56 protein-coding genes (1 of these 56 cut by a window edge) are annotated in these 57385 nt (G+C 56.7%); 16 read left to right on the forward strand and 40 right to left on the reverse strand.

Translation table 11 applies throughout. The features are described 5' to 3' along the window. The first annotated feature begins 172 nt into the window (after window positions 1-172). Window positions 173-1462, forward strand: a complete 1290-nt coding sequence (gene gltA, locus IFT53_RS18330; RefSeq protein ID WP_192066749.1) for a citrate synthase — start codon at window positions 173-175, stop codon at window positions 1460-1462. A 93-nt stretch (window positions 1463-1555) separates the two neighbouring features. On the opposite strand, the gene IFT53_RS18335 is transcribed toward gltA, so the two are convergent. The 19 genes from IFT53_RS18335 to IFT53_RS18425 all read right to left on the reverse strand — a co-directional run bounded on the left by IFT53_RS18335 (window position 1556) and on the right by IFT53_RS18425 (window position 19615). Next, on the reverse strand, window positions 1556-2287 hold the full coding sequence (locus IFT53_RS18335) for an amino acid ABC transporter ATP-binding protein (RefSeq protein ID WP_192066751.1): 732 nt from the start codon (window positions 2285-2287) through the stop codon (window positions 1556-1558). After that, window positions 2265-2924: an amino acid ABC transporter permease gene (locus IFT53_RS18340; RefSeq protein WP_192066752.1), complete on the reverse strand. Its 660-nt coding sequence runs from the start codon at window positions 2922-2924 to the stop codon at window positions 2265-2267. The genes IFT53_RS18335 and IFT53_RS18340 overlap by 23 nt, the downstream gene beginning before the upstream one ends. Further along, a complete protein-coding gene (locus IFT53_RS18345; RefSeq protein ID WP_192066754.1) occupies window positions 2921-3592 on the reverse strand; it encodes an ABC transporter permease subunit in 672 nt (223 codons plus the stop codon). Before IFT53_RS18345 ends, IFT53_RS18340 begins: the two co-directional genes overlap by 4 nt. Window positions 3593-3661: 69 nt before the next feature. Then, window positions 3662-4447 (reverse strand): transporter substrate-binding domain-containing protein, encoded by a 786-nt coding sequence (locus tag IFT53_RS18350; protein ID WP_192066756.1) that lies wholly within the window; start codon window positions 4445-4447, stop codon window positions 3662-3664. A gap of 11 nt (window positions 4448-4458) precedes the next feature. Further along, window positions 4459-5166 carry a GntR family transcriptional regulator gene (locus IFT53_RS18355; protein ID WP_192066757.1) on the reverse strand — a complete coding sequence of 236 codons (708 nt, stop codon included), beginning with the start codon at window positions 5164-5166 and terminating at the stop codon, window positions 4459-4461. 141 nt (window positions 5167-5307) lie between these two features. Next, entirely contained in the window at window positions 5308-6501 is a 1194-nt protein-coding gene (lpxB, locus tag IFT53_RS18360) for a lipid-A-disaccharide synthase (RefSeq protein WP_342365833.1), read from the reverse strand. Further along, complete coding sequence (locus tag IFT53_RS18365; protein WP_192066759.1) at window positions 6498-7364, reverse strand: UDP-2,3-diacylglucosamine diphosphatase LpxI domain-containing protein; 867 nt, start codon at window positions 7362-7364, stop codon at window positions 6498-6500. The genes lpxB and IFT53_RS18365 overlap by 4 nt, the downstream gene beginning before the upstream one ends. Window positions 7365-7367: 3 nt before the next feature. Then, complete coding sequence (gene lpxA / locus IFT53_RS18370) at window positions 7368-8180, reverse strand: acyl-ACP--UDP-N-acetylglucosamine O-acyltransferase (protein WP_192066761.1); 813 nt, start codon at window positions 8178-8180, stop codon at window positions 7368-7370. Beyond that, on the reverse strand, window positions 8177-8644 hold the full coding sequence (fabZ, locus tag IFT53_RS18375; RefSeq protein ID WP_042619410.1) for a 3-hydroxyacyl-ACP dehydratase FabZ: 468 nt from the start codon (window positions 8642-8644) through the stop codon (window positions 8177-8179). The genes lpxA and fabZ overlap by 4 nt, the downstream gene beginning before the upstream one ends. Beyond that, entirely contained in the window at window positions 8637-9701 is a 1065-nt protein-coding gene (gene lpxD, locus IFT53_RS18380) for a UDP-3-O-(3-hydroxymyristoyl)glucosamine N-acyltransferase (protein ID WP_192066762.1), read from the reverse strand. Before lpxD ends, fabZ begins: the two co-directional genes overlap by 8 nt. Window positions 9702-9750: 49 nt before the next feature. Beyond that, on the reverse strand, window positions 9751-12081 hold the full coding sequence (bamA, locus tag IFT53_RS18385) for an outer membrane protein assembly factor BamA (protein WP_192066764.1): 2331 nt from the start codon (window positions 12079-12081) through the stop codon (window positions 9751-9753). A gap of 202 nt (window positions 12082-12283) precedes the next feature. Further along, window positions 12284-13417 (reverse strand): RIP metalloprotease RseP, encoded by a 1134-nt coding sequence (rseP, locus tag IFT53_RS18390; RefSeq protein WP_192066766.1) that lies wholly within the window; start codon window positions 13415-13417, stop codon window positions 12284-12286. Window positions 13418-13454: 37 nt separating this feature from the next. Next, window positions 13455-14288 carry a phosphatidate cytidylyltransferase gene (locus tag IFT53_RS18395; RefSeq protein WP_192066768.1) on the reverse strand — a complete coding sequence of 278 codons (834 nt, stop codon included), beginning with the start codon at window positions 14286-14288 and terminating at the stop codon, window positions 13455-13457. Further along, window positions 14288-15031 (reverse strand): isoprenyl transferase, encoded by a 744-nt coding sequence (locus tag IFT53_RS18400; protein ID WP_192066769.1) that lies wholly within the window; start codon window positions 15029-15031, stop codon window positions 14288-14290. Before IFT53_RS18400 ends, IFT53_RS18395 begins: the two co-directional genes overlap by 1 nt. Window positions 15032-15091: 60 nt before the next feature. Further along, the gene (gene frr / locus IFT53_RS18405; RefSeq protein WP_042619405.1) at window positions 15092-15649 is read right to left on the reverse strand and encodes a ribosome recycling factor; all 558 of its coding nucleotides are present in this window, start codon (window positions 15647-15649) and stop codon (window positions 15092-15094) included. A gap of 64 nt (window positions 15650-15713) precedes the next feature. After that, window positions 15714-16436 (reverse strand): UMP kinase, encoded by a 723-nt coding sequence (gene pyrH / locus IFT53_RS18410; protein ID WP_042619736.1) that lies wholly within the window; start codon window positions 16434-16436, stop codon window positions 15714-15716. A gap of 201 nt (window positions 16437-16637) precedes the next feature. Further along, complete coding sequence (gene tsf / locus IFT53_RS18415; RefSeq protein ID WP_042619404.1) at window positions 16638-17564, reverse strand: translation elongation factor Ts; 927 nt, start codon at window positions 17562-17564, stop codon at window positions 16638-16640. Window positions 17565-17809: 245 nt separating this feature from the next. Continuing rightward, entirely contained in the window at window positions 17810-18592 is a 783-nt protein-coding gene (gene rpsB / locus IFT53_RS18420) for a 30S ribosomal protein S2 (RefSeq protein WP_192066771.1), read from the reverse strand. Between the two features lie 180 nt (window positions 18593-18772). Next, window positions 18773-19615: a cell envelope integrity EipB family protein gene (locus IFT53_RS18425; protein ID WP_192066773.1), complete on the reverse strand. Its 843-nt coding sequence runs from the start codon at window positions 19613-19615 to the stop codon at window positions 18773-18775. A 115-nt stretch (window positions 19616-19730) separates the two neighbouring features. On the opposite strand from IFT53_RS18425, the gene IFT53_RS18430 reads away from it, so the two are divergent. From IFT53_RS18430 to IFT53_RS18445, 4 genes are read left to right on the forward strand one after another with little or no spacing between them, the layout of a single operon-like run. Beyond that, a complete protein-coding gene (locus tag IFT53_RS18430; RefSeq protein WP_192066774.1) occupies window positions 19731-20201 on the forward strand; it encodes a RidA family protein in 471 nt (156 codons plus the stop codon). Continuing rightward, window positions 20198-20938, forward strand: coding sequence for a glycerophosphodiester phosphodiesterase family protein (locus IFT53_RS18435; protein ID WP_192066776.1), 741 nt, complete (start codon window positions 20198-20200; stop codon window positions 20936-20938). The genes IFT53_RS18430 and IFT53_RS18435 overlap by 4 nt, the downstream gene beginning before the upstream one ends. After that, window positions 20935-22125, forward strand: coding sequence for a GNAT family N-acetyltransferase (locus IFT53_RS18440; RefSeq protein ID WP_192066778.1), 1191 nt, complete (start codon window positions 20935-20937; stop codon window positions 22123-22125). Before IFT53_RS18435 ends, IFT53_RS18440 begins: the two co-directional genes overlap by 4 nt. 19 nt (window positions 22126-22144) lie before the next feature. After that, complete coding sequence (locus IFT53_RS18445; protein WP_192066780.1) at window positions 22145-22570, forward strand: HIT family protein; 426 nt, start codon at window positions 22145-22147, stop codon at window positions 22568-22570. Window position 22571: 1 nt separating this feature from the next. On the opposite strand, the gene IFT53_RS18450 is transcribed toward IFT53_RS18445, so the two are convergent. From IFT53_RS18450 to cckA, 7 genes are all read right to left on the reverse strand, one after another. After that, window positions 22572-23519: a phosphatase PAP2 family protein gene (locus IFT53_RS18450; RefSeq protein WP_192066781.1), complete on the reverse strand. Its 948-nt coding sequence runs from the start codon at window positions 23517-23519 to the stop codon at window positions 22572-22574. Window positions 23520-23579: 60 nt separating this feature from the next. Then, entirely contained in the window at window positions 23580-23927 is a 348-nt protein-coding gene (locus tag IFT53_RS18455) for an AzlD domain-containing protein (RefSeq protein WP_192066783.1), read from the reverse strand. Then, window positions 23924-24679, reverse strand: a complete 756-nt coding sequence (locus tag IFT53_RS18460; protein WP_192066785.1) for an AzlC family ABC transporter permease — start codon at window positions 24677-24679, stop codon at window positions 23924-23926. The genes IFT53_RS18455 and IFT53_RS18460 overlap by 4 nt, the downstream gene beginning before the upstream one ends. Window positions 24680-24768: 89 nt before the next feature. Continuing rightward, a complete protein-coding gene (gene clpA, locus IFT53_RS18465; protein ID WP_192066786.1) occupies window positions 24769-27270 on the reverse strand; it encodes an ATP-dependent Clp protease ATP-binding subunit ClpA in 2502 nt (833 codons plus the stop codon). A gap of 10 nt (window positions 27271-27280) precedes the next feature. Beyond that, complete coding sequence (gene clpS / locus IFT53_RS18470) at window positions 27281-27634, reverse strand: ATP-dependent Clp protease adapter ClpS (protein WP_042619395.1); 354 nt, start codon at window positions 27632-27634, stop codon at window positions 27281-27283. A 181-nt stretch (window positions 27635-27815) separates the two neighbouring features. After that, a complete protein-coding gene (locus tag IFT53_RS18475; RefSeq protein WP_192066788.1) occupies window positions 27816-28403 on the reverse strand; it encodes a helix-turn-helix transcriptional regulator in 588 nt (195 codons plus the stop codon). A 224-nt stretch (window positions 28404-28627) separates the two neighbouring features. Beyond that, the gene (gene cckA, locus IFT53_RS18480; protein WP_192066790.1) at window positions 28628-31225 is read right to left on the reverse strand and encodes a cell cycle histidine kinase CckA; all 2598 of its coding nucleotides are present in this window, start codon (window positions 31223-31225) and stop codon (window positions 28628-28630) included. Window positions 31226-31583: 358 nt separating this feature from the next. Here cckA and IFT53_RS18485 point away from each other — a divergent pair, with 358 nt between their 5' ends. From IFT53_RS18485 to IFT53_RS18495, 3 genes are all read left to right on the forward strand, one after another. Then, window positions 31584-32810 (forward strand): flagellar biosynthetic protein FliO, encoded by a 1227-nt coding sequence (locus tag IFT53_RS18485; protein ID WP_197980302.1) that lies wholly within the window; start codon window positions 31584-31586, stop codon window positions 32808-32810. A gap of 152 nt (window positions 32811-32962) precedes the next feature. Further along, entirely contained in the window at window positions 32963-33901 is a 939-nt protein-coding gene (locus IFT53_RS18490; protein WP_192066792.1) for a DMT family transporter, read from the forward strand. A gap of 84 nt (window positions 33902-33985) precedes the next feature. Beyond that, window positions 33986-35113, forward strand: coding sequence for an S-(hydroxymethyl)glutathione dehydrogenase/class III alcohol dehydrogenase (locus tag IFT53_RS18495; RefSeq protein ID WP_192066794.1), 1128 nt, complete (start codon window positions 33986-33988; stop codon window positions 35111-35113). Between the two features lie 238 nt (window positions 35114-35351). On the opposite strand, the gene IFT53_RS18500 is transcribed toward IFT53_RS18495, so the two are convergent. The 7 genes from IFT53_RS18500 to IFT53_RS18530 form a co-directional block, all read right to left on the reverse strand. Then, the gene (locus tag IFT53_RS18500) at window positions 35352-36494 is read right to left on the reverse strand and encodes an aminodeoxychorismate synthase component I (protein ID WP_192066989.1); all 1143 of its coding nucleotides are present in this window, start codon (window positions 36492-36494) and stop codon (window positions 35352-35354) included. A gap of 27 nt (window positions 36495-36521) precedes the next feature. After that, window positions 36522-37652 carry a tRNA guanosine(34) transglycosylase Tgt gene (gene tgt / locus IFT53_RS18505; protein WP_192066796.1) on the reverse strand — a complete coding sequence of 377 codons (1131 nt, stop codon included), beginning with the start codon at window positions 37650-37652 and terminating at the stop codon, window positions 36522-36524. Beyond that, window positions 37652-38734 carry a tRNA preQ1(34) S-adenosylmethionine ribosyltransferase-isomerase QueA gene (gene queA / locus IFT53_RS18510; protein WP_192066797.1) on the reverse strand — a complete coding sequence of 361 codons (1083 nt, stop codon included), beginning with the start codon at window positions 38732-38734 and terminating at the stop codon, window positions 37652-37654. The genes tgt and queA overlap by 1 nt, the downstream gene beginning before the upstream one ends. A 245-nt stretch (window positions 38735-38979) precedes the next feature. Beyond that, the gene (locus tag IFT53_RS18515) at window positions 38980-39489 is read right to left on the reverse strand and encodes a peptidylprolyl isomerase (RefSeq protein ID WP_042619388.1); all 510 of its coding nucleotides are present in this window, start codon (window positions 39487-39489) and stop codon (window positions 38980-38982) included. A gap of 35 nt (window positions 39490-39524) precedes the next feature. After that, window positions 39525-40094 (reverse strand): peptidylprolyl isomerase, encoded by a 570-nt coding sequence (locus IFT53_RS18520; RefSeq protein ID WP_192066799.1) that lies wholly within the window; start codon window positions 40092-40094, stop codon window positions 39525-39527. A gap of 28 nt (window positions 40095-40122) precedes the next feature. Next, window positions 40123-40617: a pantetheine-phosphate adenylyltransferase gene (gene coaD, locus IFT53_RS18525; RefSeq protein WP_192066801.1), complete on the reverse strand. Its 495-nt coding sequence runs from the start codon at window positions 40615-40617 to the stop codon at window positions 40123-40125. 103 nt (window positions 40618-40720) lie between these two features. Continuing rightward, window positions 40721-40876, reverse strand: a complete 156-nt coding sequence (locus tag IFT53_RS18530) for a hypothetical protein (protein ID WP_192066803.1) — start codon at window positions 40874-40876, stop codon at window positions 40721-40723. A 147-nt stretch (window positions 40877-41023) separates the two neighbouring features. Between IFT53_RS18530 and IFT53_RS18535 the strand changes: the two genes are divergently transcribed. The 7 genes from IFT53_RS18535 (at window position 41024) to IFT53_RS18560 (ending at window position 47107) form a co-directional block, all read left to right on the forward strand. Continuing rightward, complete coding sequence (locus IFT53_RS18535) at window positions 41024-41203, forward strand: hypothetical protein (RefSeq protein ID WP_192066805.1); 180 nt, start codon at window positions 41024-41026, stop codon at window positions 41201-41203. 39 nt (window positions 41204-41242) lie between these two features. Further along, window positions 41243-41377 (forward strand): hypothetical protein, encoded by a 135-nt coding sequence (locus IFT53_RS23985; protein WP_274604097.1) that lies wholly within the window; start codon window positions 41243-41245, stop codon window positions 41375-41377. Between the two features lie 236 nt (window positions 41378-41613). Beyond that, window positions 41614-43509, forward strand: coding sequence for a peptidylprolyl isomerase (locus IFT53_RS18540; protein WP_192066806.1), 1896 nt, complete (start codon window positions 41614-41616; stop codon window positions 43507-43509). Window positions 43510-43532: 23 nt separating this feature from the next. Next, complete coding sequence (gene trpD, locus IFT53_RS18545; RefSeq protein ID WP_192066808.1) at window positions 43533-44546, forward strand: anthranilate phosphoribosyltransferase; 1014 nt, start codon at window positions 43533-43535, stop codon at window positions 44544-44546. A 9-nt stretch (window positions 44547-44555) separates the two neighbouring features. Continuing rightward, window positions 44556-45368: an indole-3-glycerol phosphate synthase TrpC gene (gene trpC / locus IFT53_RS18550; protein WP_192066810.1), complete on the forward strand. Its 813-nt coding sequence runs from the start codon at window positions 44556-44558 to the stop codon at window positions 45366-45368. Beyond that, window positions 45365-45847, forward strand: coding sequence for a cyclic pyranopterin monophosphate synthase MoaC (moaC, locus tag IFT53_RS18555; protein ID WP_042619381.1), 483 nt, complete (start codon window positions 45365-45367; stop codon window positions 45845-45847). Before trpC ends, moaC begins: the two co-directional genes overlap by 4 nt. 45 nt (window positions 45848-45892) lie before the next feature. Then, entirely contained in the window at window positions 45893-47107 is a 1215-nt protein-coding gene (locus tag IFT53_RS18560) for a molybdopterin molybdotransferase MoeA (protein WP_192066812.1), read from the forward strand. A gap of 46 nt (window positions 47108-47153) precedes the next feature. Here IFT53_RS18560 and IFT53_RS18565 read toward each other — a convergent pair whose 3' ends face one another. The 7 genes from IFT53_RS18565 to IFT53_RS18595 form a co-directional block, all read right to left on the reverse strand. After that, window positions 47154-48038, reverse strand: coding sequence for a DMT family transporter (locus tag IFT53_RS18565; protein WP_192066814.1), 885 nt, complete (start codon window positions 48036-48038; stop codon window positions 47154-47156). Window positions 48039-48264: 226 nt separating this feature from the next. Beyond that, the gene (locus IFT53_RS18570; RefSeq protein ID WP_192066815.1) at window positions 48265-48609 is read right to left on the reverse strand and encodes an HNH endonuclease; all 345 of its coding nucleotides are present in this window, start codon (window positions 48607-48609) and stop codon (window positions 48265-48267) included. Between the two features lie 225 nt (window positions 48610-48834). Continuing rightward, window positions 48835-50793 carry a methyl-accepting chemotaxis protein gene (locus tag IFT53_RS18575; protein WP_192066817.1) on the reverse strand — a complete coding sequence of 653 codons (1959 nt, stop codon included), beginning with the start codon at window positions 50791-50793 and terminating at the stop codon, window positions 48835-48837. Window positions 50794-51149: 356 nt separating this feature from the next. Continuing rightward, window positions 51150-52778, reverse strand: coding sequence for a CTP synthase (locus IFT53_RS18580; RefSeq protein WP_192066819.1), 1629 nt, complete (start codon window positions 52776-52778; stop codon window positions 51150-51152). 156 nt (window positions 52779-52934) lie between these two features. Continuing rightward, window positions 52935-53372, reverse strand: coding sequence for a preprotein translocase subunit SecG (secG, locus tag IFT53_RS18585; RefSeq protein WP_042619731.1), 438 nt, complete (start codon window positions 53370-53372; stop codon window positions 52935-52937). A 102-nt stretch (window positions 53373-53474) separates the two neighbouring features. Further along, window positions 53475-54245: a triose-phosphate isomerase gene (tpiA, locus tag IFT53_RS18590; RefSeq protein WP_192066820.1), complete on the reverse strand. Its 771-nt coding sequence runs from the start codon at window positions 54243-54245 to the stop codon at window positions 53475-53477. Between the two features lie 185 nt (window positions 54246-54430). After that, window positions 54431-55312: an alpha/beta fold hydrolase gene (locus tag IFT53_RS18595; RefSeq protein WP_192066822.1), complete on the reverse strand. Its 882-nt coding sequence runs from the start codon at window positions 55310-55312 to the stop codon at window positions 54431-54433. A 172-nt stretch (window positions 55313-55484) separates the two neighbouring features. Here IFT53_RS18595 and parE point away from each other — a divergent pair, with 172 nt between their 5' ends. After that, window positions 55485-57385, forward strand: partial view of a DNA topoisomerase IV subunit B gene (gene parE / locus IFT53_RS18600; protein WP_192066824.1) — the 5' portion only. Its footprint extends 166 nt past the window's final position; the window shows 1901 of its 2067 coding nt (coding positions 1-1901); its start codon is at window positions 55485-55487; its stop codon lies off the right edge, out of view.

Below are 57385 nucleotides of genomic sequence, written 5' to 3' on the forward strand. Positions count from 1 at the left end.
AGAATGAAACACTCTGCCTCGGAATCGCACCATTTTGGGATATTGGCGTGTCGCAATGCACAATTTGCCGGTTGGATAGCTTGGCATCATGACTAGGATCATATAGCTAATCGGTAACGCTTAACAGGCTGATGCGTTATCCCGCATCGCCCGCATATATCGGAGGTATGGTATGACGGAATCAAGCGCTAAAGTGACCCTCGGCGATAGCACGGTCGATCTTCCTGTTCGGGAAGGCACGATCGGACCCAAGGTCGTAGATATCGGAACGCTTTACAAGAACACCGGCACCTTCACGTACGACCCCGGCTTTACGTCGACGGCCTCTTGCGAATCCAAGATCACTTACATCGATGGTGACGAAGGCGTTCTGCTTCACCGCGGCTACCCTATCGAGCAACTGGCCGAACAGGGTGACTTCCTCGAAACCTGCTATCTGCTGCTTTACGGTGAACTGCCAACAACGGCACAGAAGAAGGACTTCGATACCCGGGTTACGCGCCACACCATGGTGCATGAGCAGATGAGCCGCTTCTTCACCGGCTACCGCCGCGACGCCCACCCAATGGCTGTCATGTGCGGCACGGTCGGCGCTCTCTCGGCCTTCTATCACGACTCCACTGACATCACCGATCCGCACCAGCGCATGGTCGCATCGCTGCGCATGATCGCAAAGATGCCGACAATTGCTGCGATGGCCTATAAATACCACATCGGCCAGCCCTTCGTTTATCCGAAGAATGATCTGGATTACGCGTCCAACTTCCTCAACATGTGCTTTGCCGTACCGTGCGAAGACTACAAGGTTGACCCAGTTTTGGCACGTGCCATGGACCGTATCTTCATCCTGCATGCCGACCATGAGCAGAACGCTTCGACCTCGACCGTGCGTCTCGCCGGCTCGTCCGGTGCAAACCCGTTTGCGTGTATCGCTGCCGGTATCGCTTGCCTCTGGGGCCCTGCCCATGGCGGCGCGAATGAAGCTGCGCTCAACATGCTCAACGAAATCGGTTCGGTTGATCGCATTCCGGAGTTCATTGCCCGCGCCAAGGACAAGAACGATCCATTCCGCCTGATGGGCTTTGGCCACCGCGTTTACAAGAACTACGATCCGCGCGCCAAGATCATGCAGAAGACGATGTACGAAGTGCTGGAAGCCACCGGCAATTCGGATGATCCGATCATGCAGGTCGCGCTCGAACTGGAAAAGATCGCTCTGTCCGATCCTTATTTCGTCGAGAAGAAGCTCTACCCGAACGTCGATTTCTACTCCGGCATCACGCTGAAGGCACTCGGCTTCCCCACGACCATGTTCACCGTTCTCTTCGCGCTCGCCCGCACCGTCGGCTGGATCGCACAGTGGAACGAAATGATCGAAGATCCGCAGCAGCGCATCGGTCGCCCTCGCCAGCTCTACACCGGCGAAGCAAAGCGGGACTACCTGCCAGTTTCCAAGCGCTAAGCGCGAAAGCAACGAAACAAGAAAAAAGCCGGGTCAATACCCGGCTTTTTTTTATTGCGTCACTAACGTCTGAATCGACGCCACCCCAGCGCGTCAATGAGCCGTCACACCCAGAAATTGCTTCAACTCCGCTGTCTTAGGCGCTGAGAACACCTCTTCCGGCGGGCCGATTTCGTGGACTTTTCCCTCGTGCATGAAGACAACGCGGGAGCAGACATCGCGGGCGAACTTCATTTCGTGCGTGACCATCACCAGCGTCATGCCTTCCGCCGCCAGCTCCCGCACCACGGCCAGAACCTCAGCGACCAGTTCCGGGTCAAGGGCCGATGTAATCTCATCGCAGAGCAGTGCTGTCGGCTGCATGGCGAGTGCGCGGGCAATGGCGACTCGTTGCTGCTGGCCGCCAGAAAGTTCATCGGGATAGGCATCGAACTTATGGGCAAGGCCCACACGCTCCAGCATCTTTCGCGCCAAGGCTTCCGCATCAGGCCTCGGCGTTTTCTTGACAACAGTTTGAGACAGCATGACGTTTTCCCCAACGTTGAGATGCGGGAAAAGGTTGAACTGCTGAAAGATCATGCCGACTTTCAACCGCAACGCTTTCAGATGAAGCTCATCGTCGATGAACTGGGCACCTGCGACCGAAATTGCACCAGATGAGATGGTCTCAAGACCATTGATGCAGCGCAGCAAAGTTGATTTTCCAGAGCCGCTCTTGCCGATAATGGCGATCACCTCGCCCGGCTCGATATCGAGGTTGATGCCTTTCAACACCTCGTTGCTGCCAAAGCTCTTGCGGACTTCAGTGATTTCGATGAGCGACATTAAGCTTCCTTTCGAGAATCTGGCTGCTCTTCGAGAGTGGCCAGCACAGCGCGAAATAAATAAGGGCAACGAGGCCATAAACGGTGAATGGCTGGAAGGTGGCGTTGGTAAGAATTGTACCGGCCTTTGAGAGCTCCACGAAGCCGATGATCGACGTTACCGCCGTTCCCTTGATGACCTGAACGGCAAAGCCGACGGTAGGCGGAATGGCGACCCGCAGGGCCTGAGGCAGAATGACGTAGCGCATCTGCTGGAAGCGCCCCATGCCAAGGCTTGCGGATGCTTCCCACTGGCCTTTCGCAACGGCTTCAACGCAGCCGCGCCATATTTCCGTCAAAAAAGCTGCCGCCCACAGAATGATCGTTAATCCGGCGGCAAGCCAAGCAGGAACATCGATGCCCACAAGCCCAAGCCCGAAAAAGGCAATGAAAAGCTGCATCAAAAGCGGTGTGCCCTGAAATAGCTCGACATAATATTTGGAGAAGACACGCAGTGATTTTTTCTTGGAAATGCGCATGAACAGCAAAACAAGGCCAACCATCGCCCCGCCAATGAACGAAACCAGAGAAAGCAGCACCGTCCAGCGGGCGGCCAGAAGCAGGTTTCTCAATATGTCCCAGGTGGAAAACTCAATCATCTGACGCTCCTTCTGGGAAATATGAAGCCGCCAAGCACAAGCAATATCTGTCGCAACAAAATCGCAAGCCCGAGATAGATGACGGTCGAAACCATATAGGCTTCAAAAGCGCGGAATGTGCGCGACTGGATGAAGTTGGCCGCAAAGGTCAGGTCCTCGGCTGCAATCTGCGACACGACGGAGGAACCCAGCATGACGATGACCACCTGAGACGAAAGAGCGGGCCAGATGCGCTGCAGCGATGGCACCAGCACGACATGACGGAACGTTTCGAATCGCGTCATGGCAAGGCTTGCGCCCGCCTCGAACTGCCCCTTGGGGGTAGCCTGAATGCCAGCGCGAATGATTTCGCAACTATAGGCACCGAGATTGATGACCATGGCAATATTGGCGGCGGTCAGTTCCATCAGCTGCAAACCGAGGGATGGCAGACCGAAAAAGATGAAAAAGAGCTGGATCAGAAACGGCGTGTTGCGGATCAGTTCAACGTAAAGCGCAACGGGCGGGCGCAGCCACCGCGGCCCGAGCGCGCGGACCCAGGCGCAGATAATACCAAGAGTGATTCCCAGGATACCACCAATCGCAATCAGCTGAAGAGTGATGAGCACTCCCTTCACGATCGCAGGATAATATTCGAGAAGCCACCCGAATTCGAAGGTGTAATTCACGATGGGTCCTTTCGGATAAAGACGGGACACGCACCCCGGATCATCACGGGGTGCGCATTCTCAATGATCTTAAATATCCTTCGGCAGATCCGTCTTCAGCCACTTCTGTGCAATGGCGTTCAGGCTGCCATCGGATTTCGCAGCAGCGATGATGGCATCGACCTTTTCACGCAATGCGGGCTGGTCCTTGTTCAGACCGATGTAACAAGGCGAGTTCTTGATGAGGAATTTCAGCTCCGGGCGCTTTGGCGGGTTCTTTTCGAGAATGGCGGCCGCAACGACGTTGCCGGTGGCAACGGTTTCAACCTGGCCTGACAGGAATGCCGAGATCGTGCCGTTATTGTCCTCATAACGCTTGATGGTGGCGTCTGCTGGCGCGATTTTCGTAAGCTCCAGGTCTTCCACCGCGCCGCGTGTGACGCCAATCGTCTTGCCTGCGAGATCTTCTGCCTTTTCGATTTTGACCGCATCAGGCGCGAAAACACCGTTGAAGAACGGCGCATAGGCCACGGAGAAATCAATCACCTTCTCACGCTCTGCATTCTTGCCGAGGCTCGAAATCACCAGATCGACCTTGTTGGTCTGGAGGTAGGGCACGCGGTTTGCGCTGGTTACGGGCACAAGCTCGGTCTTTACGCCCAGCTTTTCGGCAATCAGATTGGCAACATCGATGTCATAGCCACGCGGGGCCATGTCGACGCCCACGCTGCCAAATGGCGGAAAGTCTTGCGGAACGGCAACGCGGATCGCACCGCGAGACGAAATGTCGCTCAAGGTATCGGCAAAGACGGGTGCTGCAAAGCTGGAGGTGGCTGCAATGGCAATAGTGGCGAGAAATATGCGTCTGCTGAACATTTCAAATTCTCCTATGAGTTGGCAATATGAAGGGGTGGTAGGGATAGTGAACTGCGCAGGTCCCGGAGCGGGTCTCGCTGGCGCGTGAGGTCCAGCCCGGTCTCGACCTCATCCAGATGCGTGACGGCAAGCTCTGCTGCGCGCACGAAATCGCCCGCATCCATCGCCTCAAATATGCGGCAGTGCCCTTCATGGGATTGGGCAGCATGGAAGTCGGATTGATAAAGCATCGAAATGAGGATTGTGCGTGCGGTCAGGTCCCGCAGAAGATCGATGATAATGTCGTTGCCGGCAATCTCGGCGATGCGGATGTGAAAATCGCCCATCAGGCATGTCAGGCGCTGACGATCAGCCACGGCCAGCGCTTCCCGCTCTTCATCTAGATGATCAAGAAGGACCTGGCGCCCGGCGGGAGAAAGGGTCGTCATGGTGCGCAGCAGGCCAAACTCGATAACGCGCCGCGCCTGATAAACCATCACCGCCTGTTCGGCCGATGGTTCCACCACGAACCAGCCGCGACGGGGGCTGACCTCGACGACACCGCGTGTGACGAGCCGCATCATGACTTCCCGGATCTTGGTGCGGGAAACGCCATATATTTCCGCAAGCTGCGATTCGCCCAGCCGTGTGCCGGGGCGTATGCGTGCAGACAGGATGCCAGAAAAGATGGCCTGTTCTATCGCACTCTGATCTGTCTCGCCTGTATGTCTGTCTTGCATACAAGATCAGAAAGCAAGGTGCGTGCCATTCTGTGCGGACTTTGCAAAACGGCCTTCGCGATGGCACTTAAATGTGCGCCGATGACCAATGATGATTTTTTAGACAGCGATATTTCGCATCACGGCCAAATATTGGGCGGATCAAGCCGTGATCGCAGCGCCCGACTTTTGGCGGTAAACTGAGAGCAATATCTCTGCCCCCACCTCACCCGGCGGACGCTCTGTGTGCAGACGCTCACGCACCAGCGCAAAACCTTCCAGCATCGCTTGCCTTTGCAGCGTATCGGCGGAAAGACGCTCGGCCCAGCGCAACATGGAGCCTGCGCGCACAACCTCGTTTATATATTCTGGCACCACCGCGTAATCGGCAATCAGGTTTGGCAGTGCGCCAGTCCAAGTTTTTATGCGCCTGCTCAACATGGTGAAGATCCAGTCCGTTTTGTAAACGGAAACAACCGGAACATTGGCAAGCGCAAGCTCCAGAATGACCGTACCGGATGCTGCAACCGCCGCATCGGCCTGCGCAAAAGCATTCCACTTGAATGCCGAATCGACTCCGATTTCGGGTCGGATATGATCTGGCCAGGATGCGGCAAGTTCACGTATCCGCGCTTCCTGTCTCGAAACCGTGGGAAGCACGAATCGTGTCGGCCCGTTGCGCTCCACAAATGCAGCCGCAGCACCTTGAAACGGCTCCATCAGTCGCGTGATTTCCGTTGAGCGTGAGCCGGGCAGCAAAAGAATGGTTCTCGGCTCCCCATCCTTTGGCAGCGCCCGTTCGGCTCGCCTTTCACGAACAGCCAGCAGGTCAGCGTCCACACTTAAGCGGTGACCAACAAAGCTTGTGGGCGGGCCACCCAATCGCCGCATGGTTTCCGGCTCGAATGGCAGCAGCGCCAGAACGTGATCGACATAATCAAGCATCGCCGGCGCGCGCTTTTCCTTCCAGGCCCAAACGCTGGGGCACACGTAATTGACCACAGGCAGGTTCGGAATGGCTTTGCGAACGCGGCGCGCCACGCGGTGCGTAAAGTCCGGGCTATCAATAATCAGCAGCACATCTGGCTTGGTTGCAATTATCGCGTTTGCCGTTTCTTTTATTCTCGCAATCAGCTGCGGCAGTTTTTTCAGAACCTGCGTGAAGCCCATGATCGACAGTTCGGAATAATCGAAAAGCGATGTCAGACCTTCGCCGGTCAGGCCATCCCCGCCAACGCCAACCAGTTCAACCTTGCCCGGATACTGCACCTTCAAGGCGCGAACCAGATCGGCGCCCAAGAGATCGCCAGAGACTTCACCGGCAATGACGGCGAGTTTCAGAACTGTGTCACTCACATCATCTCTCCCGCAAGGCCTGTATCGATACCACAGACAAACAGCCCGGCTTCATCGGCCGCAGCCAACATCGCTTCGCGATCCAGCACGAATGCCCTGCCCGCCTCGACTGCAATGCCGGCAAGCCCCGCCTTAGCGGCATTGTGCACGGTCGATGGACCTATCGTGGGCAGGTCAGCCCTGATATCCTGCTGCGGCTTGCACAGCTTGACCAGCACACCTTTTCGACGGCTCGAAATACGCCCTTCGGCACGCAATGTAGCGACCCGGGCCAACATGCCATCGGTGCCTTCGACGCCTTCAAGCGCAACCAGACGACCACCGACGCAGACCGCACCCTGCCCTACATCGAGCGCGCCGAGCGCGAGTGCCGCCTTCGCCGCTTTGGCGATATCCCGCCGGTCCTCATCGCTTGGATCGATTTTTCCCAAAGAGCCCGTTGTGGCAAGCAGACCGGGTGCGATGTTATGGGCACCGATGACACGCGCACCCTGCGCCTCAATCAGCCCGATCACCATTTGCAGCACCGTATCATCTCCGCCCGACAGAAGCGTGCGGATGATGGACGGCATTTTTGCAATCATTTTGAAATTGGGGCGAATTTCCCGCCATTCGGGCCGGTGAGACACCGCACCAGACAGCACAACGCGATCAATACCATGGCTTGCCAAGAGCTTGCCAAGGCTCGACACATCACCGACGCTGATGCATGCGTTTTCAAACGCCGACCAATCGAGATCAGCCTGGTTTTGCAGGCGGATGATGAAGGGCGTCTCGCCTGCGTCGAGTGCTGCTTGCGCCACATAAAAGGGCAGAAAGCCGCTGCCTGCAATGATCGCCAGACGCCCCGCATCCTGTGGCACGCGCTATTTTCCCCGGTTGGGCGACGAAATGGCCCGCTCATTGGCAGCCGCGATGAAATCGATGACTTCCAGCGCCTGCGGGCAATCGAGATACTCTTCACGAATGGCGGCAGCATTGGCGCGCACATTGCCTTCGCTTTCGAATATCTGCTTGTAGGCACGGCGAACCTTGTGAATTTCAGCGCGCTCGATGCCTGCGCGGGTCATCCCGACAATGTTCAGACCACCCAGAATGCCCGGATTACCATTCAGCATGCCATAGGGAATAACATCATAGCTGACCGCAGAGAGGCCACCCACGAAGGCCTGACGGCCAACGCGCGTAAACTGGTGCACGGCAGAGCCGCCACCCAGAATGGCGCGGTCCTCAATCGTCACATGGCCAGCCAGCATGACGTTATTGGACAGGATGATGTTGTTCCCCAAACGGCAGTCATGGGCCACATGCGCATAGGCGAGAAACAGGTTGTTGTTGCCGACAACTGTCGTTCCACCATGCTCTACCGTGCCGGTGTTCATTGTAACACCTTCACGGATCGTGCAATTTTCACCTATGACGAGCGTTGTATCAACCGCGCTGTGATGGGCACTCTGCGAATCGCCGCCGATCACGGCAGATGGCCAGATCTTTGTGCCTTTGCCCACAGTCGTGCAGCCCAGCACAACGACGTGGCTGAGCAATTGCACGTCATCATGCAACGTCACCTTAGGGCCAACATGACAAAACGGACCAATGACGACGTTTTGACCGATCACAGCTCCGTCTTCAATGAATGAAGAGGGGTGAACCTTGGCCGAAGCCGCGATCTTGCTCATTGCTGACCCTCGGGGATCATCATCGCGCCGATATCCGCCTCAGCCACCAGAACGCCATCAACCTTGGCGTCGCAATGGAATTTCCAGACATTGCCGCGCTGGCGCTGCTTCACAACGTAAATCTCCAGGCGGTCGCCCGGCACGACAGGCTTGCGGAAGCGCGCATTGTCGATCGTCATGAAGTAAACGAGATGGCCGCCATCACCCTGCCTGCGGGCGCAGATGGCTCCGGCTGTCTGCGCCATGGCTTCAACAATCAGCACGCCAGGCATGATGGGACGATCTGGAAAATGGCCGGTGAAATGCGGCTCATTGACCGTAACATTCTTGATGCCGGTCGCGGAGCTATCACCATCAATGTCGATGATCTTGTCGATCAGCAAAAAGGGATAACGATGTGGCAGCAGCTTCATCACTTCAAGGATGTCAGCCGCGCCAAGCACCGTCTTCGTCTCTTCAGACATTCTTCTCTCCTGTCTTCTTGTCTCGCTCCTCGGCGCGCGCAAGCAGTTCTGCCATGTCGCGCAGGAAATGTTTCAGAGGCCGCGCTGGCACGCCGCCGTATTTTGCTCCAGCCGGCACATCGGCAACAACGCCGCTCATCGCAGCAATCTGCGCGCCATCTCCAATGGAAATGTGTCCGTTGATGCCGCTGGCACCGCCGATCATCACGCCATCGCCAATCCGCGTGCTGCCGGCAATACCGACTTTGCTGACGATACCGCAATGGCGGCCAATGCGAACGTTGTGGCCGATCTGGACCTGATTGTCGATTTTCGTGCCTTCACCAATGATGGTGTCATCCATCGTACCGCGATCGACCGTGGTGTTTGCGCCGATCTCGACATGATCCTGAATGATCACACGCCCGATCTGAACGATCTTCAGCATGCCACGTGGACCAGGGGCGTAACCAAAGCCATCCTGCCCGATGCGTGCGCCGTTGTGGATGATGACGCCATTGCCTATCAGTGACGACAGAATGCTCGCGCCACCGGCAATCGTGCAATCGCGTCCGATCTGCACTTCCTCGCCAATAATCGCGCCGGGGCCAATCCGTGTGCCGGAGCCAATATTCGCGTTGGAACCGATGACGGCATAGGCCTCGACAATCACACCGGCTTCAAGTTTGGCTGACGGATGGATATGCGCGAGAGCCGAAATTTCTTCGTCCTGCCCACTAACAGCCGATGGCTTCATGGCTGAGGGATGCAGCAAGGCGCCAGCCTGCGCAAATACCGTATGCGGATGCTTGGTAATCAGAGCCGGAATATGGGCTGGCACAAGATATTGCAGCGCAGGATCACAGATGATCGCCGCAGCGTCACAGGTCTCGATATCCTCACGGTTCTTCCGAGACAGGATGTAGCACAGCTGATCAGACTTGGCCCTGTAAACGGGTGCTATGGAACGCACCATACGATCAGTCGCCGTTTCATCAGACAGTTCCGCCCCAAGACGGTCAGCGATATCTTTCAATCGCATGCCTTCGTGGGGCGGAAAAAAAGCATTATATTCCATCAACCGAACACTCCAGAACGTTCAAACTTGCAGTTCTGGACTGCCGATATCAGAAAGTGTTGGACATGCCAAACCGGAAGTTCTGAACTTCGTCGTAGTCTTCCTTCATGAACGGTACTGCGTAGTCTACGCGCAGAGGACCGAATGGCGAAGCCCACATGACGCCGATACCGGCAGACGCACGGATCGAGCTGTCGTCTTGGACAGTCTCACCACCGGAAACGTTGACCTTGTTACCGTACAGAGTACCAGCATCCACGAAGCCAGCAACACGAAGACCGAAGTCTTCAGGAATGCCCGGCATAGGCGCAGTGACTTCAGCAGAAGCCGCGAAATATGTCGTGCCCCCGATGGAGTCGCCGTTGATACGAGGACCGATGCCGTCGTTCTCGAAGCCACGGATCACACGTCCACCGATCTTGAACTGGTCGAAGACGAGGAGATTGTCACCCGTTGGTGCAACATACCCAGCCTGACCTGTGATCGAGCCGATGATGTCATACTCATCGGAAAGCGTGTGGTAGTAGCGAGCCTTGGCGTAGATCTTGTAGTATTCGGAGTCGCCACCGAGACCGGCAAATTCATTCGTCAGCGCACCCTGCCAGCCATCGCGTGGCATGTTGCGGTCATCGAGAGAATTGTAAGCCAGCGTGTTGGAGATGATGGACTGCGTCCAGTCACCACCGGCGATCAAATCACGGTAAGGCGAAGCAAGATTACCGGGAGTATCCCAGTCACCCTGGCCATCATAATTGATCTGCTTGTAGGTGTACTTGAACGTCGTCGCCAGATTTTCTGTAATCGGCGCAGTTACGCGAAGCGCAAAGCCCTGCTCGTCATAGTCATAATAATCTTCGCTCGAGCTCTGGCTCTTGAAGAGGTCGAAACCTGCTGCAAGGCGGTAGCCCAAGAAATATGGCTCTGTGAAGGACAGGTTGTAGCTACGCGCATCATCCTGACCGGCGCCAGCAGCAATACGAATGTACTGGCCGCGACCGAGGAAGTTCTTTTCTTCGATGGAAGCTTCGAGAAGCGCGCCATCGTTCTGCGAGTAACCAGCACCGATACCGAACGAACCGGTTGCCTGATCTTCAACATCCACAACAATCACGACGCGGTCAGGCGCGCTGCCCTGCGAAGTGCCGATATTAACCTTGGAGAAGTAGCCAAGAGCTTCAAGACGACGCTTGGCGGCAGAGATGATCGTCTGGTTGAACGCATCGCCTTCGCTGATATCGAATTCGCGGCGGATCACGTAGTCACGTGTACGCGTGTTGCCACGGATCTCGATACGCTCAACGTAAGCGCGCTCGCCCTGGTCTACGATATAGGTCACACCAATAGTGTTGCCAGCCATATCACGGTCGCCACGCGGGGTGACGCGAGCGAATGGATAGCCTTCAGCGGAAACGCGCTTGGAAATGGCTTCCATGCTCTGCTGAACTTCCTTGGCGCTGTAACCGGAACCAGCCTTGGTTTCGACCAGACCCTGCAACTGCGAACCATCAACACCAGGAACGGTGGATTCAACAGCCACATTACCAAATGCGTAACGCTGACCTTCATCCACATTGATGGTGATGGTGTATTCGTTGGTGGCTTCGTCCAGCACGGCGTCAGAAGACGTCACGCGGAAGTCGGCATAGCCACGGTTGTAGTAGAACTGGCGCAGCGCTTCTTCGTCAGCGCGCAGCTTGTCCTCGTTGTAGACATCCTTACGCGTCAGGAACGACAGCATGTTGGATTTCTTGGTGTTCAGAACAGCAGCAAGGCGACCATCGCTGTAGGCGTTGTTACCAACGAAATCGATGCGCGCAATCTTTGTGCGCTCACCTTCGTTGATCACAAAAGCGAGGTTCACGCGGCCCTGGCCGACGTTCACGACCTGCGTCGTAACCTGAATGTCGCTACGACCAATCGCGGCGTATGCATCCTTGATGCGAGCGATATCGGCAGTTACCAGCGTCTGATCGTATGGGCCGAGAGACTGCGTCTGAACGATGCCCTGAAGCTTGTCGTCCTTGATCTTCCGGTTGCCGTTGAACACGACCTGGTTGACGAGATTGTTTTCGCTCACCGTAACAACGAGAGTCTTGCCAGAAACGCTCATGCTGACGTTGGAGAAGTATCCCGTCGCATAAAGGCGCTTGACCGATTCATCGATGTCAGCGTTGGAAAAGTTCTGACCGGGAGCGATCGTGATGTTGGAGCGCACAGCGTCTGCACCGGCGCGTTCAGCACCGCGAACATCAACCTTGCTGATGACAGCCGCATTGGCAACACCAGCGGAGACAACAACTCCGAGAGCCGCAACCGAAGAAACACCAGCAGACAGCGCAACCGCCGACACCGCGTTCAAAAATCTTGAACCAGCCTTCATTTTCAATTCTTACCTTTTCCCGTTGTCCCTCAGCGGGCGGAACCCGACTCCGGCCATCTGTCGTCGTTTTTACCTGCTTTTCCTCTACAAGCAAGCCCGACCGTTAATTTCTGTTTACTTCGCGTGCGACCGTGGCTCAATCGCCACTTTCGCATGAAAACAAGGTAAACGACCCCTTAAAATACAGCCTAAAAAGCCCAATTTAGCCGATCAAGCTGCTGATATCATTCCAAGTCGCAAATACCATCAGACTGAAGATCATCGCAAGACCAATCCTGAATGCGACCTCTTGCGCGCCGGAGCCGAGCGGCTTTCCCCGCACCGCCTCAATTGCGTAGAACACCAGATGCCCCCCGTCCAGAACCGGCACAGGCATGAGGTTCAACAGGCCGATCGACACCGAAAGCAGCGCTGCAAGCTGGATGACAGCCGCAAAGCCAAGCGATGCCATCTGGCCCGAAGCCTGAGCGACCCGCACAGGCCCTCCGAGCTGGTCGGCATTCATGCGCCCCGTCACCAGATTGCCGATATAGGCAAAGGTTCCGGTGACAACGTGGCCCGTCTCACGCACACCTTCAACCAGCGCCTCCCCTGGGGAAAAGCTGATATGCCTGAAGTTTCCGCGGGTTTGATCGGTCACGATACCGATGATCCCCAATTCCATCTTGTTACCGAACTGGTCTGTCGTCTCGGTCCGCGTGGGGACCATGCCTAAGTCCATCTGCTGCCCATTGCGCTCCACCGTTACCGTAATCGGCGTGGCTGGCCGGACGGCAACGTAGCGACGAACGTCTTCGAAAGTTCTGACATTTTCGCCGTCGATTGCAACTAGCCTGTCACCCGGTAGAACACCTGCAACTTGCGCGGCGCTGTTTTCCCGCACTTCAGAAACGATCGGATCTGAAATCATCCGCCCGTAAATTGCAAAAAGTGCCGCAAAAATAAGGATTGCCAGAAGGAAGTTCGCGATTGGCCCTGCAGCGACCGTCGCTGCTCTTTTCCACAGCTTTGCGCCGCCAAGTGTCTGTGAACGCTCTTCCAGCGTCAAACCTGCAAGAGAATCGCTGTCTGGCTTGCTGGCGACGTCTTCGTCACCGAAGAACTTGACGTAGCCACCCAAGGGCACTGCCGAGATCTTCCAGCGGGTGCCGCGGCTATCGGTGAAGCCGATCAGTTCCGGTCCGAAACCGATGGAAAAAGCTGTGGATCGTATGCCGCACCAGCGCCCAACCAGATAATGTCCCATTTCATGAACAAAAACGAGCAGGGAAAGGACGAGAATGAACGGCACCATGTACCCGGTCAAAAAACCAACCGTCGCCGTCACCATTTCCATATGTGTCTAGCCTTTCGCTAATGCCGCTCTACGCTTGTCAGAACCCCGGAAGAATTCCGCTGCCCGAACCTGGCACATCACCTGTTATCGCCGCATGAACGACAGCAATGAGGAATACGGTAAAACAGGCGAAAACAAGACCGTCAACCCGGTCCAGAAACCCGCCATGTCCGGGAATGAGATTGCTGGAATCCTTGACCTTGAAACGTCGTTTGATGAAGGATTCGAAGAGATCGCCGATCTGGCTGAAAACGGATAGTAACAGCGCAAGGCCAATGATGCCCATGCCGATGCGACCGTGATCAATATAGGCCACCGCCGAGCCCGCAGCGACGCCGGAAACCGTGCCGCCAATGGCGCCCGACCACGTCTTTCCCGGCGATATGGCCGGCGCAAGCTTTGGACCACCGATGGCACGGCCAACAAAGTAGGCCAGGATATCTGTAGCCCAGACGATGGCGAAGACGAAGACCATGGCTGCAAAGCCCGTCAGCTCGTCACCGCGAATTGCCGCCAGGGAAATGCCACTGAGACCGGCATAGACGATGCCGCCCACCAGCCACCAGTTGCGACCGCGCAAGACCGGGAAGAGCGCTGCGGTCAGCGCGAAACCTGATAGGAGCGGCAGATCGAGCGAAGACTCGCCGAAAATCGTATTGCCAGCCATGACCGCTACCGAAAACCAGCCCCAGGCATAGCCCGTCGGGTTTGTATCGGAGAGCTTGGTGATCGTGCTCCACTCGAAATAGAGCAATAGCGCCAGGACCCCGGCGACAAGGCGGAACATCATTCCGCCGTACCAGGTGGCTGTGAGTATGACGGCAGCGAGCACGATGCCGGAGATAAGCCTTAGCCTCAGTTCCCGGCTCATCAGGCACCCGCCAGAGCTACTTGGCTCGAAAGGCCGCCAAACCTGCGATCACGCGTCATATACTGGTCAATCGCAGAGACAAACGTCTTGCGGTCAAAGTCCGGCCAGTACTCAGGAATGAAGAGAAATTCAGCGTAAGCCGCCTGCCACAACATGAAGTTGGAGAGCCGCTCTTCGCCGCTGGTGCGGATAATGAGATCGGGGTCCGGCATTCCGGCAGTATCGAGGCGCGAAGAAATGGCGTCAGCATTGATCGCAGATGGGCTCAACACGCCTGCCGCAACATCTGCTGCCAGCGATGCCGCCGCGCGGGCTATTTCATCGCGCGAACCGTAATTGAAGGCGATGACCAGCGTCAGTGCGGTGTTGGCGGCCGTCATCTGCTCGGCTTCGATCAACAGGCTGCGGATGTCATCCTTCAAACTCTGCCGGTCTCCAATGATACGAACCCGCACATTTTCCTTGTGCAGATCCGCCAGATCGCGGCGAATGAAGGCTTTGAGAAGCCCTAAGAGATCGCTCACCTCGGATTCTGGTCTGCGCCAGTTTTCCGAGGAAAATGCGAAAAGCGTCAGATATTTCAGGCCGCATTCACCCGCGGCCCGCACCGTTTCGCGCACGGCTTCGACGCCACGTCTATGGCCCATGATGCGCGGAAGCCCACGCTGCTTAGCCCAACGCCCGTTACCATCCATGATGATGGCAACATGCTCGGGTAGTGAGGAACGGCTAGTGTCCGACATCTCGATCCAGTTTAAGCAGCGTGGCGTTGACAGGGAAATATGCTGTTGGTCTGCGACCAACTATACCTGCATGATTTCTCTTTCTTTCTCAGCAAGCAAGCGATCAATATCCGAAATTGTGTCATCCGTCATCTTCTGAACCTTGTCAGACTTTGCACGGCTTTCATCCTGGCCGATGTCACCATCCTTTTCAGCCTTTTTCAGGCCGTCCATACCATCGCGCCGGACGTGGCGAATAGCAACCTTGGCCTTCTCCGCGTAGTCATGCGCGACCTTCACGAGAGACTTGCGGCGCTCTTCGTTCAGCTCTGGAAGAGGAATACGCAGGTTCTGGCCATCAACGATCGGGTTCAGACCAAGATTGGATTCGCGGATGGCGCGATCAACCGCGCCAACCATCGATTTGTCCCAGATGTTCACGCCCAGCATGCGCGCTTCCGGCACGGTAATGTTTGCGACCTGCGAAAGCGGCACACGGGAGCCGTAGGCATCAACCGTGACCGGATCGAGAATGTTGGCAGAAGCGCGGCCGGTTCTCAGCGATGCAATGTCGCTCTTGAATGCATTGATCGCACCGTCCATGCGGCGCTTGATATCGTTGAGGTCAACATCACTCATTTTCATACTCCATCAGTTCTTGGCGCTCGCGGCCTTATGTATAGCGTGGAATCAGCGCCGGGTGTTACTTGTCGTGTACGATGGTCTTCCGACCGCCACCCGTCAATATTTGCGCGAAACCGCCCTTTTCGTGGATCGAGAAGACGATGATCGGGATGTGGTTTTCCCGCGCCAGTGCAACGGCTGCTACGTCCATGACGGCAAGTCCCTTGGCAAGAACTTCCGAATGCGTCAACTCCTCGAAGCGCGTTGCCGTCGGGTCCTTCTTCGGGTCGGCAGAATAGATGCCGTCAACCTGAGTGCCCTTGAAGATCGCTTCAGCACCCATTTCAGCAGCACGCAAGGCAGCTGCCGAATCCGTGGTGAAGAACGGGTTGCCGGTGCCACCGGCGAAAATCACGACGCGACCTTGCGCCATGTGAGAAAGCGTCGCGCGCTGAGAGAAGCTCTCGCAGATTTCCGGCATGGCGATGGCAGAAAGCACGACGGTGTCGATATCGAGCTTGCGCAGTGATGTCGCGAGCGCCAGGGCGTTGATGATGGTTGCGAGCATACCCATGTGGTCGCCCGTCACTCGGTCTCCACCCTTGGATGCAACGGCCACGCCGCGGAAGATATTACCGCCGCCAACAACAACACCCACCTCGACACCCATGGCTCTCGCCTCGGCAATATCGGATGCGATGCGGTCTGCAACTGCAACATCAATGCCGAAACCCTGATCGCCCATGAGGGCTTCGCCCGACGCCTTGAGAAGAACACGTTTATAAAGCGGCTTGGAAGACATCATGACTCCTTGAGGAATGGATGCGTGATCTTGCAGCAATGGCTGTCGAGACATAGCAACATGCGAAACTTGAAAAACAGCAGCGCACGGCGAATCTGGATGATTGCCACCCGCTGCAGGATATAACCGCAACGCCGATACACGAAGGGCACCGCGTTGTCACGCGATGCCCCATAGTTTTCCCGTATTTGGGTAAATAGATCAGCCCTTGGCGACAGCAGCAACTTCAGCTGCGAAGTCGCTTTCTTCCTTTTCGACGCCATCGCCCAGCAACAGGCGAGCCATGCCGACAACTTCGATCTTCGCGCCAGCTTCCTTTTCAGCTTCCTTGACAGCGTCACCAACGGTGATGTCAGGGTTGATGACGAATGCCTGCGACAGAAGAGCGACTTCTTCGAAGAACTTGCGCATGCGGCCGTCAACCATCTTTTCGATGATGGCTTCTGGCTTACCGGATTCGCGAGCCTGCTCGATGAAGACATTGCGTTCACGCTCGGCAACAGCCGCGTCAACTTCTTCCGAACGGATAGCAAGCGGGTTGGTCGCAGCAATGTGCATTGCGATCTGGCGGCCGATGGATGTCAGAACGGCCTTGTCGCCTTCGGACTTCAGCGCAACCAGAACGCCCAGCTTGCCGATGCCGTCGCCAGCTGCGTTGTGAACGTAAGTCGCAACAACGCCATGCTCGACTTCGAGCATCGCCGAGCGGCGCAGCGTCATGTTCTCACCGATGGTCGCAATCGCGTCCTTGATGGTGTCTGCAACAGACTTGCCGGTTGCCGGGTAGGTTGCTGCAGCAACGGCATCAACAGAACCGTTTGTCGTCAGAGCAACGGATGCAATGCCGCGAACGATGTCCTGGAACGCGTCGTTACGTGCAACGAAGTCGGTTTCGGAGTTGATTTCAACGACAACAGCCTTGTGGCCGGCAGATGCGATACCAACGAGACCTTCAGCAGCCGTACGGCCAGACTTCTTGTCAGCCTTGGCGATACCCTTGGCGCGCAGCCAGTCGATTGCGGCTTCCATGTCGCCACCGGTCTCGGACAGCGCCTTTTTGCAATCCATCATGCCTGCGCCAGACTTCTCGCGCAGTTCCTTTACCATTGCGGCTGTGATTTCGCTCATTGTGTGCCTCTTGTCGGTTCGTCGGTCACGGCACGAATGCGGCCAGACCTCAATCGGATTTTGGGAACGAATGTACCCGGAACTGTGACAGCCTGATGAAGAGGCCATCACGAAACGTCAAAATTCACGCCCTGCCAAGCAAACGGCGTGATGGAAACGAACAAGGCCGCCGAACTTTTCTAGTCCAGAACGGCCTTGTCTCGTCTCATGGAGAAGGCGGCACATAAGCGCCGCCTGTAGCCTTATCAGGCAGTCGTATCAGCAGCAGGAGCAGCTTCTTCGAGCGCTGGCTCGACTGGAGCTTCTTCCATCGCGCCGAGGTCACGACCGGAAGAACCCTGCTGACGTGCAATACCGTCGATGGCTGCACGAGCAATCAGATCGCAATAGAGCGAGATGGCGCGCGAAGCATCGTCGTTACCGGGGATTGGGAAGTCGATCTGGTCTGGATCGCAGTTGCTGTCGATGATGGCGACGACTGGAATGCCCAGACGCTTTGCTTCTTCGATAGCAATCTTTTCCTTGTTGGTGTCAACAATGAACATCAGGTCAGGGACGCCGCCCATATCGCGGATACCGCCGAGAGCCTTTTCAAGCTTTTCGCGTTCGCGCTCGAGGTTCAGGCGCTCTTTCTTGGAATAGCCAGATGCGTCGGAGTTGAGGATTTCGTCGACCTTGCGCAGACGTGCGATCGAGTTCGAAATCGTCTTCCAGTTTGTCATCATGCCGCCGAGCCAACGCGAGTTGACGTAGTACTGAGCAGAACGCTTTGCACTGTCGGCGATGATTTCAGAAGCCTGACGCTTCGTGCCAACGAACAGAACGCGGCCGCCACGGGCAACCGTGTCAGACACGACCTGAAGGGCGCGCGACAGCAAAGGAACTGTCTGTGCCAGGTCGATGATGTGGATGTTGCTGCGGTCGCCGAAGATGTACGGCTTCATCTTTGGGTTCCAGCGATGTGTCTGGTGACCAAAGTGAACGCCAGCTTCCAGAAGCTGACGCATAGAGAAATCGGGCAATGCCATGCCTAGTTATCCTTTTCCGGTTTAACCCCCGCGAAGCAAACAGCGCCAGCAAACTGGCACCACCGGGCGGAATGATCCGGATTTCTCCCGGAACATCCCAAGCTTCGCGTGTGGAATGGTGTGCCGCATACAGACTGTTTCAACAAAACGCAAGTCAATATGCGAAAATAGCCGCTATGATCAGCGAAGTGGCTGCTTTTCACAGCTTTCAGGTGGAAGAATATCAAGCTTCGCCAGTTTGCCCGTCAGCACGAAGTCACCGTAATCCATGGTCAGATCGCGCGTGATTCCATTTTCATAGAGCTTGAACGAGATGCGGTAGATAGGAAGCGAATCGGTGGCTGATTTGTCGTTGTAATAGGCAATCGTCACCGGCCAGAACGAGGTCTTGGCGAAATCACCCGCCTTGCCAGCATCCGGGTCCGCATCACCGGGCGTTTGCTGCTTGCCAACCAGGGTCGAGGTGATGAGGCTCTGGTCGCCGTCATCAGAACCATCGAATACGCGGGATTCGAAAATGCGCTTGCCGAGCTTCGCGTTCTCGATGACCTGCACCATGTGCTCGGTCGGAAACTCACCAGCATCCAAGTCGATCGTTCGCGCATCTGGCTTGACGAGGTCGATTTTCATCGCCCCGTCCTTGTCTGCTGCAGAACCCGTCACTTCCTTGTCCAGCTTTTCATCAGTGAATGACTTGGTCGCGAAGGTGAATTTCTGCGAAGCCACGTCTTCGAAGGTTGTGGTCTGCTGGTCCGTCATGCGCACCGCATCGCCGGTATTGATCTGCGTGACGAAGCGAAAATCGGTCTTGTAACCTTTGCAGGACGAGCCGGTGAACTCATACACCATGCGGCCAGTCATGCCCTCGATACCGGAGCGATCCGACGCATCCTTCAATTCCAGGTCATAGACGGCGCGGTGAGAGATCAGGTTGGGAACGGAGGCAGGCACAGCACTTGCAACACCGGGCATCACCAAAAGGGTGCCGCAGCCAAGTGCGATGGCAAGGTTCCTGACAAACATTCAATATCTCCTGTTGGACTCACTGCTCATATTGTACAAGCAATCGCCCGGCTTCTGGACATCATGATCTGTCTGCCGGATTTTTGAAAGATTTACAACAAAAGCGGAGACGAAAATGTCGGATGCCATCGAAGCTCGCCTGAAGGAACTTGGCTACACCCTGCCCGCCGCTGCAACGCCCGTTGCAAACTACGTGCCTTATATGCTCACCGGCAATCTGCTCCATATTTCAGGTCAATTGCCGATGGGATCCGGCAAGATTGCGGTCACGGGCCATCTTGGCCGCGACGTGGATGTTGCGACCGCGCAGCGCGCAGCCGAACTCTGCGCCGTCAACATTCTGGCCCAAGTCAAAGCCGCGCTCAACGGCGACCTGTCGAAGGTCCGCCGCATTGTAAAGCTGAACGGGTTCGTCGCATCCGCGCCAGAATTTACCGAGCAGCATCTTGTGATCAATGGCGCATCGAACCTCATCGCCAATGCTCTGGGCGAGGCTGGAAAACATGCACGCGCCGCAGTCGGCGTGGCGTCCCTGCCCTTCAATGCCGCAGTCGAAATCGACGCCATCGTGGAAATTGACGTATGACGCTGAAACTTTCCTGGCTCACCGCCAATCCAGTCGCTCATCGTGGCTACCATGATCAGAACAAAACCGTCTGGGAAAACACTCTGACGGCGTTCTCACGCGCAATCGACGCGGGTTTCGCCATTGAATGCGATTTGCAGCTGGCCTCGGACAGCGTTCCGGTCGTCTTCCACGATGACGAGATGAGCCGCCTGACCGGCATCAAGGGTGATGCGCGGGAGCGCACGTCTGGCGAACTCGGCATGTTGTCCGTCGGGCAGACCAAAGACCGGGTGCCGACGCTCAAGCAGTTGTTGAAGCTCTGCAGCGGCAGGGTCCCACTGGTTCTGGAACTCAAGGGCCGTGCGGGGGACAATGTCGATATCGGCTTTGCCGAAGCGGTTCTCGAAGAGCTTGAAGGCTACGAAGGTCATGTCGCGCTGATGAGCTTCGATCGTCACCTGCTGAAAGACCTCAAGGCTGCCGGTTCGCCATGGCCACTCGGCCTGACGGCAGAGGGCGCAAAGCCTGAAGACTTCTTCAAGCACGATGAAGCCATGCAAATCGGCCTTGATTTCATCTCTTATGCCTGGTCACATCTTCCCAACAGCTTCATCGAGGCGCAAAGAAAACTCGGGATTCCCGTGATTACCTGGACGGTGCGGGATGAAACCGGTCGCGCGAATACCTATAAATATGCGGACCAGATGACGTTTGAAGGTTTCGACCCAAGAGAAGGCGTTACAGCCAGCGCATGAGCGATGAATATTCCATTCGCGTAGAACAGTCCTTCAAGGACATTGCCCCGGAAAGCTGGAACATGCTTTCCGGGACTTCAAAACTAACGCGAACAGATGACTACAACCCTTTTATATCCCACGCTTTCCTCTCTTCCATGGAGGAGTCTGGTTCGGCCACCGCCAAGACCGGATGGCGGGGCCACCATCTGCTTCTGGAAGATGGCGAAGGGCAACTGAAAGGTGCGATCCCGGCATATCTGAAAAGCCATAGCCAGGGCGAATATGTGTTCGACCATGGATGGGCGGATGCGCTGGAGCGGGCGGGCGGCAATTATTATCCCAAGCTGCAATGCTCGGTTCCCTTCACCCCGACAACCGGACCACGGCTTCTCACAACTGGTATCGACGATGCTGCTTTCCGGCAGGTTCTGGCCTCCGGTTTACGGCAGGTGACGGAAGCGATCGAAGTCTCCTCGGCGCACGTAACATTTGCCCCTGATGACGACATGGATGCGCTGGTGCAAGAAGGCTTTCTTCCCCGCACCGACCAGCAGTTTCATTTCATCAACAATGGCTTCCGCGACCACGCAGATTTTCTTGATGCGCTCTCTTCTCGCAAGCGCAAGGGCCTCAAGAAGGAGCGCCGCGCCGCTCTCGAAAATGGCATAGAGATTGACTGGCTGACGGGCAGCGATCTGACCGAAGACATCTGGGACCAGTTCTACGCCTTCTACAGGGATACGGGCAGCCGCAAATGGGGGCGTCCTTACCTCACCCGCGAATTCTATTCCCTGATCGGCCAGCGCATGCCGGAGGATATTCTTCTGGTCATGGCAAAGCGTGAAGGTCGCTATATTGCGGGCGCGATCAACTTCATCGGTGGACAGGCGCTTTACGGCCGCCATTGGGGTTGCATCGAGGACCACCCGTTCCTCCACTTCGAGGTCTGCTACCATCAAGCCATAGATTTCGCGCTGGCGCGTGGCCTAGCCCGTGTCGAGGCTGGCGCGCAGGGCGAGCATAAGCTTGCGCGGGGTTACACACCGGTCACCACCCGTTCTGCGCACTTCATAACCCACCCAGGTCTTCGCCGTGCCATTGCCGATTATCTTGAGCGCGAGCGAAACGAGGTGGAGCAGATCGGGGACTATCTTGACGAGCACAGCCCTTTCCGCAAGGGCGAGCGCCCCGAAACCGACGATTAATTGCCTGAGGAGAGATTTGATGACATCCACCTATGACACCAACAACATTTTCGCCAAGATCCTGCGCGGAGAAATCCCTTGCGCAAAGGTTTACGAAGACGACCACACGCTGGCTTTCATGGATGTGATGCCACAGGCGCCGGGCCATTTGCTCGTCATTCCCAAATCAGGCTCCCGCAACATTCTGGACGCTGACCCTGCGGTTTTGGCCAAAACCATCGCCATCGTCCAAAAACTCGCCATCGCCGCCAAGCAGGCTTTCGATGCGGACGGTGTGTACATCGCCCAGTTCAACGAACCAGCCGCGGGCCAGACGGTGTTCCACCTGCACTTCCACGTCATACCCCGCAACGAGGCAGAGCCCATGAAGCCGCATAGCGGCGCGATGGCGGATGGGGAGATCCTGAGGGAGCATGCGGAGCGTATCAAGGCGGCACTGGCCTGATTTACTTAATGGCTGGCGGTGCGGTTACCTCAGGATGCCTCCCCGGCCCATCAGGCTGCGCCAGTCGGGCGACCAGCTTACCGCCGAGCAGGTATACAACCGCGAACATAGCAATCCCACCCACGACATCGCTCAAATGGTGTCCTCCATGAACAAGAATGGCGGGCACCATCATCGCATTAAGGCAGAGCGCGAACGGGAAAACCCATCTGAAACGTGCCAGAAAAACCACGGACATACATGCCATAACCGTATGAAAAGAGGGAAATCCGATCAGGCCCAGCACGTTGGCTGGCGAGATATAAGTCGGACCTTCACGGCTCAGACGTAAAAGCTCCTCGCCATATTGCGGTGTCACGCCAAGCTCGATCCTAGACAGCAAATCGGGCGACAGCACGAAAAGCGTAGAAGGACCAAAGGTCGGAAAGGCGAACCAGATCGCGATGCAGCCCGCTACGCCCAAAACTCCTGTAAGCAGGAAGTGCCACAGGGCATCCGCCTTTCCCGAGAAGCCCAGCAGAAGAACGACGAATGCAAGCTGTGGCAGAGAACTGAAATAAACATAATAAAGCGTCCGGGAGAACGCGGGCCATTCGGCCACAAATGCAACGGCTTCTGGCCATTTATATCCGAATAACGAATCCACATTTGCCAGCAGCACATCTCCAGGCGCAGCCGTGATTGGCAGCAGCATATAGTTGAAGACAGATGCGACGAGCGTAAAAATGATGAACAGGCCAGAGGCGATGAGCGCGAGCGCGATCCGCTCTTCACCCCGATGGATACGATAATACTGGCCACCAGCAATCATTGCCAAGGCAGCAAAGGCTGGCAGGGCATAACCCAGCCAATCGACCGCTATTCCTCTCACGTTGATCAATGTGAGGTCAGCAAGTGCTATGATGACAATGACAAAAGCGAAGAAACGTTCGGCTGGCAAAAATCGCATGGGCATCTCCATTGCGACAGACCCTAAACGAGATGCCTCAAATTCGCGTAAATGCTTGTTCTAGCGGAAACCAAGAGCCAGCAGACCAGCGGCGAGAACAAGCAGTGGCACGACCACACCAACAATCACTCTCTGGCGCGCAAGGAGAAAGACGAGGAAGCCTATCGCCGCCGCCCCAATGCGCAACCAAAGTGCTGTCTGCTCCAGAACACCTGTCGGAAAGACGATCAGCTTTGCGGTGACGGCCATGACGAGCGCGGTTGCCACGGCTCTGACCCAGTTCAGGACCTCAGATCCCTCTTTCAGGCGGTTTCCAGCGAGAACACCGAGCCAGCGCCAAAGGTCTGTCGCAATCCAGCCTGCAATCGCGATGAAGAGATAGGGTGCCCACCATGCATCGGTCATCATGGCTCTCCCTCCACTGAACTAGGCTCTATTTTGCGGCGAAACCAGAAGCGATCAATCAGGTAAGCCAGCGTTCCACCACCGATACCGGCGTAGAGAATGTCGAATTCCGGTTCGATGACAGCAAATAGCGGACCGCCGATCACGCCGATGACGAAGGCCACCTTGACAACGCTGTGCCTAGCTGATGCCCAGATCGAGGAAATGAAATAGACCGGCGTCAGGAAAAACAACACGCCAGCCACCAGCGGCGGAAACGCTGCAACGACGCCATAGCAGACGGCGACGATGGCGGCATTCACCAGCGTGAGCGTCATGCCGAAGCCGATAAACCAAGCCACACGCGCGGGCCTTGGCACCTTGCTGAGGTTCTGCGTGGCATAGACCCATGCCGTGATGGCAACGAAGTGCGAGAGAAAAAGCAGGATCCAGGTCGGCGTCTTTGCAGTGCGCATTTCCGGAACGATGGACGCCACCATCGGCATCATGCGGATGGATGACAGTGTGACGACCAGAAAGCATGTCGCTAACCCCGCCCCGCTCGTCATCGCGCCAATAAGGATCATCTTGGCGGGCAAGGCCCAAATGACCAATGTCATGAAAACCGCTTCTTCGCGCGGAACGCCCGATTCCAGTGCAAACGCACTGAACCCCACGAAGGAGATCATGAGAATGAGCGAGGGCAGGGAAAAAATCCCCTTCATGCCTCTGAAAAACCAGAGGTAAGCGGGGCCTGCATCGCGTTCTAGATCCATGTCATTATCCGGTATCGGCAAAAATAAAGTGCCGGGCAAGAAGCCCGGCACTGGTCTGTATCATTGAACGCGGCGCAATTGAACGCAGCTTACTTCTTTTTAGGCACCTTCGGCACTGTGTTTGCCTTGCGGCGGGGAGCGACCTCCTCGGCCGTCTTGTCCGTCGCCGCAGCCACGACCTCTGCTTCCGGCTCAGGCTTTGCCACCTTCGCCTTGGCCTTGGATTTGCCGGGCGATTTTGCCGCCTTCAGCTCAGCTTCAGGCTTGGGCTTTACCGGCGCTGTCTCCGGCAAAACATTCAGCTTGAGACCATCCGTGCCGTCTTCATTCTTATCCACGAACACGCTGACGACGCCGCCCTTCTTGAGCTTACCGAACAGAATCTCATTGGCGAGCGGCTTCTTGATGTGCTCCTGAATGACGCGACCCAGCGGACGCGCACCCATTTTCTCGTCGTAGCCCTTTTCGGAAAGCCAGGCGATGGCGTCCTCGTGCAGGTCGAAGGTGACATTGCGTTCGGACAATTGGGTTTCCAACTGCATGACGAACTTCTGCACAACCTTGTGGATGACCGCAGTCGGAAGCGGCGAGAAAGGAATGATCGCATCCAGACGGTTGCGGAATTCCGGCGTGAACAGGCGGTTGAGCGCCTCTTCATCTTCACCTGTGCGCTTGGAAGAACCGAAACCAATGGCCGACTTGGCCATTTCGGATGCGCCCGCATTGGTCGTCATGATCAGAATGACATTGCGGAAGTCGATCTTCTTGCCGTTATGGTCTGTCAGCGAGCCATGGTCCATCACCTGCAACAGAATGTTGTAAATGTCTGGATGGGCCTTTTCGATTTCGTCGAGCAGAACCACAGAGTGCGGATGCTGATCCACACCATCCGTCAAAAGCCCACCCTGGTCGAAGCCAACATAGCCGGGAGGTGCACCCAGAAGACGCGAAACCGTATGCCGCTCCATATATTCTGACATATCGAAGCGCAGCATTTCAACGCCCAGCGAGGCAGCCAGTTGCTTGGCAACTTCCGTCTTGCCCACACCGGTCGGGCCGGAGAAGACGTAGGAGCCAATGGGCTTGTTCGGTTCGCGAAGACCCGCACGTGCAAGCTTGATGGCGGTAGACAGCGCTTCAATCGCGATATCCTGACCATAGACAACGGAACGCAGCTCTTTCTCAAGGTTGGCGAGAACCATCTCGTCATCCTTGGAAACGGTCTTGGCCGGAATGCGAGCCATGGTGGCGATCGTAACCTCGATCTCCTTTTCGGTGATCAGCTTGCGACGCTTGGATGGCGGCAACAGCATCTGGGCGGCACCGGTTTCGTCGATGACGTCGATCGCCTTGTCCGGCAGCTTGCGGTCAGAAATATAACGGGCCGAAAGCTCAACCGCCGCCTTGATGGCTTCGTTGGAATAACGCAGGTGGTGGTAGCTCTCGAAATAGGGCTTCAAGCCCTTCATGATTTCGATTGCATCTTCAATGGATGGCTCGTTGACGTCGATCTTCTGGAAACGACGTACCAACGCGCGGTCCTTCTCGAAGAACTGGCGATATTCCTTGTAGGTGGTCGAACCGATGCAACGGATTGCACCCGAAGACAAAGCAGGCTTGAGCAGGTTGGAAGCATCCATGGCCCCGCCAGATGTCGCGCCAGCACCGATCACGGTATGAATTTCATCGATGAAAAGCACCGCACCTGGATATTCTTCCAGCTCTTTGACGACCTGCTTCAAACGCTCTTCAAAGTCACCGCGATAACGGGTGCCTGCCAGAAGCGTGCCCATATCGAGGGAGAAGATCGTGTCGTTCTTCAACGCCTCTGGAACCTTACCTTCCACGATGCGCTTGGCCAGACCTTCGGCAATCGCCGTCTTGCCAACGCCGGGATCACCAACATAAAGCGGATTGTTCTTGGAACGACGGCACAGGATCTGGATCGTCCGGTTCACCTCGGCATGGCGACCGATCAGCGGATCAATCTTGCCGTTGCGGGCCTTGTCGTTCAGGTTGACGCAATAGGCTTTCAGCGCATCCGGCTGCTTCTTGGGCGCCGCATTGTCGTCGTCAGAACTGCTGCGTGGCGGCTTGGATTCGCTCTCGCTCTCCTCGGAACCGCGTGGCGTGCGGGTCTGGGATGTGCCGGGACGCTTGCCGATGCCGTGAGAAATGAAGTTCACGGCGTCATAGCGCGTCATTTCCTGCTCTTGCAGGAAGTAAGCGGCGTGGCTTTCGCGCTCGGCAAAGATCGCCACCAGCACATTGGCACCAGTGACTTCTTCACGACCGGATGATTGAACATGAATCACGGCGCGCTGGATCACACGTTGGAAGCCAGAAGTCGGCTTTGAATCCTCATCGTAACCCGTCACAAGGTTGGACAATTCATTGTCGACATAATCGACAACTGTCTTTTTAAGCGCGTCGAGATCAACGTTGCATGCACCCATCACGGCTGCCGCATCCGCGTCTTCTATCAGCGCCAGCAAAAGGTGCTCCAGCGTCGCATATTCGTGGTGGCGGTCGTTAGCAAAGGTCAGTGCCTGATGCAGCGCCTTCTCTAGACTTGGGGAAAAAGTTGGCACGTTGCGATCCTCATTTCTTTTCCATGACGCACTGAAGCGGGTGCTGGTGCTGTCGGGCGAAATCCATGACCTGACTTACTTTTGTCTCTGCGACCTCATATGTAAACACCCCGCATTCGCCGACACCGTGCTGGTGTACATGCAACATGATGCGGGTTGCCCCTTCCCTGTCCTTCTGGAAAAAACGCTCCAGAATATGAATGACAAACTCCATGGGAGTATAATCGTCGTTCAGTAAAAGAACACGGTACAGATTGGGCTTTTTTGTCTTAGGCTTCGTGCGGGTGATAACGGATGTGCCGCGGTTGGGACCGCCATCTTCCCCTTCACCATCACCTTGCATGTAGATCGACTTCTCGATCATTTTTTATCATTCTCCAGATCAAACACGCTCCACTCCTTATTGGGGCGCGCCAGAATTTCGCTGACCTCTATTTAGGTCGTTACAACGTGATTTTAAGCCCCTTGCGCCGCACTGCAATCAATAATCCGTTCCCGCGATGAAACAGTGCACCGAAACGCGGCTGCCTGTTAAAAATAGTGCCTCACGATGCCAGCCGCCGTCTCAACGTCAACGCAACGGCATGCTCAACCGTCGCCACCTCCATTTTCTTGCATATGGAATCAACAAGATAATTGATCGTGCGGCTCGATAATTCCATATGCGCTGAAATTGTCTCGAAGCTTTCTCCATCTGATGCGAGGCCGAGAATCTCTCGCTCGAGGCTTGTCAACGGCGCCTTCTTTTCCGTTCGCGCGTTTCCGATCACCGTCAGGCGGGCGTGAAGCTGGAACATTAAAACACTCAGGCTTTCCAGCTCATCGACATCCAGCGGTGGCCTGGCGCCTGCAAAACCGATGATCCGTGGCGCTCCGAACATGCCCAAGGCCGGAAAGTCTGCCCCCATGGAGAGGTCGAAACCGCGAAATGATTTCAACATGGCCGGTGGGGCGCAGCCCATGGCTTCCAACTCGTCGAGCTGCCACTGAAACGGCCCAAGCGTATCAGGCGAATGCGTGAAAAGATGGGACGCAAAATCTGTCAGCCCCTCATCCAGCTTGTAGACGATGGAAGATGCGATATTGAAGGGAAAGAGGGAGGAGATTGGCTCTTCTGCCACCAGACGCGACATATCGAGGACGTAGTAGCAACGGAACCCGAAGAGAGCCTGAATTTCGGCCAGCGTGTCTCCGACCTCGTCCAGCGTCTTGTTATTCTGCAGCTGTATCAGCAGGTCATCGTAAATTTTGTGCCTCCAAATGGCGAAAGTGGAGACGCAAGGCTTCGATAGGCCAGCTTGTCAACGCACGATCTCCAAATACCCGGAAATCAGGGTATTTGAAGTCCCGTGACCTGTCAATTTTCACTATCGAGCATTTCACGCACGGCAACGGCAAGCTGCTTCAAGGAGAACGGCTTTGGAAGAAAACCGAATTTTGCGTCGGCGGGCAAGTTTCTGGCGAAGGCGTCTTCCGCGTATCCAGAAACGAAAATGAATTTCATGTCCGGGTATGTCTTGCGAAGCTCACGCAACAGCGTCGGTCCATCCATTTCGGGCATGACAACGTCCGAAACGACAATATCGACCTTGCCTTCCAGCTCTTCCAGCACCTCAAGCGCCTCGGTGCCAGAGCCTGCCTCATGCACGGTGTAGCCCCGCGTTTCCAGCATGCGCTTGCCACCACGGCGCACCGCTTCCTCGTCCTCGACTAGCAGCACGACAGCGGACTTGCCCGTCAGATCAAGCAGCTCTGCCTTTGCCACATCCTTTGCGGCAGCGGCATCTGCGATTGTGCGCGCAGCGATCTCTTCTTCGGTCTGATGCACCACTTCGATAATGTGACGCGGCAGGAAGATGCGGAAGGCCGTGCCTTTGCCCACTTCCGAATCCGGATAGATATAGCCGCCCGATTGCTTGACGATGCCATAGACCATCGAAAGACCAAGCCCGGTCCCCTTGCCCACTTCCTTGGTGGTGAAGAAGGGCTCGAAAATCTTGTCCATGATCTCGGGCGGAATACCGGTGCCGGTATCGGCCACTTCGATCATAACGAGATCTTCCTGCGGCAGATCTGCACGTCCAAGCGCGATAACCTGATCTGCAGCCATATTGCGAGTAATGATCTTGATCTTTCCGCCCTGCGGCATCGCATCGCGCGCATTGACGCAAAGGTTGATAAGCACCTGCTCGAACTGCGAAAGATCGGTTTTAACCGGCCAGAGGTCACGACCGTAATCCACCTCGAGCTTGACATTCGTGCCGGAAATCAACCGGTCAACCAGCATCCTGAGATCACCAATGACATCGGTCAGGTTCAGCACGGCCGGGCGCATCGTCTGCTTGCGGGAAAAGGCCAGCAACTGCCGCACGAGAACCGCTGCGCGGTTGGCATTGCGCTTGATTTCCATGAGGTCTGCAAAACTTGCATCCGCCGGGCGCGCCTGAAGCAGCAAATGGTCGGACGATAGCAGAATGGCTGTGAGAACGTTGTTGAAGTCGTGCGCGATGCCGCCAGCCAGGGTGCCGACCGCATTCATCTTCTGCGTCTGCGCCATCTGCGTCTCAAGCGCCTTCTGCTCGGTCACTTCGATGGCGTAAACAATGGCAACCTCTTCCGGCGCTTCGTCATCCTGATCCAGCACAGCGTGAACATAGAAGCGGAAATGCCGCGTCTCGTCGGTCGGGTGGCGCGAGTCGAAAGGCGCAATGTCGCCCTGACCATCCTTGGCGGCTTCGATCGCCTCCAGCAATTTCGGCTTGTCAATTTCCAGCAGCACGGCATCCAGAACGATGCCGTTGTCGATATCGTCGCGCCCGACAATGCCCGAGAAAAGTTTGAGGAACGGCGCATTGGTGCGCAAAATGCGACCTTCGCCATCCAGAGAGGCAATCGCCATCGGCGTGTTGTTGAAGAACCGGGTAAATCGCATGGCGGACGCCGATTCGGCATCTTCCTTACCCTTGGAACGCATCAGCACAATGGTGCGGCTTTCGCCCGGCGCACCATCGCGGGTGGCGGTTACCTGATGCACCAGCCGCGCTGGCATGCTCTGGCCGTTGACCCGGCGCATGTCCAGATCCAGCATCTCCGTGCGGTTCGTGCCCGCCTGCGGATGAACGGATTCGATGAGCGCCATGCCTTCACCAGCGACGATATCGGATACCGTCAGCGATCCAGGTGAGAACTGCGCCAGATCAATTCCGAGCCATTGCGAGAGCGTGGCATTCAGATAGACGATCTCACCCTTCTTGCCCGCAGAAAAGAAGCCAGCCGGAGCATGGTCGAGATAGTCGATGGCATTCTGCAATTCGCGGAAAAACCGCTCCTGATCTTCGCGTTCGGTGGTGATATCGGCAATCTGAAACACGTGCAGAGTATTGTCGCTGGTGTCCTTCAGCAGACGCGCTTTCAGACGATACCAGTGCGGACCGGCCTGGGATTTCGTCTCGCTCAATGGCCTGAGCAGCCGGAACTCCTCATAGCCATTTTTCTCATCGCGCAGGCCGTTGATGAGGCGGTAAAGCGCCTCGGTCGATTCCCTGTCTTTTGAAAGCAGCGTTTCAAGGCTCTGAATGTCGGTTGCCCGCGTCGCGCCGGTCATCTGGCAATAGGTCGCATTGGCATAGACCAGGCGACCCTTGATATCGGTGATCAGCGTTCCATCCGGATGGGACGAAAGGAAGCGGCGCGCCATACCATCTGACTGCGATTGCGGCATGACTTCGATGAAGCCAATGGCCGATGACACCAGAAAGAAGATGCCCAGCATTGCTAGAATGCCAAGAATGCCGAGGACAACCTCATTTTCCAGCGAGTCCTTGAAATAGACAAAACCTACGGCAGCAGCCACAAGCACAAGTGCCAGCAACAGAATGCGCAACAGGGTGCCTGATCGGGCGCGCCTGTCCACCAACGGAAAGTCATTGTCGCTGGCTTGGCTGACCTTGGTCATTGAGGCTCTAACCCTTGCAGTTTTGCCGATCCCTGCGCATTCGGGCACAAATGCCCCGAACGGAATCGTCTTTGTCTATCCCTTGTAGCAATTCGCTCAAATGTCAAAAAGCTCCAAGCCCCCATAAACCTTTGTCAATACACAGCGAATGCAACATTTTTCATGCGATATCGAGGCTCGCGTGGCACCTTTGCCACGTCGAAGCGTTGTGGACGGTTGAAATGCTCAGCAATTTGGCTAAGTCCAACGCATAAAAACTTGTACTCAACGGAAAAAAATCGTCTTTTCGCACCAAATAGCTTGATGACTTCAGGTGCGACATTCATTTGACCGACAAAAGACCAAAGGGATTGGCTCCATGATGGACGAATTTATCGGCGCATATGGCAACAACCTCATCGTTGCTGTCGTTGGCGTCGGCGCGGCACTTCTGGCCTTAGCAATCATCTTGTGGATCATTCGCCGGCGTGGCGGATCTTCCCCCTTCATTCGCGGCGGCAAAAATCGCCAACCACGCCTGCAGGTTCTGGATGCAACCGCCGTCGATGCGCGCCGCAGGCTCGTTCTCGTTCGCCGGGACAATGTCGAACATCTTGTCATGATCGGCGGCCCGACAGATATCGTGATTGAGAGCGGCATTGGTGCCATTCCCTTCATGAAGGATGTGCAAGAGCCGCAGAATGCAATGCTTGAAACCACGGCTCCCGAAAAGGCAATTGCAGCCGAACGGACAAGAGCACTGGCGCCAAGCACCGAGACAGAGATGCGCACGCCTGTGCCAGCGGCACCGAGAGCAGTCGCACCTCAGCCTGAGCAAAGACCGGCACGCGCTCCCTCGCCTGCACCACAGCCAGCACCGCCTGTCGCTGCGCGGCCAACACCTGCGCCCGTCGCACCATCAGCACCAGCGCCAGCACCAAGGCCCGCTCCCTCTCAAGCGCCTGCGGCCAGCATCCCTGCCCCAGCCCAGCCCGCACCAAGACCAGCGCCACCAGCAGCACAACCCGTTCCAGACGTTTCAAACGCGCCGAGAAGTTTTGCCAGAGAACCCGCGTCTGCGCCGCTCACAGCAGCGGTAGTGCCTGCGATGATACCGGCAGCTGCGGCAGCCGAACCCGTTGCGAGGCGAGAACCGCCCGCCCCTGCAGTGCAGGAGCCGCCAGTTATCCAAGCGCCTGCACCAGCGCCTTCAATAGAGCCGGAGCCTGCCTTCACCGCCCCGGTCATCGATCAAAACAGTGCTGTCGATTTCCTTGAGGCTGCAAGGGAGCGCGTGCTGCCGACATACCGCGCCGAGGCACCCATCACCGCCACGGCAAGCCCGGCCAAACCAGCGCCGCTCGCACCGGATGAAAACGGCGCTGTTTTCGGCGATCAACTGACCAGTAATTTCGAAAGCTTCCTTGAGGCGGAAATTGCCCGCAACAATGCCGCTGGTGCGCCTGCCGTAACCCTTGAGCAACTTGGTGGAAAGATTGAGCCGGAACGCGTTGCGCCTGCAAATACGAGCAGTCCCACGGACGAGAATGTCCAGAAGGAAATGGCCCGCATCTTCGGTGAAATGTCCGTCACGCGCGACAAATGAAGTGACGCAACCCGCATGGCCCCTCAAACGGGCCATGCGGGCAACGTCAACTCTGCCAACCTGCCCTCGCCCAAATCCAGTTTTTCCGTCATTCCGGTTGCAACGGCGTTCAGACTCAGATGAAGGTCACTTTCAGAACAAATGGTGATCGAATGACCTCGACAATCACAAATTCAAACGCTCTGAAGGGCATGCTGATCATGGCCGGCTGCATGATCGTGCTGCCGATCATGGACGCGATTGCCAAATATATGGCGGTCAGCGAAGGCATGTCTCCTGCGCAGGTCACCTTCTATCGGTTCTTCTTTCAGCTCGTCTGCACACTTCCATTGCTGATGATCATGTCGCCAAAGGCGTTGCTGGCGGCCAAACGCCCGTGGCTGAACCTGTTGCGCGGCGTGCTGCATGCGGCGGCCAGCCTCTGCTTCTTTGCGGCGGTCAAATACATGCCACTGGCGGATGTCTTCGCCATCTATTTCGTCGAGCCGTTTCTGCTCACCATGATGTCCGCGCTCTTTCTGGGCGAAAGGGTCGGCTGGATGCGCTGGTCGGCCATTGCCGTCGGCTTCATCGGCGCGATGATCGTCATACAGCCCAGCTTCGAACTCTTCGGCTGGACCTCGCTTTTGCCGGTTGCCTGCGCGTTTCTGTTCACGCTCTATCTGTTTCTCAACCGTGCGATGGGAGATGCGGACAGCCCGCTCGTCATGCAGACCATGTCTGGCATTGCCGGGACCGTGTTCATGGCCGTGGCCTTGCTGATCGGCCACGGGCTAGGCGATGTGAATTTCGAAATGTCCCTGCCCGACTGGGGCCATGGCCTCGTTCTGCTTGTGCTACTCGGTTCCATATCCGGCTACATGCACCTTCTTGTCGTCAAGGCCTTTCGGCTGGCGCCCGTGTCCCTGCTCGCCCCGTTTCAGTATTTCGAAATCATTTCCGCAACCGTGCTGGGCTACGTGCTGTTTTCCGATTTCCCAACGGCATCGAAATGGCTCGGCATTGTCATCATCGTTGCATCAGGCCTTTTCATCATCTGGCGAGAGCGCCGCGCCGCAAACCGCACCATCGTTGCGGTTTCAGAAGTTTGACGAAAATCGACACCTACCCTTGTTCCTGCCGCTGAGGTCGGGCAAAAGTCTTTTCGAATTTACAAAGCAATCATGGAGACGCAAATGGACGTTCGCGCCGCAGTCGCTGTTCAGGCAGGCAAGCCACTGGAAATCATGACGGTTCAGCTCGAAGGACCACGCGCTGGCGAAGTGCTGATCGAGGTCAAGGCGACCGGCATCTGCCACACGGATGATTTTACGCTCTCAGGCGCAGACCCGGAAGGCCTGTTTCCAGCCATTCTCGGCCATGAGGGTGCGGGTATCGTCGTTGACGTAGGCCCGGGTGTGACGTCGCTGAAGAAGGGCGATCACGTCATTCCGCTTTACACGCCGGAGTGCCGTGAATGCTATTCCTGTCTCAGCCGTAAAACGAACCTCTGCACATCCATCCGCGCCACGCAGGGCCAGGGCCTGATGCCAGATGGCACCAGCCGCTTTTCCATCGGCAAGGACAAGATCTTCCACTACATGGGCTGCTCGACCTTCGCCAACTTCACGGTTCTGCCGGAAATTGCGCTGGCCAAGGTCAATCACGACGCGCCTTTCGACAAGATTTGCTACATCGGCTGTGGCGTGACCACAGGCATCGGTGCCGTCATCAACACGGCCAAGGTCGAGATCGGCTCGACGGCCATCGTCTTCGGTCTCGGCGGCATTGGCCTCAACGTGCTTCAGGGCCTGCGTCTTGCCGGTGCCGACATGATTATCGGCGTCGATATCAACAATGACCGCAAGGCCTGGGGTGAAAAATTCGGAATGACGCACTTCGTCAATCCAAAGGAAGTCGGCGACGACATCGTGCCCTATCTCGTCAATCTGACCAAACGCAATGGCGACACAATCGGCGGCGCGGATTATACATTCGATTGCACCGGCAACACCAAGGTCATGCGTCAGGCGCTGGAATCATCGCATCGCGGCTGGGGCAAGTCGGTCGTCATCGGCGTGGCCGGTGCGGGACAGGAAATTTCCACTCGTCCCTTCCAGCTGGTCACAGGCCGCAACTGGATGGGCACCGCCTTCGGTGGCGCCCGTGGCCGCACCGACGTGCCGAAGATTGTCGAGTGGTACATGGACGGCAAGATCCAGATCGACCCGATGATCACCCACACCATGCCGCTCGAAGACATCAACAAGGGCTTCGACATGATGCATTCGGGCGAAAGCATCCGTGGCGTTGTCGTTTATTGAGTGATTGATCAATCAACCAAAATTGTCCTTCGGTGCCATGCGCCGGAGGATGCTGCTATTGGGAAATGCCGTTCCTGTTTTGCCGAAAAGACGAGAGGAGCAAGGCAACCTCAACGTCATCCTCGGGCTTGTCCCGAGGATCTGACCACGTTCAATGTTGGGGTTCGTTAGATCCTCGGGACAAGCCCGAGGATGACGTTCACGGTGCATGTCGTGCCATCGGTCTAGCCAAACAGCTCTACCCCAGCCGCCTGTCACCCGTCGCGAATTTCGCCTTTAGCAGGCACTCCTCATATTCCGCTTCAGCCACCGAATCGAACACGATCCCGCCGCCGACGTTGAAGGTGGCAGCGCCATCCTCAAACAGCGTGATGGTGCGGATCGACACCGAAAACCGCATATCTCCATCGGGTGACATCATGCCGATTGCGCCGCAATAGGCGTTGCGGGGACCGATCTCCAGATCGTGCAGAATTTCCATCGCCCGCATTTTCGGCGCACCCGTTATCGAGCCGCAGGGGAAGAGTGCGGCGAAAATATCCGTGACCGTCATGTCAGGCAAAAGCTTTCCCCGCACATGGCTCACCATCTGGTGCACGGTGGGATAGGTTTCGATGTGGAACAGCTTGGGCACTTCCAGTGTGCCGACCTCGATGATGCGGGATATATCATTGCGCAGGAGATCCACGATCATGCGGTTTTCGGCCTGTGTCTTCTCATCCTCCAGCATGGTCGCGATCAATGCGGCGTCATCTTCAGGTGATGCGCCACGCTTGACTGTTCCCTTCATGGGATGCGTCTCGATCCAACCATCTTTCACGGAGAAGAACAGCTCTGGTGAACGTGAGAGGATCACGGGGCCACCGAAATCGAGAAGCGCGCCGTATTTGACCGGTTGCCTTGATATCAGCGACCAGAACGCGGTCAGTGGATCGCCCGACCAGCGTGCATTGATCGGCATGGTCAGGTTGGCCTGATAGCAGTCACCCTGCCGCAGATGCTGGTGCAGCTTGGCAAATTGCGCACTGTATTCGTCAAGCGTCCATCCGGGCTTGATATCGCCTAGAAAGTCATCCGCATTCATGAGAGACGGTGGCGGCGAGATATCACTGGAGGGTGACGTGAACACGCCAAAGCACAGCAGCGGCACATCCCGCTTCACCTGCGCAAGCGGTGCCAATTTGGGTTCGAAAAGATACCCGGCTTCGTAGGACATGTAACCGGCAAGGTATTTGCCACTGGCACGCGCGGCCTGCATCCGCTCCAGCGCCGGAAAGAAGTCCTCCGCCTCATTTGCCACGACAAGCTCGTCCGGCTCGGTAAACAGCGTTACCGTGCCGGTCTTGTCATCGCGAAACAGAACATAGGGCGAAGTCAGCAAATCCATTCGATCCCGCCATAAATGACATCATAGGCGATCGATATCGCCTTTCGCCCACATTTCAATGGTCTCGGCGTAGAAATCCGCAAAGCGGCCTTCTTCGATGGATTTGCGGATGCCCTGCATCAGTTCCTGATAATAGGCCAGATTGTGCCAAGAGAGCAGCATGCCGCCCAGCGCTTCGTTGGAGCGCGAGAGATGGTGCAGATAGGCACGGGAGTAATCGCGCGATGCCGGGCAGTTGGACTGTTCGTCCAACGGCCGCATGTCTTCCGCATGGCGGGCGTTGCGAAGGTTGACGCGGCCACGGCGGGTGAAGGCCAGACCATGGCGACCTGAGCGTGTCGGCATGACGCAGTCGAACATATCGATGCCACGCGCTACGGATTTCAGGAGGTCATCCGGTGTTCCCACGCCCATCAGGTAGCGTGGCTTTTCGCTCGGCAAGGCCGGAACGGTAATGTCGAGCATGCCCAGCATCACCGCTTGCGGCTCACCCACAGCAAGGCCACCAACAGCGTAGCCCTTCAGATCAAGCTGCTTCAAGGCTTCAGCCGAGCGGATACGCAGATCCGGCTGGTCGCCACCCTGCACGATGCCGAACATGGCCTTGCCCGGCTGTTCGCCGAACGCAACACGGCAACGCTCTGCCCAGCGCAGCGACATTTCCATCGCCCGCTCGATTTCCTTACGCTCTGCTGGCAGTGCGACGCATTCGTCCAACTGCATCTGGATATCAGAACCCAGCAGCCCCTGGATCTCGATCGAGCGTTCCGGCGACATGTGGTGATAGGAGCCATCGATATGGCTCTTGAACGTTACGCCCTTCTCATCCAGCTTGCGCAGCCCAGACAGCGACATGACCTGAAACCCGCCGCTATCGGTGAGGATCGGGTGCGGCCAGCGGATCAGCTCATGCAGGCCGCCCAGTCGCGCCACGCGCTCCGCACCGGGCCGCAGCATCAGATGGTAGGTGTTGCCCAAAATGACATCAGCACCCAGATCGCGCACCTGATCCAGATACATGGCCTTGACGGTGCCGACTGTGCCAACCGGCATGAAGGCCGGGGTGCGGATGACGCCGCGTGGCATGGCAACTTCGCCAAGGCGCGCGCCGCCGCTGGTTGCTTTGAGGGTGAAGGTAAAGTTCTCTTGCATCAGTTCTTCCGGAAAAGCAGGCTGGAATCGCCATAGGAATAGAAACGGTAGCCGGTCGAAATCGCGTGGTCATAGGCCTTGCGCATCGTCTCCAGCCCGCAGAATGCCGAGACCAGCATGAACAGCGTGGACTTCGGCAGGTGAAAATTCGTCATCAGAATATCGACCGCTTTGAAGCGATATCCCGGCGTAATGAAAATGCCAGTCGCGCCAGACCAAGGGTTGATCTGGCCGTCATCGCTCGCCGCACTCTCGATCAGGCGCAGCGAGGTGGTACCAACGCAGATGATGCGCCCGCCCCGCTCCTTGACGGCATTCAGCTTCGCAGCAGTCTCTTCGGATACATAGCCGATTTCAAGGTGCATCTTGTGCTCCTCAGTGTCATCAGCCTTGACCGGCAAAAATGTGCCTGCGCCCACATGCAGCGTCACGAAATGGCGTTCCACCCCTGCCTGATCGAGCTTTTCGAAAAGCTCGGGCGTGAAATGCAGGCCTGCGGTGGGTGCCGCAACAGCACCTTTTTCGCGAGCATAGATGGTCTGGTAATCCGTCTGGTCCTGTGCGTCTTCAGGGCGCTTGGCCGCTATATAGGGCGGAAGCGGAATATGGCCGACAGATGCGATGGCTTCGTCAAGGGCGGGGCCTGAGAGATCGAAAAGCAGGGTGATTTCGCCCTCTTCGCCTTTCTCCTCAACCGTCGCTTCCAAGAACGCCAGACCGCAGGCATTGTCGCGCTCGTAACCGAACCGGATGCGATCATTCTGCTTGATGCGCTTGCCCGGCCGCGCAAAAGCCTTCCAGCGGCTGGCATCCACGCGCATATGCAGCGTGGCGGAAACAGCCGTTTCCGGCGCACCTTCGCGCAGCCGCACACCTTCCAGCTGGGCGGGAATCACCCGCGTATCGTTAAACACCAGCGCATCGCCGGGTTTAAGAAAGCCGGGAAGATCGAAAACCTGATGGTCCGTCATGCGGTCCACATTCGGATCGACCACAAGCAAACGCGCACTGTCACGCGGATTGGCCGGGCGCAGCGCAATATTCTCATCTGGAAGGTCGAAGTCGAAAAGGTCTACACGCATGATGGGCTCTAGGGCAAAACCCGCCTTCACGCTGGGCTAAGGCAAGTAGAGGTTTGCGGTCATGCGCTGAGCTTCCCTCCGTCATCCTCGGGCTTGACCCGAGGATCTAACGAACCCCAACATCAAACGTGGGTAGATCCTCGGGTCAAGCCCGAGGATGACGAAGGAGAAGTCAGTGCATAACAAACATAATTAACCCGCCCCGCAGTTGCCTGCGAGGCGGGTGACAAGTCTTTATCCTACGCTTAAGCGGCAGAAGCAAGACGGATGGAAACGATCGAATCGGGATCCTTCACAGGCTCGCCGCGCTTGATCTTGTCGATGGCTTCCATGCCTTCAATGACCTGGCCCCAGACAGTGTACTGCTTGTTCAGCCATGGGCTGTCTGTAAAGCAGATGAAGAACTGCGAGTTGGCAGAGTTCGGGCTCTGCGAACGGGCCATGGAGCATGTGCCGCGAACGTGCGGAATGGCCGAAAATTCAGCCTGCAGGTCAGGCTTTTCAGAGCCGCCCATGCCAGCGCGTGCCGGGTTGAAGCTCTCGGAGCCCTTCTTGCCGAACTTCACGTCGCCGGTCTGCGCCATGAAATCGGTGATGACGCGGTGGAAAACAACACCGTCATAAGCCTGCTCGGACACCAGTTCCTTGATGCGTGCAACGTGGCCCGGTGCCACTTCTGGCATAAGCTGGATCACGACCTTGCCAGTCGTTGTTTCCATGATGAGGGTGTTTTCGGGATCTTTGATCTCGGCCATGATGTCTCTCCTATTTTGGGCGTCTTCGCCCGGTTTTATTTCTTGCCGACGGTAACTTTGACCATGCGGTCAGGATCGGAAACTTCGCCGTTACCGCCTTTGCCCTTCTTGATCTTGTCGACAAATTCCATGCCGGATACGACCTGGCCGACAACGGTGTATTGTCCGTTCAGGAACGAACCCTGATCGAACATGATGAAGAACTGCGAGTTGGCAGAGTTGGGGCTCTGCGAGCGGGCCATGCCGACCGTGCCGCGCTCAAACGGTGTCTTGGAAAACTCGGCGGGAAGGTCCGGAAGGTCCGAGCCGCCTGTTCCTGCGCGCTGGGCATCGAAGGATTTGGCCATATTGCCGTATTGCACATCACCCGTCTGGGCCATGAAGCCTGGAATGACGCGGTGGAACGCAACATTGTCATAGGCACCCTTTTCAGCCAGCGCCTTGATCTGCGCAACGTGCTTTGGTGCGACTTCGGGCGCGAGCTGGATGACGACGGGGCCGTCTTTCAGCTGGATAGTCAGAAATTCAGCAGCAGAAGCGAATGTGCTGGCAGCAACGGCGCTGACAAAAAGTGCGCCGGCAAAGGCAAAACGAAGCAGTTTCATTGGAATTGGCTCCAGAATAATGGCTGAACTAGCGTTTCAGCTTGCTGTTAAGGGCTTCAAGCACAGCTTTCGGCACGAAGGACTCTACACGACCGCCCATTGTTGCGATCTGACGAACCAATGTGGCGGTAATGGGCCGGGATGCCGTTGCCGCAGGCAGAAAGATGGTCTGAACATCCGGCGCCATCTGGCTGTTCATGCCAGCCATCTGCATTTCATAGTCGAGATCAGAACCATCGCGCAGGCCGCGCACCAGTAGTGTTGCGCCGTGTTCACGAGCGGCATCCACGACCAGATTGGAAAAAGAGACGACCCGCAGGCGCGTGCCCGCTTCCGGCAAAACATCGTTCATCGAACGACGAATAAGGTCTGCCCGTTCTTCAAAGCTGAACATAGGCGACTTGCCGGGGTGAATGCCGATAGCAACAATAACCTCTGACGCAACGTTCAACGCCTGGATCAATATATCCAGATGTCCGTTGGTCATCGGATCAAATGATCCGGGGTAAAAGGCAATCGTCATATCGCTCCCGATACTTAACGTTGGTTGTGCCGCCTTTTGTCATGGAAGGCCGGTCTTCGCAAGACCGTAAGCTTGTCTCAGCGGCCAAACAGCGGAGTGAACATCACATGAATACCCCGTTCAGCGCGGCTTCAAAGCCAATGTCTATAAAGGTCTCATCGAATGGCGAACGGGCAGTTGCCCTCACGGAGACGGAAATGCTGGTGTTCATGATGATGCTGACAATCGCAACATCTTTTGCTGTCGAATACGTTTTCATGGATTGACGCAAACTGCCGATTTTCTGAACGGCAGATGAACGAAGCATTCAACAACGCTTCAGAGGCGCAATGCTAATCGATTTTTAACAATAACGCGGAACCGGATCAGAGATTGCGCGTTGAAATCGCAGGTAAGGAACAAGCACATGTTTTCCAAAGAAAAACAGTCTACTTCGGCTAAAATTGGCGTCATCAGCACAGCCTGGACCATGCTGGTTATCGCTATGGTCGCTGTCATGTTCAGCCTTCACAGCGAAAAGTCGGCTCAGAACGGCCCGGACTTTCCACAGCTCACATCCCGCACTCAATATATGAACTACTATTGATCGAGCGGGAGTAATCATCCACTTTTCTGGAGATTCTCCATGTTTACTTTCTTGACTTTGCTTGCAGCCCTCATCAGCGCCATGTTCGTAGCCTCTGTTATGACAGCCGTGATCGAGTCCAAGAAAGAAGACGAGCAGTTCAAAAAAATGATCAAGCGCAGCAAATCGTTTTAAGGCCGTCGAGCCTCGAAATATCCGCTTCATCAACAAAACCGCCTGACCCGAGGCGGTTTTTTTGTGCCTGCATAGGTGGTTGCACCTGTTTAGGGCGCGCAATTGCTCCCACTCACGCCTTCGTTTGCGCTTGCGCCATTTTCAGCGGTATTTAGCCTTCAATTTCAAAGTGGATTGATTTAAGGAAGCCCCATAGACCCGGCGTAACGGGCGAATATTGTGAGGTTTGCATAACGATGCTCGATTCCCTGAGAAATGCTTCTCGTACCCTGGCGGCGAAGATCCTTCTTCTCCTCCTCGTTCTTTCCTTCGGCGTGTGGGGCGTTTCCGCATCTCTGGTGTCTCCTAACTCGCATTCTGTCGTGACAGTTGGCGACCAGGCGGTCACGCAGAACGAGTTTCGTTTTGCCTATCAGCGCCAGCTCGCAGATGTGGGCCGCCAGTTCGGCACGCGCCTGACGACGGAACAGGCCAAGGCGTTCGGAATCGACCGTCAGGTGTTCAGCCAGCTATCCGCAGGTGCTGCACTTGACCAGCTTGCATCGGACATGAACCTCGGGCTTTCCGAAGATCGCCTTGCCACGCTGATCGCGGAAGATCCTGCCTTCAAGGCACCGGGCGGCCAGTTTGACCGCGCTCTGTTTAGCCAGCGCCTGCGTGGTGCAGGCTTCAACGAAGACGACTACGTCGAAGAACGCAGCAAGGTTGCCGTGCGCGGCCAGATCGTCGATGCCATTTCGGATGGTTTCACAGCGCCTAAGGTGTTGGTCGATGCGCTAAAGCAGTATCGCGATGAACAGCGCTCGATTGACTACGTGCTGCTTTCCAACGCCAATATCGATCCGGTTAAGGCACCGGGCGACGACGTTCTTGCTCCATGGTTTGAAAAGAACAAGGCACAGTATCGCGCTCCGGAATATCGCAAGTTCACCTATGTGAAGCTTGAGCCTTCCGACATTGCAGACCAGGCAGCGATTACCGACCAGCAGATCGCCGACTTCTACAACGCGCACAAAGACAATTTCCGCACAGCCGGTCGCCGCACCATCGAGCAGCTGACCTTTACCGACAAGGAAATGGCCGAAGCCGCTGCGACGCAGATTCGCGTTGGCACGACGACCTACGATCAGGTGGTGAAGGATCAGGGCAAGCGTCCTGAGGACGTAACCCTTGGCGAGTTCACGAAAGACACCGTGCCGGATCAATCCGTCGCCGAGGCAGCTTTTGCCATCCAGAAGGATGGCGGCGTTTCGCCTGTGGTCGATGGCGCATTTGGCCCAGTTATCCTACGCGTCACAGGCATCAAGAATGAAAGCATGAAGACGCTGGATGAGGCGAAGGAAGAAATTCGCACCAACCTTGCCACGACAAATGCTGCCGAAGAGCTGAACAATGTTCATGACCGCTACGAAGATCTGCGTGGCGGCGGTTCTTCGCTGAGCGATGCGGCAACGCAGCTCAAGCTGAAGCCCGTTACCGTCAACACAATCGATGAAAAGGGCGAAGACGAGAAGGGCGCTGCCGTGGAAGGTCTGCCGACCCCTGCCCTCATCGCCGAAGTGTTCAAGGCCGAGCAGGGTGCAGATGCACCAGCCGTCAATATCGGTCGTGATGGCTACGTGTGGTTCGATCTTCAGCAGGTTACACCACCGCGTGACCGCACCTTGAGTGAAGTCAAGGAGCAGGTTGTTGCCGACTGGACTGCCGAGCAGCAGCGCACAGCGCTTGCGGCAAAGGCAGACGAGCTGAAGGCGCGCGCTGAAAAGGGCGAAACGCTTGCAGCAATTGCCGGCGAGATGGGCCTTTCCGTTGAAAACAAGATGGGCCTTCGCCGCACAAGTGAAGATGCGGTTCTCGGCCAGCAGGCAGTGGCTGCCGTCTTCGCAGGCGCAAATGGCCTCGTCGGCACTGCGCCAGATACTGAAGGTTCCAGCCGCATCCTGTTCAAGGTGACCGAAGTCAACACCAGCACCTCGACAGACGCGCTTGCAGACAGCGATCAGCAGGTGACAGCCATGGCCAGTGCCGCTGGCGACGACATGCTCGACCAGATGGTCAATCGCCTGCAGAATGATTATGGTGTGACCATCAATCAGGCTGCGGCAGATCAGGCTATGACGGCTGCTTATTAAAACTGGACTTCAGGGGGCGTGACATGGCTGATTTAAAGCCGCTGATTGCGAAGGTTGCCAATGGCGAAAGCCTCAACCGGGAAGAGGCACGTCAGGCTTTTGACGTGCTGATGTCCGGCGAGGCAACGCCATCGCAAATCGGCGCCTTTCTCATGGCCTTGCGGGTGCGCGGCGAAACGGTTGATGAAATCGTCGGTGCGGTTTCCTCCATGCGTGCGCGCATGCTGCCTGTCAAGGCACCCGCCGATGCCATGGATATCGTCGGCACGGGTGGCGATGGTCTCGGCACCTACAACATCTCCACACTGGCCTCCATCATTGTGGCGGGTGCAGGTGTGCCAGTCGCCAAGCATGGCAACCGTGCTTTGAGCTCAAAGTCCGGCACTGCCGATGCCCTCTCGGTGCTCGGCGTGAAGCTGGATATTGAGCCGGAATTGATCACCCGCTGCGTCACAGAGGCGGGGCTTGGCTTCATGTTCGCACAGCGTCACCATTCCTCCATGCGCCATGTGAACCCCAGCCGCGTCGAGCTTGGCACCCGCACAATCTTCAACCTGCTCGGCCCGCTCTCCAATCCGGCAGGCGCAAAAAAGCAGTTACTTGGCGTGTTTGCTCCGCGCTGGCTTGTACCCTTGGCCGAAGTGCTGCGTGACCTTGGCTCAGAATCGGTCTGGGTCGTGCATGGCGATGGCCTGGACGAAATCACCACGACAGGCACCACCCATGTCGCGGCGCTGGAAAACGGCAAGATCAGAACATTCGATCTGACACCTGCCGATTTCGGAGTTGAACCCGCCAGCATCGATGACCTCAAGGGTGGCGATGGCGTTGCCAATGCGGCCGCGCTGCGCGAAGTTCTGGCTGGTCACAAAAATGCCTATCGAGACGTATCTCTTTGTAACGCGGCAGCCTCTCTGGTCGTTTCCGGCAAGGCCGGAACGCTGGCGGAAGGCATGAAAATCGCGAGCGCATCCCTGGACGAAGGCAAAGCTGCGGCTGCGCTGGACAGGCTGATTGCCGTTTCGAACGAGGAATAGGGCAAAGCCATGAGCGACATTCTGAAGAAGATCGAAGCCTATAAGCGCGAGGAAATTGCAGCGGCAAAGGCCCGGGTTTCACTTGATGATCTCAAGGCTATGGCTGCTGACCAGACGCCACCGCGCGGGTTCTACAATGCGTTGAAGCGCAAGCAGGCCGACGGTGCCTTCGGTCTTATTGCCGAGATCAAGAAGGCCAGCCCGTCCAAAGGTCTCATCCGCCCGGATTTCGATCCGCCTTCGCTGGCGCAAGCCTATGAATCTGGCGGTGCGGCCTGCCTCTCCGTACTGACGGATACGCCGAGCTTCCAGGGCGCGCCGGAGTTTCTGACAGCCGCTCGCAACGCCTGTTCCCTGCCCGCGCTTCGCAAGGATTTCATGTTCGAGACCTATCAGGTGTATGAAGCCCGCGCCTGGGGTTCCGATTGCATCCTCCTCATCATGGCATCTCTTTCCGATGATGAAGCAAAGCGTCTTGAAGACGAAGCCTTCTCGCTTGGCATGGATGTGCTGGTGGAAGTGCATGACGAAGAAGAGACCGAGCGGGCGCTCAAGCTCGCCTCTCCGCTGCTCGGCGTCAACAATCGTAACCTGCGCACTTTCGAGGTCAGCCTTGATGTCAGCGAGCGTCTGGCATCCATGGTGTCGGCGGATAAATTGCTGGTCGGTGAAAGCGGCATCTTCACATACGAAGACTGCAAGCGCCTTCAGACATCAGGCATCACCACATTCCTTGTGGGTGAAAGCCTAATGCGCAAGACCGATGTGACGGCCGCTACCCGCACGCTGCTGAATGGCGAAAATGCGATGGCTGCTGAATGAGTGACGACGTGAAGCTGACCCATATCGGTGCCTCCGGCGAGGCCCATATGGTTGATGTCGGCGAAAAGGCCGAGACCACCCGCGTTGCCGTTGCCGAAGGTTTCGTGAAAATGAAGCCGGAAACGCTTGATCTCATCCGCGAAGGTAACGCCAAAAAGGGCGATGTCATCGGCACAGCACGTCTGGCTGGCATTATGGCCGCCAAGCAGACATCGAACCTCATTCCTCTCTGCCACCCGCTGCTGCTGACTAAAATCCTTGTCGATATTACCGAGGATGACGCCCTGCCCGGCTTGCGTGTCGAGGCGACCGTCAAGCTATCCGGCAAGACGGGCGTTGAGATGGAAGCGCTGACCGCCGTATCTGTCGCGTGCCTCACCATCTACGATATGGCAAAGGCCGCTGATAAGGGCATGGAAATCGGCTCCATCCGCCTTCTGGAAAAGACTGGCGGAAAATCCGGTCACTACAAGGCGTAAGACGTTCTGCGACCTGCATCGCGCTCATACAAGAGGACACACCCCATGAAACCTCTCTTGCCCGTTGCGGAAGCTCAAAGCCGATTGCTGGCTGCAGCGACCCCCATCACATCAGTGGAAACCGTGCCGCTTGAGAGCGCAGACCAGCGCGTGCTTGCGCATGATCTGCAAGCCCGCCTTACCCAGCCGCCGTTCCACGCCTCTGCCATGGATGGCTATGCACTGAGGGCCGTCGATGCCCCACAGATCGGCTCTGTGCTGACAGTCATTGGTGAGGCCGCCGCAGGACACGCCTTTGCGGGTCGTGTGAGCGAAGGCGAGGCCGTGCGCATTTTCACCGGTGCGCCATTGCCGGAAGGCGCCGACGCCGTTCTCATTCAGGAAGATGCCGAGGTGCTTGACGCGGGTCAAATCCGCACCGGCTTCCAAGTCACCGAAGGGAGACATATCCGTCCCCGCGGTCAGGATTTTGCCGAGGGAGAAACGGTCCTCAAGGCCGGAACGGAACTAACCTTCACCGATATCACCCTCGCCGCTGCCATGAACCATGCGGCGCTGCCGGTGTTTCGCAAACCGGTCGTGGCCATTCTCGCCACCGGCGATGAACTCGTGCCGCCCGGCGGCACGCCCAATCCGGCGCAAATCATCGCCTCCAACACATTCGGCGTCGCCGCATTAGCGCGGAAGGCCGGTGCAGACATTCTCGATCTCGGCATCGTGGTCGATGACGAAGCGCTCATCCGCGCAGCCATCGACAAGGCCATAGCCGCCAAAGCCGACGTGCTGGTCACGCTCGGCGGCGCTTCGGTTGGAGATCATGATCTCGTTCAAGCAGCACTCAAAGCGCAGGGCATGGCACTGGATTTCTGGCGCATCGCCATGCGCCCGGGCAAACCGCTGATGGTCGGCTCAATCGGTGACATGCAGGTGCTCGGCCTCCCCGGCAACCCCGTCGCAAGCCTCGTCTGCAGCCTCCTGTTTCTGGAACCCCTCATCCAAAAACTCAGCCACCGCAAGCCCACCTCCCGCGAGACTTCCGCTCAAACCGCCACGACGCTAAAAGCCAACGACCAGCGCCAAGACTATCTGCGCGCCCGCATCATCGGCCACGAGAACGGCAACCCCATCGTCGAAACCTTCACCAAGCAGGATTCTTCGATGATGAAGATCATGGCCGAGGCGGATTGCCTGATTGTGCGTGCGCCATTTGCTGAGGAGTTGCAGGCTGGTGGCGAGTGTGTGGTGGTGAGGCTGAGGTAGGCTGACAGTTTCTGTAGCGCGCCAAAAATACCGATTCTGCTTGGCCCTAAGGCGTAGTTGAAACCGCTGCAGAGACAGTCTTGCGGTCAGCTATCACGTACCAAGCTACGGCTGTCAGCACGACCGCCCCGCCGGCCAGAACAGGAAGCGAGATATACTCCTTGTAGAACAGCAGGACCCAAAGAGGGCCGAGCACGACATCAAGCATCGAGAGCAGACCAGCTTCCCCGGAGCCGACGCGACGAGAGCCTAGGAGCAGGAGAATATAGCCGACACCTGTGGTCAAGACTCCGTAAAAAGCGCAGGCGATAAGCTGTGTTGGCTCAGGAAGTGAAAACTGCATGAAGGGCAGAGCAACACATAAACATAAGATAGCCGCACAGACCGTCATCAGCGTGGAATCCATACTGGGAAAACGCTTCGCGATTACGATCTGCGTCGCGCAACCCGCGGTCATGAGAAACGCCGCAAGGATTCCAATGAAATCGGTTGCCGAAACCGCAGCACCAGCCGAAATCGCTACTCCGATGAAAGCGACGCAACCTGCGATGACGAAGCGGTGCGTTACCTGATCTCGCAACCACACGAAGGCGATACCTGTCGCGACGAAGGGCAGAGTGGCATAGACCGTCATGACATTGGCGACGGTCGTCCATTGCAGTGACGCAATATAGCTTATCGCCGTGAAGGCTGACACAACGCACGCCACAACACCTGGCAGTCCAAAGGTCTTCGCCGGATGCCGCTTGGTGGTCCTCTGTCTAACAAGCAGGAAGGCGCCGAGCGTGATTGCCGCAAAGCCCGAGCGCCAGGCAACCATGGACCATACATCCATAGCCGCCATACGCACGAAAAGACCGGCAGTGCTCCACATAACCGCTGAGGCAATGACCATGTAGATGCCATTAAGACGATCGCGTGCCGGGTTCATGTCCAACTCGCTCCCCCAAGCAAGACCTGCAGATACTCGATGGTATAGACGATCGGCTTAGTCGAGGATGGTGACTGCACGACGCGCGGATGTCGTATTGCGAAGGGAAAGCGCCAAATTCTGGCAGGTGTTTAAGATTGCCCGACCTACACGATCAGAGGTTCGCTTGTATCGCATTTCCGCTACGGCAGCATTCTATTCCGGCTGAAACTTTCGCCCGGGACGATTAGCGGCCTCGACGGAATGACTGACGTGATTCCTTTGCAGAATCCGAAAAACCAGGCGGCTTGGTTTTCACCCAAGTCACGAATGTCTCCACCGCAGGATCTTGCAAAATCGCTTCGATCGTAGAAAACTTCTTGGCGAGTTGGGCATCGGTAAAGATCGAATGTATCTGGTCGTGGCAGATACGGTGCAGGGAAACGGTTTTCTTGCCACCCTTGCTCTTGGGAACGAGATGATGCTCGTCTCTCTGATCCTCCGGGATGACGCGCTCGCACATCGGGCAGACTACCGGCTCAGGCGCAGGCTCGTCCCATGAAACGAACTCATCTCTATTCTTGCGGGCCACTGCTCGATCCTTACTCGTGTAGACCCCGTATGCTGTAACCGAGGATAGGTGCTAGTTTCAAAACTTGGATGCCAATAGCACGAAACCATCAAAACCATCTATGGCTTCCTTTGGCGCAAACCGTACTTCAATACAAAAGGGCCGCATCACTGCGGCCCTTTGCGTTTCACTTAATTGATTGGCCGGCGCAGTGTCGCGCCCTAGCCGTTAGGTTCGCGTGAGCGCTTAAAACTCTTCCCACGTGTCCTGTGCTACTGCGGCAGACGATGCGCCGCCGCCGAAGGCGCTGGCGATTTTGCGGCCGAGGGCACGGGCTGGTGATGCTGCGGGTCTTGAGTGGTTGGAAGCGACCTTTGGTGCCGGGGCAGCTGGAACGCTGCGGCTTGCGCCTTCGCTATTTCCAACGTTGAAGCGCGACAGCAACTGGTTGAGAGATGCGGCTTCCTTCGCAAGGCTGTGGCTGGCCGCTGTCGACTGCTCGACCATGGCCGCGTTCTGCTGCGTGCCCTGATCCATCGTGTTAACGGCAGTGTTGATTTCCTGAAGTCCAACAGACTGTTCACGCGACGATTCGACAATCGCCGTGATGTGGCGGTTGATTTCCTGAACCTCGGTGACAATCACCTCAAGCGCACGACCGGTTTCGCCAACAAGGTTGACGCCAGAACGGACATGCTCGCCAGATGTGGTGATCAGCGCCTTGATTTCCTTGGCGGCCTTGGCAGAACGCTGGGCGAGTTCACGCACTTCCTGCGCAACAACGGCAAAGCCCTTGCCTGCTTCACCCGCACGCGCGGCTTCGACACCGGCGTTTAGGGCCAGAAGGTTGGTCTGGAACGCGATCTCATCGATAACGCTGATGATGTTGGTGATTTCACCAGAGGAGCGTTCGATCTCATTCATGGCTGTCACGGCCTGACGAACGACGTCGCCGGACTTTTCCGCGCCCTGACGGGCCTTTGAAACGAGGTGACCGACTTCTTCTGCGCGGTTGCTGCTATCTTTCACCGTCGTGGTGATTTCTTCCAGCGCGGCAGCTGTTTGTTCAACGGAGGCTGCCTGCTGTTCGGTGCGCTTGGAAAGATCATCGGCGGCGGAGCGGATTTCGTTTGCACCGGCGTCGATTCCACGAGCGTTCTGTCCAACAGCACGCAGAGCGTCGTTCAGATTGCCGACGGAGCTGTTGAAGTTGGCGCGAAGCGTATCGAGATGCGCAGCGAATGGCGTTTCGATGCGATAGGCAACATCGCCGTCCGCCAGGCGGTTGAGTGCCTTGGCCAGATTATCAACAGCAAACTGCGTTTCTTCAGCATCCTTGGCCTTCTGCGCTTCATTGGCTGCACGTTCTTTTTCAGACATGCTGCGGTTTGCTGCGGCTTCGGTTTCAAGGCGAATGGTCTCAAGCGCATTGGTGCGGAACACTGCAACAGCCTGCGCCATTTGTCCGACTTCGTCTTTGCGATCCTGCCCATCAACCGACGCATCTGTCTGGCCATTGGCCAGCGTTATCATGCGCTTGGACAGGCTCGCAATTGGCGTGGTAATGCCCTTGGCAGCAACCACAAGCGAAGCAATAATGCCGAGCGCGAATGTCAGACCGACAATCGTCAGCGACCAAAAGATCGTAGAGTCCGTCTGATGGGACAGTGCATCACTTCTGCCTGCAACATCCTTCATAACCTTATCGAGGAACTTGGCTGCATCTGCTGCCAGCGGCACGATCAACAAATCTGCTTTCGCCAGAGCGGCCTTGGCAGCATCATCCTGATCGTTTGCGCCAAGCTTGACAGCCTCGTCGGTCAAGGCAATCACCTCTTTCGACTTGGAAATAAAGGCGTCGAGAGCCGGCTTTTCAGCTGGCAGAAGTTTAGCCGTCGTTTCCAACCGATCAAAGAGCTTGGCTTTGGCATCCGCATAAAGCGCTACTGCTGTCTTCATGCCGGGAGCGTCACGATCGTAAACCAGAGTTTGATAGGCACTGTATGCCGTTGCAGCAAGATTTCTGTTCGCCCGAGCCATTGCTGTCACGCCGGCAGTATCGTTGGAAATGAAATCCGTGTAGCTGTTATCAGCGCTCTTGAAGCTGTTTGACATAAACGCCGTCGCGCTCAATCCCACAACACAAAGCGGAAGTACGAGAGCGAGGATCTTCGTGCGTATGCTCGCATTTTTAAGAAATGACATGTTTTTGGGGAACCCTGTTGATCGCCAAACGCGTAGCAGCACGCAAGAAGACGCTCACTGAGCAAAGCCAGTGCCACTACGGAGAAATCGGCATTTTGATGATTGATGACAACCATCGCTCGCGATCATCGCGGCTCGGTAAACTTGTCTGGTTAATGCGTAAACGTCTTCCATTTAAATACTATTAAAATTTGGGGGGTATTCGAACCAGTTCTTCGCAGCACCTGAACTGCGCCAACAGAACGATTAATACTGTTGGTCATTTCGCGCATCTAATGGCAAAATGTCTCGAATGAATTCAATAAAAAAGGCCGCATCACTGCGGCCTTCTGCATTTTGATCTCAGCACTGATGCCTCAAACCAACCGGCTGCGCTCCACCGCAGCTTCAATGAAGCTAGCGAAGAGAGGGTGCGGGTCCAATGGGCGGCTCTTGAGCTCGGGGTGGTACTGCACGCCGATGAACCATGGGTGGTCAGGGTATTCCACCGTTTCAGGCAGAACGCCATCCGGGGACATGCCGGAGAAGACGAGGCCGCAGTTTTCGAGGCGGTCCTTGTAATCAACGTTCACTTCATAGCGGTGGCGGTGGCGTTCGGAAATATCCGTGGAGCCGTAGATGTCGGCAATCCGCGTGTCTTTCTTGAGCTTAGCCTTGTAAGCGCCAAGACGCATCGTGCCGCCAAGATCGCCAGCAGCATTGCGCTTTTCAAGCTCGTTGCCCTTCACCCACTCGGTCATCAGGCCAACGACAGGTTCCTGTGTGGTGCCGAACTCGGTAGACGAGGCGTTCGCGATGCCAGCGAGATTGCGGGCCGCTTCCACGACTGCCATCTGCATGCCGAAGCAAATGCCGAAATAAGGAACCTGACGCTCGCGGGCAAACTGTGCTGCGCGAATCTTGCCTTCAGAGCCGCGTTCACCGAAACCGCCAGGAACGAGAATGGCATCAACCTTTTCCAGGTAGGGCGCCGGATCTTCTTTTTCGAAGACCTCAGACTCGATCCATTCCAGCTTGACCTTCACGCGGTTGGCAAAGCCACCGTGATGCAGCGCCTCGATAAGAGACTTATACGCATCCTTGAGGCCGGTATATTTGCCGACGATGGCGATCGTAACCTCGCCTTCCGGCGTGTGGATACGGTTGCAAACCTCTTCCCACTGCTCAAGGCGTGGCTTCGGCGCAGGCTCAATGCCAAACGCAGCCAGAACCTCGTTGTCGAGGCCTTCCTTGTGGTAAGCAATCGGAACGTCATAGATGTTGGCCACATCCAGAGCCTGGATGACGGCGGAAGGACGCACGTTGCAGAACAGCGAAAGCTTGCGGCGTTCGGCTTCGGGAATTTCCCGGTCGGCACGTACCAGCAGAATATCCGGGTGAATACCCAGGGCCTGCAATTCCTTGACCGAATGCTGTGTCGGCTTTGTCTTCAACTCGCCGGCTGCCGGAATGTAAGGCATCAGCGTCAGATGCACGAAGATGGCCGTGCCGCGTGGCAGGTCGTTCTTGGCCTGACGGATCGCTTCCATGAACGGCATGGCTTCGATATCGCCCACCGTGCCGCCGATTTCGCAGATGACGAAGTCGTATTCCTCGTTGCCTTCAGTCACGAAATTCTTGATTTCGTTGGTAACGTGCGGAATGACCTGCACCGTCGCGCCGAGATAATCGCCGCGCCGTTCCTTGTCGATGATGTTTTTGTAGATCCGACCCGTGGTGATGTTATCGGTCTTGGTAGCCGAGCGCCCAGTGAAGCGTTCGTAGTGACCAAGATCAAGGTCAGTCTCCGCGCCGTCATCGGTCACGAACACCTCACCGTGCTGAGTGGGGCTCATGGTGCCGGGATCGACATTGAGATAGGGGTCAAGTTTGCGAAGCCGCACCCGGTAACCACGGGATTGCAACAACGCTCCGAGTGCTGCGGCCGCAATGCCCTTACCAAGTGAGGAGACCACGCCGCCTGTGATGAATACATATCGCGCCATGGGATTTACCGCTTACCTTTAAAAGAGTGATTCCGCCAGTCCAAATTTCTGAAAGCCTGCATTCACCTGTTGATGAAGGGCAGAGCCTGGCCGGAATATGAACAAAAGAAAACCGGCAGGCTTTTGGCCTGCCGGAGCGTTATGCATCAACCGGGTTTACTGACCGGTTGGAACTGCGTTCGGATTTGCCGGAGCGGGCGTAGCCGGTGCCGGAGCGGCAGGCGTTGCCGGTGCAGCGGCACCATTCGTGGAGGATGGAACGCCGTTTTGCGCAGGCGCTGCAGGAGTGGACGACGAAGGCCCAAGCGTATCCAGAATGCCGTTACCCTGGCCTTGCGTGGCCGGAATACGATCCAGAATATCTGTTGGACGCGATTCGTAGCGTGTGAGAAGGCCCAGGCCGAGCGATGTTGCGAAGAACAAAGCCGCAAGAATGGCCGTTGCGCGTGTCAGGGCATTTGCAGTGCCGCGTGCGGACATAAAGCCCGAGCCGCCGCCAATACCAAGACCACCGCCCTCGGACCGCTGGATCAGGACCACGCCGACAAGCGCCAGCACGATCATGAGATGAATAACAATCAGTACGTTCTGCATGACAATCCATTCCATGCCCCGTTTGGAGCACAATGAAGAAGTTTGCGGCTCTTTACATGAGGCGAAAGCGTATTCCAACCCCCTGAGAGACGAAAGACGATATCAAGCCGTCAATTGCTCATATGCGGCATAGATGGAGAGGAAATCGGATGCTTTCAAGCTGGCGCCGCCAATCAGCGCGCCATCCACATTTTCGACGCCCATCAGCTCCAGCGCATTGTTTGGCTTGACCGAGCCGCCATAGAGGATTCGCATGCCCTGCCCTTCCTCACCGAAACGCTTGACCAGCTCGTCACGCATGAAGGCGTGAGCCTCGCGCACATCCTGCGTGGTGGGCGTGAGACCGGTGCCGATGGCCCAGACGGGCTCATAGGCAATCACGGTGTTTTCAGCCACGGCCTCATCCGGCACGGAGCCAGCAAGCTGGCGCTTGAGCACATCCAGCGTCTGGCCGGACTTGCGTTCATCCGCCGTCTCACCAATGCAGATGATCGCAACCAGATCGGCCGCATAGGCAGCCGTCGCTTTGATCCGCACCAGATGGTCTGTTTCCGCATGGTCCGTGCGGCGCTCTGAATGGCCAACGATCACATGCGTGCCGAAGCAATCGGCAATCATTTCGGCGGAAATATCGCCCGTATGGGCCCCTGACGGGTTTTGATGGCAATCCTGCGCGCCGATGAGAAGCGGGCTGTCATCGCACAATGCTGTCGCCACATAGAGCAGCGTCGACGGCGGGCAGATCAACGCATCCACCTTCTCGAAAAGCGGACCTTTGACACCCTCAGCGATCGCCTTGATCTGATCGAGCGAATCGCGTGTTCCGTTCATCTTCCAGTTTCCAGCGACGAGCGGGCGAACATCAGGGGTCATATGCGATCCATTCCTTCTAGCTAAAAAAGCACTCAATTAAAGCGAGCGCCTGTTCGTGGCCTCTTCCTCTTTCTCTTAAAGGCTCAGCCCAGGATTTGGTACAAAAAAGAACGTTATTGGTTCACAACCTTGGTTAAATTCTCGGCAACCTGCACGTATTTCAGAGTGCAAGGCGCGAATTCTGCTCAATGCGCAACCAAAAAGTTCAGAGCGGCGCGCCAGTCCGTCATGCGCACGGGTGTGCCGTGCGTTCCAGTCTGGTAAAGCGTGAAACGCACGGGCTGTCCGGCCTTCAGCAGCGTGCGGAACATGGCTGCCTGCTGCTCTGCCGAATAGACGGTATCTGCACTGCCATGCGTGAACCACACCGGCTTTTTCGCCTTGGCAAAAGCGCTCTTGGGAAAGTCAGGATCGACCGCGCCACCTAGGATTGCCATGCCTTTCAAATTCGCGACGGCCCGCGCATCGCGGCTGATGCCGTAACACAGGAAGCTGCCCATGGAGGCGCAGGCGAGAATGACCGGACGCCCGCCGGACTTCGCTTTTGCGTCGGCAATCAGTGCCGCCATGTCATCGACGCCGTTCTGGTCGAAGCTGCGCGCGCTCGGCGCGTAATAGGTGCCGCCATTGGCGATTGCGAGGTTTTTCAGCCGGTTGAAATTTCCGCCGAAGCTGTAGTCATTCATTCCCAACCGCCGGTCTCCACCACGACCATGGATGAATATTACCGTGAACGCCTGGCCGGATGCAGGGCCAACACGGCCAACATCAAGCGCCCTGCCCTCGACGGAAATCGTTTCCAGCGTCTGGAACTTCTTCGGCGCAAGGTCGACATATTGGCGTTTGACGCGGCGTTCCGGCGTCTCATCGCGGCCGTTGATATCGCGCATTTCCTGATAATCGATGACCTGCGACGCACCACCATCACCAGTGGAAAGCACCGTCTGGGCCGAGAAAAGCTCATCCTTGAAGGGTTTCAGTGGCCCGCCAGACGTTTGCGCCGAGGCTGGCACGATGGCCACAGAGAGGAAAATAAGAGTACAAAAGGTGAAAATAGCTGTGGACATGCCTTGAGGAACCCATTCAATTCGGCCACAACACTTGCCATCCGGGCGTGCGCGGCGCAATCCTCGGATACGCGAAAACCGATCATCCGTGCTTGAGCAGCAAGTATGCGTTGCCGTTTGTGGCAGATCATAAGCCTGCTCGCATGGCCAAATTCTGATTGAACTGGGCACAATGGACGATAGCAACGATCTTTTTTCAAGCCAACCTGTAGCCACGCCACCAGAGCCTAAAGAGGCCGTGGCCAAGCCTGCGCCTGCCGTAAAGGCAGTTGCGAGCACGCCGAAGCCTGCCACTGTGACCACGTCTTCCGAACAGGAATATGGCGCGTCCTCCATTCGCGTTCTCGAAGGTCTGGAACCGGTACGCATGCGGCCCGGCATGTATATTGGCGGCACGGACGAAAAAGCGCTTCACCATCTATTTGCCGAAGTCATCGACAACTCGATGGACGAGGCCGTTGCTGGCCACGCCAATTTCATCGAGGTCCATCTCGATACCGAAGGCTTCCTGACGGTCAGCGACAATGGTCGCGGTATTCCGGTGGAAAACCATCCACAAGTTCCGGGCAAGTCCACGCTCGAAGTTATCATGACCAAGCTGCATGCGGGCGGCAAGTTCGATGGCAAGGCTTATGAAACATCCGGCGGTCTGCACGGCGTCGGCGTATCCGTGGTCAATGCATTGTCGGACCTTCTCGAAGTGGAAGTCGCCAGAAACCGCAAGCTTTATCGCCAGCGTTTTTCTCGCGGCATTCCCATGGGTGGCCTGGAAGAGCTGGGCGATGTTCACAATCGTCGTGGCACGCGCGTTCGCTTTCACCCCGATCCGCAGATTTTTGGTGACCACGCGAAGTTTGAACCGGCGCGGATTTTCCGCATGGCGCGCTCCAAGGCCTATCTGTTCGGCGGCGTGGAAATTCGCTGGAGCTGCGACCCCGGCATGGTGCCACCGGATGGTGACATTCCGGAAAAGGCCGTTTTCCACTTCCCCGGCGGGTTGAAGGATTATCTGGCGGCTACGCTTGGAAAGGACTTCACCGTCACCCGCGAAATCTTCGCTGGCAAGACGGAAAAGACCGGTGGCCACGGTGCTATGGAATGGGCTGTTACCTGGTATGGTGGCGATGCCCAGTTGCATTCCTATTGCAACACCATCCCAACACCTGAAGGCGGCACCCACGAGGCTGGCTTACGCATTGCTCTGACCAAGGGCCTGAAGAACTACGCTGAGTTGACGCAGAACAAGCGGGCCCGCGAAATCACGACCGATGACGTGATGATTTCGGCTGTCGGCATGCTGTCTGTCTTCATTCGCGAGCCCGAATTCGTGGGCCAGACAAAGGACAAGCTAGCAACGGTTGAAGCGCAGCGCATCGTTGAAAACGCGCTTCGCGATCCCTTCGACCACTATCTGGCTGGCAACCCTAATGAAGCGGCAAAGCTTCTGGACTGGGTTATCGAGCGTTGCGAAGAGCGTCTGCGCCGCCGCAAGGAAAAGGAAGTCAACCGCAAGACCGCCGTTCGCAAGCTGCGTCTGCCCGGCAAGCTCGCGGATTGCTCGCAGAACACTGCTGAGGGCGCCGAACTGTTCATCGTCGAGGGTGATTCGGCTGGTGGATCGGCCAAACAGGCGCGCAACCGCGCCAACCAGGCCATTCTTCCCCTTCGCGGAAAGATCCTCAACGTTGGCAATGCCAGCCGCGAGAAGCTATCTGCCAACCAGCAGATTGCCGATCTCATTCAGGCGCTGGGCTGTGGCACGCGCACCAAATATCGAGACGAAGATCTGCGCTATGAACGCATCGTCATCATGACGGATGCTGACGTGGACGGCGCGCATATCTGCTCGCTGCTCATCACCTTTTTCTATCAGGAGATGCCTGAGCTCATTCGCGGCAGCCACCTCTATCTTGCCGTTCCGCCGCTCTACGTCATCCGGCAGGGTGCCAAGACTGTCTATGCCCGCGATGATGCCCACCGAGCAGAGCTGATGGAAACAGTGTTCAAGGGCAAGAAGGTCGAGATCGGTCGCTTCAAAGGCCTCGGCGAAATGATGCCCGCGCAGCTTAAGGA

The organism is Rhizobium sp. CFBP 13644 (assembly GCF_014842165.1).
Lineage (GTDB): Bacteria > Pseudomonadota > Alphaproteobacteria > Rhizobiales > Rhizobiaceae > Agrobacterium > Agrobacterium tumefaciens_C.

Bases quoted from the DNA above. Each gene is read 5' to 3' on its own strand.
- IFT53_RS18535 (WP_192066805.1), top strand. From the start codon at position 41,024: ATGTTTTCCAAAGAAAAACAGTCTACTTCGGCTAAAATTGGCGTCATC.
- IFT53_RS23985 (WP_274604097.1), top strand. From the start codon at position 41,243: ATGTTTACTTTCTTGACTTTGCTTGCAGCCCTCATCAGCGCCATGTTC.
- IFT53_RS18355 (WP_192066757.1), bottom strand. From the start codon at position 5,166: ATGCAAGACAGACATACAGGCGAGACAGATCAGAGTGCGATAGAACAG.
- cckA (WP_192066790.1), bottom strand. From the start codon at position 31,225: ATGACCAAGGTCAGCCAAGCCAGCGACAATGACTTTCCGTTGGTGGAC.
- frr (WP_042619405.1), bottom strand. From the start codon at position 15,649: ATGAGTGATGTTGACCTCAACGATATCAAGCGCCGCATGGACGGTGCG.
- IFT53_RS18335 (WP_192066751.1), bottom strand. From the start codon at position 2,287: ATGTCGCTCATCGAAATCACTGAAGTCCGCAAGAGCTTTGGCAGCAAC.
- IFT53_RS18565 (WP_192066814.1), bottom strand. From the start codon at position 48,038: ATGAACCCGGCACGCGATCGTCTTAATGGCATCTACATGGTCATTGCC.
- IFT53_RS18485 (WP_197980302.1), top strand. From the start codon at position 31,584: ATGATGGACGAATTTATCGGCGCATATGGCAACAACCTCATCGTTGCT.
- IFT53_RS18435 (WP_192066776.1), top strand. From the start codon at position 20,198: ATGACGCTGAAACTTTCCTGGCTCACCGCCAATCCAGTCGCTCATCGT.
- IFT53_RS18580 (WP_192066819.1), bottom strand. From the start codon at position 52,778: ATGGCGCGATATGTATTCATCACAGGCGGCGTGGTCTCCTCACTTGGT.
- IFT53_RS18520 (WP_192066799.1), bottom strand. From the start codon at position 40,094: ATGAAACTGCTTCGTTTTGCCTTTGCCGGCGCACTTTTTGTCAGCGCC.
- IFT53_RS18395 (WP_192066768.1), bottom strand. From the start codon at position 14,288: ATGAGCCGGGAACTGAGGCTAAGGCTTATCTCCGGCATCGTGCTCGCT.
- IFT53_RS18595 (WP_192066822.1), bottom strand. From the start codon at position 55,312: ATGTCCACAGCTATTTTCACCTTTTGTACTCTTATTTTCCTCTCTGTG.
- IFT53_RS18440 (WP_192066778.1), top strand. From the start codon at position 20,935: ATGAGCGATGAATATTCCATTCGCGTAGAACAGTCCTTCAAGGACATT.
- IFT53_RS18560 (WP_192066812.1), top strand. From the start codon at position 45,893: ATGAAACCTCTCTTGCCCGTTGCGGAAGCTCAAAGCCGATTGCTGGCT.
- tsf (WP_042619404.1), bottom strand. From the start codon at position 17,564: ATGAGCGAAATCACAGCCGCAATGGTAAAGGAACTGCGCGAGAAGTCT.
- tgt (WP_192066796.1), bottom strand. From the start codon at position 37,652: ATGCAAGAGAACTTTACCTTCACCCTCAAAGCAACCAGCGGCGGCGCG.
- IFT53_RS18460 (WP_192066785.1), bottom strand. From the start codon at position 24,679: ATGGATCTAGAACGCGATGCAGGCCCCGCTTACCTCTGGTTTTTCAGA.
- trpC (WP_192066810.1), top strand. From the start codon at position 44,556: ATGAGCGACATTCTGAAGAAGATCGAAGCCTATAAGCGCGAGGAAATT.
- IFT53_RS18400 (WP_192066769.1), bottom strand. From the start codon at position 15,031: ATGTCGGACACTAGCCGTTCCTCACTACCCGAGCATGTTGCCATCATC.
- queA (WP_192066797.1), bottom strand. From the start codon at position 38,734: ATGCGTGTAGACCTTTTCGACTTCGACCTTCCAGATGAGAATATTGCG.
- tpiA (WP_192066820.1), bottom strand. From the start codon at position 54,245: ATGACCCCTGATGTTCGCCCGCTCGTCGCTGGAAACTGGAAGATGAAC.
- trpD (WP_192066808.1), top strand. From the start codon at position 43,533: ATGGCTGATTTAAAGCCGCTGATTGCGAAGGTTGCCAATGGCGAAAGC.
- clpS (WP_042619395.1), bottom strand. From the start codon at position 27,634: ATGATCGAGAAGTCGATCTACATGCAAGGTGATGGTGAAGGGGAAGAT.
- IFT53_RS18425 (WP_192066773.1), bottom strand. From the start codon at position 19,615: ATGTTTGTCAGGAACCTTGCCATCGCACTTGGCTGCGGCACCCTTTTG.
- IFT53_RS18475 (WP_192066788.1), bottom strand. From the start codon at position 28,403: ATGTCGCGTCTGGTGGCAGAAGAGCCAATCTCCTCCCTCTTTCCCTTC.
- IFT53_RS18340 (WP_192066752.1), bottom strand. From the start codon at position 2,924: ATGATTGAGTTTTCCACCTGGGACATATTGAGAAACCTGCTTCTGGCC.
- bamA (WP_192066764.1), bottom strand. From the start codon at position 12,081: ATGAAGGCTGGTTCAAGATTTTTGAACGCGGTGTCGGCGGTTGCGCTG.
- pyrH (WP_042619736.1), bottom strand. From the start codon at position 16,436: ATGTCTTCCAAGCCGCTTTATAAACGTGTTCTTCTCAAGGCGTCGGGC.
- moaC (WP_042619381.1), top strand. From the start codon at position 45,365: ATGAGTGACGACGTGAAGCTGACCCATATCGGTGCCTCCGGCGAGGCC.
- IFT53_RS18490 (WP_192066792.1), top strand. From the start codon at position 32,963: ATGACCTCGACAATCACAAATTCAAACGCTCTGAAGGGCATGCTGATC.
- secG (WP_042619731.1), bottom strand. From the start codon at position 53,372: ATGCAGAACGTACTGATTGTTATTCATCTCATGATCGTGCTGGCGCTT.
- IFT53_RS18430 (WP_192066774.1), top strand. From the start codon at position 19,731: ATGTCGGATGCCATCGAAGCTCGCCTGAAGGAACTTGGCTACACCCTG.
- gltA (WP_192066749.1), top strand. From the start codon at position 173: ATGACGGAATCAAGCGCTAAAGTGACCCTCGGCGATAGCACGGTCGAT.
- IFT53_RS18540 (WP_192066806.1), top strand. From the start codon at position 41,614: ATGCTCGATTCCCTGAGAAATGCTTCTCGTACCCTGGCGGCGAAGATC.
- coaD (WP_192066801.1), bottom strand. From the start codon at position 40,617: ATGACGATTGCCTTTTACCCCGGATCATTTGATCCGATGACCAACGGA.
- IFT53_RS18530 (WP_192066803.1), bottom strand. From the start codon at position 40,876: ATGAAAACGTATTCGACAGCAAAAGATGTTGCGATTGTCAGCATCATC.
- IFT53_RS18445 (WP_192066780.1), top strand. From the start codon at position 22,145: ATGACATCCACCTATGACACCAACAACATTTTCGCCAAGATCCTGCGC.
- IFT53_RS18450 (WP_192066781.1), bottom strand. From the start codon at position 23,519: ATGCGATTTTTGCCAGCCGAACGTTTCTTCGCTTTTGTCATTGTCATC.
- IFT53_RS18575 (WP_192066817.1), bottom strand. From the start codon at position 50,793: ATGTCATTTCTTAAAAATGCGAGCATACGCACGAAGATCCTCGCTCTC.
- IFT53_RS18495 (WP_192066794.1), top strand. From the start codon at position 33,986: ATGGACGTTCGCGCCGCAGTCGCTGTTCAGGCAGGCAAGCCACTGGAA.
- fabZ (WP_042619410.1), bottom strand. From the start codon at position 8,644: ATGTCTGAAGAGACGAAGACGGTGCTTGGCGCGGCTGACATCCTTGAA.
- IFT53_RS18515 (WP_042619388.1), bottom strand. From the start codon at position 39,489: ATGGCCGAGATCAAAGATCCCGAAAACACCCTCATCATGGAAACAACG.
- lpxD (WP_192066762.1), bottom strand. From the start codon at position 9,701: ATGGAATATAATGCTTTTTTTCCGCCCCACGAAGGCATGCGATTGAAA.
- IFT53_RS18455 (WP_192066783.1), bottom strand. From the start codon at position 23,927: ATGATGACCGATGCATGGTGGGCACCCTATCTCTTCATCGCGATTGCA.
- lpxA (WP_192066761.1), bottom strand. From the start codon at position 8,180: ATGAGCAAGATCGCGGCTTCGGCCAAGGTTCACCCCTCTTCATTCATT.
- rpsB (WP_192066771.1), bottom strand. From the start codon at position 18,592: ATGGCATTGCCCGATTTCTCTATGCGTCAGCTTCTGGAAGCTGGCGTT.
- rseP (WP_192066766.1), bottom strand. From the start codon at position 13,417: ATGGAAATGGTGACGGCGACGGTTGGTTTTTTGACCGGGTACATGGTG.
- IFT53_RS18350 (WP_192066756.1), bottom strand. From the start codon at position 4,447: ATGTTCAGCAGACGCATATTTCTCGCCACTATTGCCATTGCAGCCACC.